The sequence below is a fragment of the Marinobacter sp. B-12 genome, assembly GCF_056857915.1.
In genome coordinates this window covers 1-56,808 of the sequence record NZ_JBSXOB010000025.1, presented here as the reverse complement: position 1 = coordinate 56,808, position 56,808 = coordinate 1, and the positions used below count along the sequence as shown (strand labels likewise).

The 56,808-nt window shown below is 58.4% G+C and carries 52 protein-coding genes (1 of these 52 only partly in view); 26 read left to right on the top strand and 26 right to left on the bottom strand.

The features are described 5' to 3' along the window. The 3 genes from AC13D2_RS02300 to mnmH form a co-directional block, all read right to left on the bottom strand. Nucleotides 1-387: the 5' portion of an aminoacyl-tRNA deacylase gene (locus tag AC13D2_RS02300; RefSeq protein WP_126811320.1), read on the bottom strand. It extends 171 nt beyond the left edge of the window; only the first 387 of its 558 coding nucleotides appear in the window; its start codon is at nt 385-387; its stop codon lies off the left edge, out of view. A 170-nt stretch (nt 388-557) separates the two neighbouring features. Beyond that, on the bottom strand, nt 558-1,391 hold the full coding sequence (locus AC13D2_RS02295) for a mechanosensitive ion channel family protein (protein WP_292049614.1): 834 nt from the start codon (nt 1,389-1,391) through the stop codon (nt 558-560). Between the two features lie 159 nt (nt 1,392-1,550). Beyond that, a complete protein-coding gene (gene mnmH, locus AC13D2_RS02290) occupies nt 1,551-2,642 on the bottom strand; it encodes a tRNA 2-selenouridine(34) synthase MnmH (protein WP_300493579.1) in 1,092 nt (363 codons plus the stop codon). A gap of 134 nt (nt 2,643-2,776) precedes the next feature. Here mnmH and AC13D2_RS02285 point away from each other — a divergent pair, with 134 nt between their 5' ends. After that, nucleotides 2,777-3,442, top strand: a complete 666-nt coding sequence (locus AC13D2_RS02285; RefSeq protein WP_300493356.1) for a 50S ribosomal protein L11 methyltransferase — start codon at nt 2,777-2,779, stop codon at nt 3,440-3,442. A 464-nt stretch (nt 3,443-3,906) separates the two neighbouring features. Here the strand turns inward: AC13D2_RS02285 and AC13D2_RS02280 are convergent, their stop codons facing one another. Then, nucleotides 3,907-4,320, bottom strand: a complete 414-nt coding sequence (locus AC13D2_RS02280; RefSeq protein ID WP_300493359.1) for a VanZ family protein — start codon at nt 4,318-4,320, stop codon at nt 3,907-3,909. A gap of 84 nt (nt 4,321-4,404) precedes the next feature. Here AC13D2_RS02280 and cysZ point away from each other — a divergent pair, with 84 nt between their 5' ends. The 6 genes from cysZ to AC13D2_RS02250 all read left to right on the top strand — a co-directional run bounded on the left by cysZ (nt 4,405) and on the right by AC13D2_RS02250 (nt 12,358). After that, nucleotides 4,405-5,160 carry a sulfate transporter CysZ gene (cysZ, locus tag AC13D2_RS02275; RefSeq protein WP_300493361.1) on the top strand — a complete coding sequence of 252 codons (756 nt, stop codon included), beginning with the start codon at nt 4,405-4,407 and terminating at the stop codon, nt 5,158-5,160. Nucleotides 5,161-5,195: 35 nt separating this feature from the next. Then, nucleotides 5,196-8,060 (top strand): RNA polymerase-associated protein RapA, encoded by a 2,865-nt coding sequence (gene rapA / locus AC13D2_RS02270; protein WP_300493363.1) that lies wholly within the window; start codon nt 5,196-5,198, stop codon nt 8,058-8,060. A 103-nt stretch (nt 8,061-8,163) separates the two neighbouring features. Beyond that, on the top strand, nt 8,164-10,617 hold the full coding sequence (locus AC13D2_RS02265; protein WP_300493583.1) for an acyl-CoA dehydrogenase: 2,454 nt from the start codon (nt 8,164-8,166) through the stop codon (nt 10,615-10,617). A 78-nt stretch (nt 10,618-10,695) separates the two neighbouring features. Continuing rightward, the gene (gene crcB, locus AC13D2_RS02260) at nt 10,696-11,076 is read left to right on the top strand and encodes a fluoride efflux transporter CrcB (protein ID WP_292049609.1); all 381 of its coding nucleotides are present in this window, start codon (nt 10,696-10,698) and stop codon (nt 11,074-11,076) included. Nucleotides 11,077-11,315: 239 nt separating this feature from the next. After that, nucleotides 11,316-11,522 (top strand): cold-shock protein, encoded by a 207-nt coding sequence (locus AC13D2_RS02255; protein WP_007154967.1) that lies wholly within the window; start codon nt 11,316-11,318, stop codon nt 11,520-11,522. A gap of 140 nt (nt 11,523-11,662) precedes the next feature. Next, nucleotides 11,663-12,358 (top strand): lysophospholipid acyltransferase family protein, encoded by a 696-nt coding sequence (locus tag AC13D2_RS02250; protein WP_300493368.1) that lies wholly within the window; start codon nt 11,663-11,665, stop codon nt 12,356-12,358. 10 nt (nt 12,359-12,368) lie between these two features. Here the strand turns inward: AC13D2_RS02250 and AC13D2_RS02245 are convergent, their stop codons facing one another. Next, nucleotides 12,369-13,184 carry a dienelactone hydrolase family protein gene (locus AC13D2_RS02245; RefSeq protein WP_292049607.1) on the bottom strand — a complete coding sequence of 272 codons (816 nt, stop codon included), beginning with the start codon at nt 13,182-13,184 and terminating at the stop codon, nt 12,369-12,371. A gap of 159 nt (nt 13,185-13,343) precedes the next feature. On the opposite strand from AC13D2_RS02245, the gene ald reads away from it, so the two are divergent. From ald to AC13D2_RS02225, 4 genes are all read left to right on the top strand, one after another. After that, nucleotides 13,344-14,456, top strand: a complete 1,113-nt coding sequence (ald, locus tag AC13D2_RS02240) for an alanine dehydrogenase (RefSeq protein ID WP_300493371.1) — start codon at nt 13,344-13,346, stop codon at nt 14,454-14,456. 29 nt (nt 14,457-14,485) lie between these two features. Then, a complete protein-coding gene (locus AC13D2_RS02235) occupies nt 14,486-15,058 on the top strand; it encodes a glutathione S-transferase family protein (protein ID WP_300493374.1) in 573 nt (190 codons plus the stop codon). 153 nt (nt 15,059-15,211) lie between these two features. Beyond that, on the top strand, nt 15,212-15,823 hold the full coding sequence (locus AC13D2_RS02230) for a Yip1 family protein (protein WP_292049605.1): 612 nt from the start codon (nt 15,212-15,214) through the stop codon (nt 15,821-15,823). Between the two features lie 113 nt (nt 15,824-15,936). Further along, nucleotides 15,937-17,676, top strand: a complete 1,740-nt coding sequence (locus AC13D2_RS02225; protein WP_482938166.1) for an alkaline phosphatase D family protein — start codon at nt 15,937-15,939, stop codon at nt 17,674-17,676. A 29-nt stretch (nt 17,677-17,705) separates the two neighbouring features. On the opposite strand, the gene AC13D2_RS02220 is transcribed toward AC13D2_RS02225, so the two are convergent. Then, entirely contained in the window at nt 17,706-18,101 is a 396-nt protein-coding gene (locus AC13D2_RS02220) for a glutaredoxin family protein (protein WP_300493378.1), read from the bottom strand. Beyond that, nucleotides 18,098-18,748 (bottom strand): HPP family protein, encoded by a 651-nt coding sequence (locus AC13D2_RS02215; protein ID WP_482938165.1) that lies wholly within the window; start codon nt 18,746-18,748, stop codon nt 18,098-18,100. Before AC13D2_RS02215 ends, AC13D2_RS02220 begins: the two co-directional genes overlap by 4 nt. Before the next feature lie 222 nt (nt 18,749-18,970). Here AC13D2_RS02215 and ilvD point away from each other — a divergent pair, with 222 nt between their 5' ends. The 3 genes from ilvD (at nt 18,971) to AC13D2_RS02200 (ending at nt 22,136) form a co-directional block, all read left to right on the top strand. Beyond that, on the top strand, nt 18,971-20,647 hold the full coding sequence (gene ilvD / locus AC13D2_RS02210) for a dihydroxy-acid dehydratase (protein ID WP_300493382.1): 1,677 nt from the start codon (nt 18,971-18,973) through the stop codon (nt 20,645-20,647). 68 nt (nt 20,648-20,715) lie between these two features. Further along, complete coding sequence (gene pbpG / locus AC13D2_RS02205; protein WP_292049599.1) at nt 20,716-21,630, top strand: D-alanyl-D-alanine endopeptidase; 915 nt, start codon at nt 20,716-20,718, stop codon at nt 21,628-21,630. 26 nt (nt 21,631-21,656) lie between these two features. Next, entirely contained in the window at nt 21,657-22,136 is a 480-nt protein-coding gene (locus AC13D2_RS02200) for an asparaginase domain-containing protein (protein WP_292049597.1), read from the top strand. Here the strand turns inward: AC13D2_RS02200 and AC13D2_RS02195 are convergent, their stop codons facing one another. From AC13D2_RS02195 to AC13D2_RS02185, 3 genes are all read right to left on the bottom strand, one after another. After that, nucleotides 22,137-22,829 carry a pseudouridine synthase gene (locus tag AC13D2_RS02195; protein WP_292049596.1) on the bottom strand — a complete coding sequence of 231 codons (693 nt, stop codon included), beginning with the start codon at nt 22,827-22,829 and terminating at the stop codon, nt 22,137-22,139. Nucleotides 22,830-22,831: 2 nt separating this feature from the next. Next, a complete protein-coding gene (locus tag AC13D2_RS02190) occupies nt 22,832-23,863 on the bottom strand; it encodes a metal-dependent hydrolase (protein WP_300493385.1) in 1,032 nt (343 codons plus the stop codon). An 88-nt stretch (nt 23,864-23,951) separates the two neighbouring features. Continuing rightward, nucleotides 23,952-25,139, bottom strand: a complete 1,188-nt coding sequence (locus AC13D2_RS02185) for a lytic murein transglycosylase (protein ID WP_482938176.1) — start codon at nt 25,137-25,139, stop codon at nt 23,952-23,954. A gap of 296 nt (nt 25,140-25,435) precedes the next feature. On the opposite strand from AC13D2_RS02185, the gene AC13D2_RS02180 reads away from it, so the two are divergent. Further along, on the top strand, nt 25,436-26,293 hold the full coding sequence (locus AC13D2_RS02180; RefSeq protein WP_474541730.1) for a response regulator: 858 nt from the start codon (nt 25,436-25,438) through the stop codon (nt 26,291-26,293). Between the two features lie 19 nt (nt 26,294-26,312). On the opposite strand, the gene phoR is transcribed toward AC13D2_RS02180, so the two are convergent. The 5 genes from phoR to AC13D2_RS02155 form a co-directional block, all read right to left on the bottom strand. Further along, nucleotides 26,313-27,629, bottom strand: a complete 1,317-nt coding sequence (gene phoR / locus AC13D2_RS02175; RefSeq protein WP_300493391.1) for a phosphate regulon sensor histidine kinase PhoR — start codon at nt 27,627-27,629, stop codon at nt 26,313-26,315. A 58-nt stretch (nt 27,630-27,687) separates the two neighbouring features. Continuing rightward, complete coding sequence (gene phoB / locus AC13D2_RS02170; RefSeq protein ID WP_482938164.1) at nt 27,688-28,380, bottom strand: phosphate regulon transcriptional regulator PhoB; 693 nt, start codon at nt 28,378-28,380, stop codon at nt 27,688-27,690. A 101-nt stretch (nt 28,381-28,481) separates the two neighbouring features. After that, nucleotides 28,482-29,369 (bottom strand): 4-hydroxybenzoate octaprenyltransferase, encoded by an 888-nt coding sequence (gene ubiA, locus AC13D2_RS02165; protein ID WP_420389766.1) that lies wholly within the window; start codon nt 29,367-29,369, stop codon nt 28,482-28,484. A gap of 84 nt (nt 29,370-29,453) precedes the next feature. After that, a complete protein-coding gene (locus AC13D2_RS02160; protein WP_420389765.1) occupies nt 29,454-30,029 on the bottom strand; it encodes a chorismate--pyruvate lyase family protein in 576 nt (191 codons plus the stop codon). Further along, nucleotides 30,010-30,567, bottom strand: coding sequence for a hypoxanthine-guanine phosphoribosyltransferase (locus tag AC13D2_RS02155; protein ID WP_300493401.1), 558 nt, complete (start codon nt 30,565-30,567; stop codon nt 30,010-30,012). Before AC13D2_RS02155 ends, AC13D2_RS02160 begins: the two co-directional genes overlap by 20 nt. Nucleotides 30,568-30,831: 264 nt before the next feature. Between AC13D2_RS02155 and AC13D2_RS02150 the strand changes: the two genes are divergently transcribed. The 3 genes from AC13D2_RS02150 to tesB all read left to right on the top strand — a co-directional run bounded on the left by AC13D2_RS02150 (nt 30,832) and on the right by tesB (nt 33,128). Further along, a complete protein-coding gene (locus AC13D2_RS02150) occupies nt 30,832-30,999 on the top strand; it encodes a rubredoxin (protein ID WP_007154989.1) in 168 nt (55 codons plus the stop codon). Between the two features lie 36 nt (nt 31,000-31,035). Continuing rightward, nucleotides 31,036-32,190, top strand: a complete 1,155-nt coding sequence (locus AC13D2_RS02145) for an NAD(P)/FAD-dependent oxidoreductase (protein ID WP_300493405.1) — start codon at nt 31,036-31,038, stop codon at nt 32,188-32,190. 80 nt (nt 32,191-32,270) lie between these two features. Beyond that, nucleotides 32,271-33,128, top strand: coding sequence for an acyl-CoA thioesterase II (gene tesB / locus AC13D2_RS02140; RefSeq protein ID WP_482938163.1), 858 nt, complete (start codon nt 32,271-32,273; stop codon nt 33,126-33,128). A 14-nt stretch (nt 33,129-33,142) separates the two neighbouring features. On the opposite strand, the gene AC13D2_RS02135 is transcribed toward tesB, so the two are convergent. The 3 genes from AC13D2_RS02135 to AC13D2_RS02125 all read right to left on the bottom strand — a co-directional run bounded on the left by AC13D2_RS02135 (nt 33,143) and on the right by AC13D2_RS02125 (nt 37,447). After that, entirely contained in the window at nt 33,143-35,707 is a 2,565-nt protein-coding gene (locus tag AC13D2_RS02135) for an EAL domain-containing protein (RefSeq protein ID WP_482938162.1), read from the bottom strand. Nucleotides 35,708-35,801: 94 nt separating this feature from the next. Then, complete coding sequence (locus AC13D2_RS02130) at nt 35,802-36,254, bottom strand: flavodoxin (RefSeq protein ID WP_292049578.1); 453 nt, start codon at nt 36,252-36,254, stop codon at nt 35,802-35,804. Between the two features lie 86 nt (nt 36,255-36,340). Beyond that, nucleotides 36,341-37,447, bottom strand: coding sequence for a GGDEF domain-containing protein (locus AC13D2_RS02125; RefSeq protein ID WP_292049577.1), 1,107 nt, complete (start codon nt 37,445-37,447; stop codon nt 36,341-36,343). 229 nt (nt 37,448-37,676) lie between these two features. On the opposite strand from AC13D2_RS02125, the gene AC13D2_RS02120 reads away from it, so the two are divergent. Further along, nucleotides 37,677-39,236 (top strand): inorganic phosphate transporter, encoded by a 1,560-nt coding sequence (locus tag AC13D2_RS02120; protein ID WP_292049574.1) that lies wholly within the window; start codon nt 37,677-37,679, stop codon nt 39,234-39,236. A 104-nt stretch (nt 39,237-39,340) separates the two neighbouring features. Beyond that, nucleotides 39,341-39,607 (top strand): hypothetical protein, encoded by a 267-nt coding sequence (locus AC13D2_RS02115; protein WP_292049573.1) that lies wholly within the window; start codon nt 39,341-39,343, stop codon nt 39,605-39,607. Nucleotides 39,608-39,652: 45 nt separating this feature from the next. On the opposite strand, the gene panP is transcribed toward AC13D2_RS02115, so the two are convergent. From panP to AC13D2_RS02095, 4 genes are all read right to left on the bottom strand, one after another. Then, complete coding sequence (gene panP, locus AC13D2_RS02110; protein ID WP_420389759.1) at nt 39,653-41,329, bottom strand: pyridoxal-dependent aspartate 1-decarboxylase PanP; 1,677 nt, start codon at nt 41,327-41,329, stop codon at nt 39,653-39,655. Between the two features lie 126 nt (nt 41,330-41,455). Further along, the gene (locus tag AC13D2_RS02105; protein ID WP_482938161.1) at nt 41,456-41,893 is read right to left on the bottom strand and encodes a DUF503 domain-containing protein; all 438 of its coding nucleotides are present in this window, start codon (nt 41,891-41,893) and stop codon (nt 41,456-41,458) included. A gap of 102 nt (nt 41,894-41,995) precedes the next feature. Beyond that, a complete protein-coding gene (locus AC13D2_RS02100) occupies nt 41,996-43,699 on the bottom strand; it encodes an acyl-CoA dehydrogenase family protein (protein ID WP_482938160.1) in 1,704 nt (567 codons plus the stop codon). Nucleotides 43,700-43,701: 2 nt separating this feature from the next. Then, a complete protein-coding gene (locus AC13D2_RS02095; protein WP_420389757.1) occupies nt 43,702-44,334 on the bottom strand; it encodes a TetR/AcrR family transcriptional regulator in 633 nt (210 codons plus the stop codon). Between the two features lie 270 nt (nt 44,335-44,604). On the opposite strand from AC13D2_RS02095, the gene AC13D2_RS02090 reads away from it, so the two are divergent. The 5 genes from AC13D2_RS02090 to AC13D2_RS02070 all read left to right on the top strand — a co-directional run bounded on the left by AC13D2_RS02090 (nt 44,605) and on the right by AC13D2_RS02070 (nt 50,724). Next, nucleotides 44,605-44,826 carry a hypothetical protein gene (locus tag AC13D2_RS02090; RefSeq protein ID WP_300493421.1) on the top strand — a complete coding sequence of 74 codons (222 nt, stop codon included), beginning with the start codon at nt 44,605-44,607 and terminating at the stop codon, nt 44,824-44,826. Nucleotides 44,827-45,004: 178 nt separating this feature from the next. After that, nucleotides 45,005-46,036, top strand: a complete 1,032-nt coding sequence (locus AC13D2_RS02085; protein ID WP_482938159.1) for a lipase secretion chaperone — start codon at nt 45,005-45,007, stop codon at nt 46,034-46,036. 138 nt (nt 46,037-46,174) lie between these two features. After that, the gene (gene hemB / locus AC13D2_RS02080; RefSeq protein WP_300493589.1) at nt 46,175-47,170 is read left to right on the top strand and encodes a porphobilinogen synthase; all 996 of its coding nucleotides are present in this window, start codon (nt 46,175-46,177) and stop codon (nt 47,168-47,170) included. 58 nt (nt 47,171-47,228) lie between these two features. After that, nucleotides 47,229-49,367: a polyphosphate kinase 1 gene (gene ppk1, locus AC13D2_RS02075; RefSeq protein ID WP_482938158.1), complete on the top strand. Its 2,139-nt coding sequence runs from the start codon at nt 47,229-47,231 to the stop codon at nt 49,365-49,367. Between the two features lie 64 nt (nt 49,368-49,431). After that, complete coding sequence (locus AC13D2_RS02070; protein ID WP_482938157.1) at nt 49,432-50,724, top strand: DUF945 family protein; 1,293 nt, start codon at nt 49,432-49,434, stop codon at nt 50,722-50,724. Between the two features lie 45 nt (nt 50,725-50,769). On the opposite strand, the gene coaD is transcribed toward AC13D2_RS02070, so the two are convergent. The 4 genes from coaD to AC13D2_RS02050 all read right to left on the bottom strand — a co-directional run bounded on the left by coaD (nt 50,770) and on the right by AC13D2_RS02050 (nt 55,508). After that, entirely contained in the window at nt 50,770-51,252 is a 483-nt protein-coding gene (gene coaD, locus AC13D2_RS02065) for a pantetheine-phosphate adenylyltransferase (protein ID WP_300493433.1), read from the bottom strand. 362 nt (nt 51,253-51,614) lie between these two features. Beyond that, nucleotides 51,615-53,207, bottom strand: a complete 1,593-nt coding sequence (locus AC13D2_RS02060) for a GMC family oxidoreductase (protein WP_482938156.1) — start codon at nt 53,205-53,207, stop codon at nt 51,615-51,617. Nucleotides 53,208-53,225: 18 nt separating this feature from the next. After that, nucleotides 53,226-53,870, bottom strand: a complete 645-nt coding sequence (locus tag AC13D2_RS02055) for a hypothetical protein (protein ID WP_292049557.1) — start codon at nt 53,868-53,870, stop codon at nt 53,226-53,228. A gap of 192 nt (nt 53,871-54,062) precedes the next feature. Beyond that, a complete protein-coding gene (locus AC13D2_RS02050) occupies nt 54,063-55,508 on the bottom strand; it encodes a coniferyl aldehyde dehydrogenase (RefSeq protein ID WP_292049555.1) in 1,446 nt (481 codons plus the stop codon). 230 nt (nt 55,509-55,738) lie between these two features. Between AC13D2_RS02050 and AC13D2_RS02045 the strand changes: the two genes are divergently transcribed. Further along, complete coding sequence (locus AC13D2_RS02045; RefSeq protein WP_292049554.1) at nt 55,739-56,437, top strand: TetR/AcrR family transcriptional regulator; 699 nt, start codon at nt 55,739-55,741, stop codon at nt 56,435-56,437. Nucleotides 56,438-56,808 lie beyond the last annotated feature (371 nt).

The window sequence follows — 56,808 nt, the reverse complement described above, 5'->3', positions numbered from 1 at the left end:
GTGACTGCCAGCGGCAAAGGCGAGTTCCGGCTGCCGGGTCAGAGCCTCTGCGCAATACACGGACATATCGAACAGGTTGCCGAACGGTGGCATGGCGCCCACTTCGCACTCGGGGAAGCGGTCCTGGAATTCCTGTTCGTCCGCAAGGTCGACAAAATCGGTATCGAGGATGTGGGTCAGTCGGTCCCAGCGGATACGCCAGGTAGCGGGCATGACCAGCATGGCCATTTTGCCATCCAGCTCGATAATGACGGTTTTCACGACCCGGTCGCCGGCGATTTTGACGTGGTGGGCGAGTTGCTGGGCGGTGAACGCAGGGGGGTGAGACAGGCACATGTATTCCACGCCTGCCTGATCGAGGTATTCCTTCAACTGCTGTACCGGCATAGTGACAACCTCCTACCAGCAATGACAGCGGTACTGGAACCGGTGGTTTCTATTGCCCCGGCCCCGGTGGTTGGCGATGAAGCCGCTGGTGCAACTTCATCGCCATTACTGGTCAGCTTAGTTGAGGCTGTACAGAATGCGAGTAACAGTGTGTGTTAATGAGATACCAATCACTCTGATTTGTAGACATGCACATCCCGCTGCGGGAACGGAATGGTAATGCCCTCCGCGTCGAACGCCTTCTTCACTTTTTCGTGCATGTCCCAGTAGTACGGCCAGAGGTCATCGGTGGCGACCCAGGCCCGGAACATCAGGTTAACGGAATTATCACCCAGGCTGCCCACGCAGATACGCGGTGCGGGGTCCTGCAGCGAACGCTCGTCTTCGTCGAACAGGCGCTGGAGGATGGCCTTGGCCTTGTCGATGTCGTCGTCGTAGTGAATGCCGAAGGTCATGTCGCAGCGGCGCTTGTCGTAGATGCTGACGTTCACCAGGGTGGCGTTGGACAGGCTGCCGTTGGGGATCACGATACGGCGGTTGTCAAAGGTGTTCACCACCGTGTAGAGAATCTGGATCTCCGCGACGGCGCCCAGGTAACCTTGGGCTTCGATGGTGTCACCGACCTTGAACGGCTTGAAGATCAGAATCAGCACGCCGCCGGCAAAGTTGGCCAGGCTGCCCTGGAGCGCGAGGCCAATGGCCAGGCCAGCAGCACCAATGACTGCGATGAAGGATGTTGTTGCGATGCCGATCATCGACGCCACGGAGATCAGCAACATGACCTTTAAGATGGCGCTTATCAGGCCACACAGGAATTTGTTAAGTGTCGGGTCTTTCGCCCCCAGCTTTTTGTCGAGAACACCGATACAACGATTGATCAGCCAGAGGCCGAGTACCAGCGTGATAATAGCCAGGACGACCTTGGGGGCGTAGGTCATGACCAACGAGAGTGCCTGGTCCCATAGCTCTGAGGCATTAATGTCGGTTCCCAGAAGATCTTCCATTCAGTGACTCCTTGTTCAGTAGTAGTGGCTTGTTGGTTGAAATCTGACAGGGACAACGGCTGTTCAATTGAGATTTGCCTGCGTTTTGTTATAGCAGAGGTTTGTGGCAAACGTACAACATGCGTGTCCGGGTTGTGTGGAAGCGTTATACGTTGTAAATCAACGACTGGCCCACCCGATGATGGTTTCCGGCCCCCCCTTCACAACAACGCGGCCCTGCTTCTGGCTAAGCTGATAGTCATACATGGGGTCGTAGTAGTCCTTCAACAGTGCCTCGATCCATTCATGATGCACACCGGTCTCCCCGGTTTGGTGTTGGCGGTCGAGGGCATTTTCCATCATCAGCCGCAGTCGGCTATGGCGTTCACCGCCGAGGCGTTTCCGAATTCTGTCGAGGGCGCTGAGAAGATAGTCGCTAAAGTTGAGCCAGCCGGCTTCTGTGCCGTCGCGTTCCACGTAGTCGGCGGTCATCTGGTCAACATAGTCTTCGCGGATAATCCGTACTCGCTCCTCGATCGGTTGATCCAGCACCATTAAGGGGGCTGCAGCCATTCGGTTCCTGAGACTTTCCGGCAGGGCGCACCGGCCCACCAGTCTGCTTTCATCTTCCAGGTACACCGCCCCGCCGACGTGATGATGGGCCTTGAGCATGGCAACGGCCAGGCGGTTTTCGAAATCAATCTGTGCCGGTTGGGGCGTCACCTGACGACCGAAGCTGGAGCCACGATGGTTTGCCAACCCTTCGAGGTCAACAGGATTGGGCAATTGATTCAACACGCGGGTTTTGCCGGTGCCGGTGCGTCCGCTGAGAACAACGAACTCGGACGATGCAGTGAGGGCTTCCAGGCTGTCGATCAGGAAGCGACGCATGGCCTTGTAGCCACCCTGAATGAGCGGAAATTCGATGCCGGAGTCTTTGATCCACTGCTGGGTCAACCGCGAACGCAGGCCGCCGCGAAAACAGAACAGGTAGCCCTGCGGATTGGTGGCCGTAAACCGCTTCCAGGCTTCGATACGCTGCGCTTTTAGGTCCCCTGAAACCAGTTGGTGACCCAGTTCAATAGCCTTGTCCTGACCTTTTTCCTTGTAGCAGATGCCAACCCTGTGGCGTTCCTCGTCGTTCATCAGGGGGGCATTGATAGCAGTCGGGAAGCTGCCCTTGCTGAACTCGATCGGGGCCCTTACGTCCATGAGCGGAACGTCGTTCAGGAACAGGGAGAGATAGTCACTGGTATCAGGTCTGGACGGCATGGCAGGTTCGGATTCGTGCGGGAAATGAGGCAGCAGTATAACGAACATGCTGTTTTTTTGCTCGCCTGCAGGTGTACCACCGCGTCGCTGCCGCTACAATGCGTGCCGTATCAGGCCTGTGTCCCGGAGTAACCATGACCCCCGACATTCTGGATCAACATCTTCGGAAAACCCTCAGCCGGGGGCAGGTTGCTGTAACATCTCCTGCGGGTTGCCCCGACATCTTCCTCTACCTGTTCGACCCAGGGGTACTGGAAGGCCCGTTGAGCCACGAAGAGGCGCAGCTGGTAGTTGCTGAGCCGGCGTACTGGTCGTTTTGCTGGGCCAGTGGACAGGTGTTGGCGGCCTATATCCTCGCACATCCACACCTGGTGAAAGGCAAAAAGGTGCTGGATTTTGGATCCGGTTCCGGAGTGGTGGCCATCGCTGCCGCCATGGCCGGGGCGAGGGAGGCCATCGCCTGCGATATCGACCGGGCTGCACTGGACGCTGCTGCGGCGAACGCCAGGTTAAATGACGTGTCGGTGACCCTGAGTGACGATTGGGCAACGCAACCGGGAGATGTGGACGTTGTGACCGCCGCGGACGTGTTGTATGACCCGGAAAATCGCCCGCTGCTGTCCGAGTTCAGGCACGCCGCGCCTTTGGTGATACTGGCGGATTCTCGCTTGCGGAACCTTGGTGACGATCACTACCGGCAGCAGGGAGTGATCGAAGGCCGTACCTGGCCAGACCTGAATGAGTTTGAGGAGTTTAATCGGGTGCGGGTTTACCTGGCAGGACAAGGCTCGATGACCTGAGAGCGGACGAAAAAAAAGGGCAACCTTTCGGCTACCCTTTCTCGGAACAGGTGTCGCGTCCCTGCGCTGTTGGCAACTACCCTGTTGCCGATTTCCCTTGCCAGTCCCTGGTGCCGGCGTCCGAGCCGGCAATCCGAAGAGGTTTCCCTTAAGCGAGCCATCCCTGTGTCCCTGCTTCTCCCTGCATCCAATTGCCGGGGTGCATCCAATGCGACGTCCATTTCCCTGTCATCCTTGATGTGATCACTATACCAATCGCAGTTTTACAAACATGTGAACTGTGCACGCCAGAGCGCCTACACTGGCAGAGATGTAATAATAAACCCTTTGATATCAGTTATTTGAAATTTAGGTGGGTGTTCCGGTCAGGGAAGCCTACGTTATGTCGCAGCAAGATCTTACGTGTTTGTAGGAAATATCTCACATGGATACGAGTTGATATCTCAAGTCCGCAGCAGGGTATTTTATTGACGGCTGTTGACGTGAGCGATGGCCCGGTCGTTTTGCTGGTGTGGTCTTATAAATCCGGGACATGGCAGTAACCCGACAGCAATGCCCGCAGCGTCGGCGAGAATATCGGCAATGGCAAAGGTCCGGTAGGGGAACTGGGCCTGGACAAGTTCAATGCCCAGCCCGAACACCAGCAGGCCAATGACAATCCACAGTTTCCCCAGGTTCGGCCAAGCCAGGCGGGTAACCACCGTCAGGTGGAAGAATGCCAGCAGGTGATTGACCTTGTCGCTGGCTGCCGAGGGAATCGGGTAGGGTTGGCTGGTGGTTGCAAGGTAGATGATGGCGGCGGCCGAAAGAACCAGTATCGCCCGCCAAAAAGGCTGATACTCGAGCAGAATCAGAATGCGTTGCCTCAGGAATGCCATGGTCACTGTCGGGCTGTGGTGGAGTTTGCAACATGATATGCTTTGCGCCCCATCACTGTCATCGAAGCTGAGGTGCTGCGAGGTATGTTGAAAGGTAATTTTTTCCGCGGCCTGGGTTACCTTGGAGAAGGATTCCGGCTGATACGGCAGCCCGGACTGAGATTGTTTGTTGTTATCCCCCTGGTTATTAACATTCTGTTATTCGGCCTCTTGTTCTACTTTCTGGCTGAACTCTTTACAGCGATGATTGCCACAGCCATGAGTTGGTTACCGGATTGGGCGTGGCTACAAAGCCTCGACTGGCTGTTCTGGATTCTCTACGGCGTCGTCATCCTGTTGATGTTGGCTTATGGGTTCGTGATCCTGGCGAACCTGATCGGCTCGCCCTTTTACGGTTACCTGGCGGAATTGACGGAAAAGCACCTGACTGGTCAGGAGGTCAGCACCGATGACGGTTGGAGCCAGATCATACGGGACATCCCCCGCTCTCTCTGGCGGGAGGTGCAGAAAATCCTCTACTACCTGCCGCGGGCCATTGGCCTTTTCATCATCGGTGTTATCCCGGTGGTCAACCTGGTGGCGGCCGTACTGTGGTTTGTCTTCAATTGCTGGATGATGTCGCTGCAGTACGTGGACTACCCGGCGGACAATCATCGGGTCAGTTTCCCGGCCTTGCGGCGCCTGCTGGGTGATACCCGCCTGTCGGCCCTCGGGTTTGGCCTGCCGGTGGCATTGGCGGCCATGGTGCCAGTGTTGAACCTGGTGGTGGTGCCGGCCGCGGTTTGTGGTGCCACCGCCTATTGGGTGCGTGAGAACGGCCCCTCGAACACAGACGTATAAAGCAGTTACGGTGAGTTAAATCTGTCGGAGGTTTCTTGGATACATCGGAATTTGTAATTGGTCAGCGCTGGGTTAGCCACAGCGATACCGCGCTTGGCCTTGGTATTGTCACGGACATCTCGGGCCGCCGTGTGACGCTGGGTTTCCCGGCGGCGGACGAGGAGCGCACCTACGCCATCGACAATGCTCCGCTGTCGAGGATCATCTACCAGATTGGCGAGACTATCGAGACCTTCGATGGCGAACGCTACACCGTGAGGGCCGTGGAGGATATTGGCGGCGTTCTGATGTATCACGCCGATGACGGCGGGGAAAACCTGATCCAGGTCTCCGAGGTAAAACTCAGCAGTTCTGTGGACTTTTCAGCCCCCCACCAGCGGCTGTTTGCCGGCCAGTTTGATCGCAACGGTGCGTTTCGCCTGCGGATGGCCACCGCGCAACATCTGGACCGGTTACGGGCATCCTCGGCCCAGGGCCTGCTCGGTGCGCGCACGCAGCACCTGCCACACCAGATTTATATCGCTCACGAAGTGGCCAAGCGCTATGCCCCCCGGGTTCTGTTAGCAGACGAAGTGGGGTTGGGCAAAACCATTGAAGCCGGCCTGATTCTTCATTATCAGTTGCATACCAGCCGTGCCCGTCGCGTGCTGATCGTGGTGCCGGATTCGTTGATGCATCAGTGGTTGGTGGAAATGCTGCGGCGGTTCAACCTGCGATTCTCGATCATTGATCGCAGCCGGTATGAGGCCATGGAAGATCTGGAGGGATTGTCGGAAGAGGGTGACGACCTGACCGATGCCGATGAAAATCCGTTCGAGAGTGAACAGCTTGCACTGTGCAGCCTGGATTTCCTGATGACCAGCGAACAGGCTCAGGCGGATGCCGTTGCCGCTGGTTGGGACCTGATGGTGGTGGACGAGGCCCATCACCTGGCCTGGAGCCCGGAGGTGGCAAGCCCTGAATATCGGCTGGTCGAGCAGCTTTCAGACGCCAGCAATGGCTTGCTGCTGTTGACCGCAACCCCGGAGCAGGTGGGGGTGGCCAGCCATTTTGCCCGCCTGAGATTACTGGACCCGGCACGTTTTCACGATCTGGAGACCTTCCGGGAAGAGGAAAAGCAGTACGAAGTGATCAATGGGGTGGTTTCCCATATCCGAGAGCAAGGCATAACCGCTCTCTCCGACGCAGACCGGAAGGCCCTCAAGGGCTGGCTGGGTGATGAGCTTGAAGAGTTGATGGCGTCCCAGGAGCCGGCGCAGGCCGTGGTGGACGCCTTGCTGGACCGTCACGGTACCGGTCGGGTGCTGTTCCGGAACACCCGCGCCACCATCAAGGGGTTCCCGGAGCGCCATCCGCTACCGGTTGCGTTACCCTGCCCGGAACTCTACCTGCAAGAAGATGTTTGCCAGGGCGTTGCCGGGTTAACGCCCGAAACGGCCGTGGACGAAGAACAATGGCTGGCGGACGATCCCCGTGTCGCCTGGCTGGAGAAGACCCTGACCGGCCTGAAGCCGGCCAAGGTGGTGGTGATCTGTGCCCACGCTTCGACCGCCATGGCCCTGGAGCACTATCTGCAGCTGCGTGCCGGTATCCGTAGCGCCGCCTTCCATGAACACCTGAGCCTGATCGAGCGCGACCGGGCCGCAGCTTACTTCGCCGATACTGAACAGGGCGCCCAGGCGCTGATCTGCTCGGAAATCGGCAGTGAGGGGCGCAATTTCCAGTTCGCCCATCACCTGATCCTGTTCGACCTGCCCGCCAACCCGGATTTGCTGGAACAGCGCATCGGCCGGCTCGACCGTATTGGCCAGACCGACACCATCGACATCCATATTCCCTACCTGCAGGGAACGGCCCAGGAGGTCCAGTACCGTTGGTTTGAGGAGGGCTTGAACGCGTTCAACGAAAGTTGCTCCGTGGGTGTCGCTGTCCACGATTACGTGGCCGCGCAGTGGCGAGCCGTGATTGAGGGTGCGACGGACGATCTGCCGGCACTGGTGGATGCCTCCCTTGCCGAGGCCGAGCGCCTGCGTACGTTGTTGCGCAACGGTCGCGACGCACTCATTGAGCTTAACTCCTGCCGTCCGGACGTGGCAGAGGCGTTGATCAGCCAGATCGAATCCGAGGAGGAGTCTGCCCAGCTCCGTGACTATATGATCGAGGCCTGCGATATTCTCGGCGTTGATGTCGAGGATCATTCCGAGCATGCCGACGTGCTGAGGCCGGGAGAGCAATACCAGGCCGGACACGTGACCGAACTGCCGGAAGACGGCCTGACCGTTACCTGGAGTCGTCAGCAGGCTCTTGAACGTGAAGACATGGCCTTCATGAGCTGGGAGCATCCGCTGGTGACCGGCATCATGGAATCGGTCACCAGTTCCGGGTTGGGTAAGGCGGCTCTGGCCAGTATGACGGTCAAGGCGCTGCCACCCGGTACCCTGTTGCTGGAGGCCCTGTATGCCGTACATTGCCCGGCGCCTGAATCGCTGCAGTTGTCCCGGTACCTGCCGGTCTCGCCGTTGAGGTTGCTGGTGGATGTGAACGGGCGTGACTTGTCGGCAACCCTGCCTCACGACCGCCTCAACGATATGTGCTCGAACATCCGCAGGCGGACCGCCCAGGCCATCGTGCCGCAGATTCGCCCGCAGGTGGAAACCATGGTCGATCATGCCGAGCGCCTGGCCGAGCCGCATCTGGAACCACTGAAGAGATCGGCGCTGGCGCAGGTCAGAGACGTGTTCGGGCCGGAAATCCAGCGTCTTGAGGCAATGAAGAAGGTCAATCCGACCATTCGGAACGACGAAATCGATTTCTTCCGTAAACAGTTGGGTGCCGCAGAGACATTACTGGGGCAGGCCAGCCTGTCCCTGGAAGGCATTCGCGTTATTGTAACTGCCTGATGGTGAACCAGTTGCTGGTCAGGATTCATCTGATCAGGTAGGTTGAACGTAACAAAATGTAGTTTTTGACATTCGAAACCACGGACGACAGAGAGTATCCATGATGACTTTCATACTGTTTCTTGCTGCTGTTACCGGCCTTCTTGTTGTGATGCGCAAGGAATCCGGCGCCAAACCCGCTATCGGGGTGATGGTGGTAACAGGCCTGCTTTCACTGTTTCTGGCGTCGGGTCTACTCGCGCTCACCCTGTTCATCGGCGCCGCTGTTACCGCCGCTGCAGGCCTGCCGGGATTTCGCCGGAACTGGCTGACCCCGCGGGTATTCGCCATGTTCAAGAAAGTCGCTCCCAAGGTGTCTGACACCGAAAAGGTGGCTCTGGAAGCGGGGACCGTCAGTTGGGATGGCGAGCTGTTCACCGGACGCCCTGACTGGCACAGCCTGCTGATCAACCGTAACACGGGCCTGTCTGAGAAAGAGCAGGCTTTTGTGGACAACCAGTGCACCCAGGCTATTTCCATGTGCAACGCCTGGGACCTGGCCGTGGAACGTGCTGATCTGCCGGCAGATTTGTGGGAGTTCCTCAAGAAAGAGAAATTCTTCGGCATGATCATTCCGGAGGAATACGGCGGCCTGCACTTCTCCGCCAAGGCACAGACAGCGGTGTTGCAGAAGCTGGCGGCCAACGAGATGCTGATGGTTACCGTGGGCGTGCCCAATTCCCTCGGCCCGGGTGAGCTGCTGGTCAAGTACGGCACGGACGAACAGAAGAACCACTATCTGCCCCGACTGGCGGATGGCCGCGAAATTCCCTGCTTTGGCCTGACCGGTCCCCGCGCCGGCTCCGACGCCACCTCGCTGCCGGATACCGGTGTGGTCTGCAAGGGCGAGTTCGAGGGCAAGGAAGTGCTGGGTCTGCGCCTCAACTTCGAGAAGCGCTGGATTACCCTGGCGCCGGTTGCCACTGTGGTTGGACTCGCCTTCCGCATGTTCGACCCGGACGGACTGCTGGGCGACACCAAGGATTACGGCATCACCTGTGCGCTGATTCCCCGCAACACCAAGGGCATGGAAATTGGCCGCCGGCATTGCCCCATCGGTACCCCGTTCATGAATGGCCCTATCAAGGGCACCGACGTGTTCATTCCGCTGGATTACATCATCGGTGGTCAGGAGATGGCGGGGCAGGGCTGGCGCATGCTGGTTGAGTGCCTGTCCGTCGGGCGCTGCATCACGCTGCCATCCGGTGCGGCCGGGGCGGCTGCCTACTCCGTGGGTACTGCTGGCGGCTTCACCCGGGTTCGCCGCCAGTTCAATACGCCCGTGGCGGATATGGAAGGCGTGCAGGAGCCCCTGGCTCGCATCGCAGCCCAGACTTACATCGCCCAGTCTGCAGTCAACCAGACGGCGAACCTGATCGACAAAGGCGAAAAGCCGGCCGTGCCTTCGGCCATCCTGAAATACCACCTGACCGAAATGCAGCGTGCGGTACTGACCGATGCGATGGACGTCCACGGCGGAAAAACGGTGACCCTGGGTCCTCGCAACTACCTCGGTATTGGCTTCAGTGGGGCGGCGGTGTCCATCACCGTGGAAGGCGCCAACATCATGACCCGCAGCCTGATGATCTTTGGCCAGGGTGCAATACGCTGCCATCCCTACGTGCTGAAAGAGCTGGCGGCCAAAGACAACGATGATATCGACGCTTTCGATGATGCGTTCTTTGGCCACGCCGGCCTGATCTTCGGCAACGCCGCCCGTGCGTTCACTCAGGCCCTGGGCATTGGCAAACCCGACGTACCGTTTGATCATGATTCACGCAAATACGCTCAGGGTGTGGCCCGCTTTAGCGCCGCCTTCGGTCTATGCGCCGACGCCGCAATGACCACACTGGGGTCGGAGCTGAAAATGCGTGAGTTGATCTCGGCCCGCCTTGGTGATGTTCTGGCCAACCTCTACCTGGCCTCCATGGTGCTCAAGAACTGGCATGAAACCCAGCCGGTTGACGGTGAACGGGACCTGATGGAATACAGCCTGGCACTGCTGCTGTATCGTGCTGAAAATGCCATGGACGAATTCCTTCAGAACCTGCCAAATCGGCCGGTAGCCCTGACTCTGCGCGCCATCACCATGCCTCTCGGTCGTCGCTGGGACAAACCCCACGACGACCTCTCCCGGAAGCTGGCGAAATCCATCTCCACTGATAGCCCCGTGCGGGAGAAACTGCTGGCCGGCGCCTGGACGACTGCTGGCGAAGGCAAGGGTGCGGTTGAGAATCCCATTGCTCAATACAACTACTTGCTGAAGGATTACGACAAGGCCGAACAGCTTTATCGCAAAGTCACCAAGGCGTATGCCAAGGGGCAGTTGCCGATGGACGCACTGCATCCGGAAGAACGCTTCGAAGCCGCACTGGAAGCGGACATCTTCACCAAGGAAGAGGCCGAGTTCATGCGCGAGTACGAAGCCGTGGTCCTGGAAATGCTGACTGTCGACGACTTCCCGTTCGACGAGTTTGCCCGCAACAAGGACACACTGATCGACCACAACCCGGCCTGATAGAAGGCAGCGGGGTTTGGATTGAGGGGTGCCGGGTGGCAACACCTGGCAGGCACCAAATCATGAGGTAATTTGGGAATGTGGCTATCAATCCTGGCGGTAAGCACCGGAGCCGTCATTGGTGCGAATCTGCGATGGGCTCTGGGGCTTTGGCTCAACAGCGGCTACCACGCCATTCCCTACGGCACCCTTGTAGCCAACCTCTCCGGCGGCTGGCTCATTGGCCTGTTTATTGGCTATTTCGTACATGGCACCTCGTTGGCGCCGGAGTGGCGCCTGTTTGCCATTACCGGTCTTTGCGGCGCCCTGACCACCTTCTCCACCTTCTCCCTGGAAATGCTGTCCGCCATCCAGGAAGGCAAATGGAGCATGGCCCTGGCTGGAATTCTCGCTCATGTTGTTGGCTCTATCCTCATGACAGCACTGGGAATTTACACCTTCGGACTGGTTCGGGGATGATGGGTAACACTACGTACGCAATAAATTAAAAATACGCTTGGCAATCCCAAAAACAAAGAGTAGAGTTATTTGCGAAGGAAAGATTCAGTAAAGCTTTCATGAATAAGACGTACCTCCGCAGTTAGTAGTGACCGTCCTGTTTTTGATTCCGCGAATTCTGTATTTCCGTAAACGCTGATCAGGCATCACAACGATAGCCTGGCGGCAAGATAAAATGATTGATTTCAGGAAGTTTAAGTATGTCTACTACTACCGGCACTGTTAAGTTCTTCAACGAAGCAAAAGGCTTTGGCTTTATCACTCGTGAAGGCGGCCCGGACGTATTCGTTCACTACAGCGCAATTCAGGGCAGCGGCTTCAAGACCCTGGCAGAAGGCCAGCAGGTTGAGTTCACCGTTACCCAGGGCCAGAAAGGTCCTCAGGCGGAAAACGTTACTGCTATCTAACGGATAGTAGGGCACCGCCAGAAAGGCAGCTTCGGCTGCCTTTTTTTGTGAGTGGATTTTGTGATTGCCACCCGAATGTGACATCTTTTATCCCCTGCCGCCGGGCGATCGCCTAGCTGTTAGTTTGCTCAGGGCCTGTTATGTTGAACACCCTCAAAGCTGTCTGGATCCTGTTTTGGGCTGCGCTGCTCACGCTGATCCTGTTCTTGCCCATTGTCGCCGCTGCTCTTGCCGGCCGTAGCGGCAACGCCGCCTTTCACGGCACCCAGGTATACGCCTGGTGCATGCTAAAACTCACCGGTATCCGCCTGAAAGTCAGCGGACGCGAGCACATTGATCCGACCCAGCGCTACGTTATCCTCAGCAATCACGCGTCCTACTTTGATCCCCCGGCCCTGGTGCTGGCATTGGGACTGCAATACCGCTGGGTGATCAAGAAAGAACTGCGTAAGGTGCCCCTGTTCGGTCTTGCGCTGGAAACCTCGCGTAACCTTTTCATTGACCGGTCAAAAGGCAGTGATGCGCTTGAGAGCATCAAGCGTGGTGTCGCCCAGTTGCCCGAGGGCACCGGCATCCTGATGTTTCCCGAAGGCACCCGATCCTGGGATGGCAAGCTGCTGCCCTTCAAGAAAGGCGGGTTTGTCATTGCCCGCGACGGCGAGCTGCCCATTCTACCGGTGACGATCCGGGGCTCCCATGACCGACTCCCCAAGGGAACGGCGGTGTTTTCGCCAGGTCTGATCGAGATCATCGTTCATCCGCCGGTGACCACCGCCGGACGTGAGGAGAGGGAAGTCCGGGAGGAAGTGAGGGGCACCATAGAAGGTGCCCTCTGAGGGGTAATGATCAGTCGCTAAAAACGTCTTCGTAAAGCCGCAAGGTACCCTCCCAGGAACGTTTTGCAGCCTGCTCGTCATAGGCGATGGGCATATTGAACTCCTCGGCGATCTTATCCGCTCCCGGATTGGTGAACGAGTGCATGACACCGGGAAAGCTGACCAGGGTTAGATCGGCTCCGGCATCCTGCATTTCTTTCACCAGGCTGGACACCTGATCCGATGGCACCATCTTGTCTGCGCCACCGGTGTAGACGTGAATCCGGGGCTGAACCTTGCCGGCTTCGGCTTTGATGGGGCTGCCCAGCGCGCCGTGATAGCTGACGACGGCGTCCAGATCCACACCCAGGCGTGCCATGTTCAGTACCACGGCACCGCCAAAGCAATAACCCTGGGCGGCAATCTTGCTGCCGTCGACACTGTCGTGCTGTGCGAGCAACTCCTTGGCAGCCATGAAGCGAGCCTTGACCTGATCAATGTCCTTGGTCGCTTCCTTCATGAAAGCCTGCGCGTCTTCGGGATGCTCGGCGAGTTTGCCCGAGCCATACATGTCCAGCGCAAATGCTGTGTAACCAGCGGCGGCCAGCTTTTCCGCCTGCTCACGGGCAAACTCATTGTGCCCCCACCATTCGTGAACCACCAGAACACCGGGGCGCTTGCCTTCGGCTTCATCGTCGTACGCCATGTAGCCGGTAAACGTTTTGCCGTTTACGGTGTATTCCACGGTTTCTGTCTGCATGTCGGCTGTCACCTGTCCGCTTGCCAGGGTAAGGGCTACTGCGAGTGAGAGCGGCGCTGCCGCCAGGGCGTGCCTGTGTTTGTTCATGGGTTCCTGCTCCGTTTGGGGCGATTGCATGGATTGCTTCGGGTTTTACGCCGAGGCCCATTAAACCGATGCATTCAATTGCTACTGCCGGTGTCAGACCTTTTTACTACACTTTACGGGATGAAACATTGTTTACCCGACAGATTCAAGGGGTCAGGCATGAAGATAGGCGTACCGAAGGAGATCAAGAATCACGAGTACCGGGTGGGAATGACACCGGCGGCGGTCCATGAGCTGTGTGGCCACGGCCACAGTGTTTGCGTTGAGATGAATGCTGGTGCTGCCATTGACTTCACGGACGAGGACTATACGAGGGCCGGGGCTGAGATTCTCGATAGCGGAACCGCTGTGTTCGAAGCGGCCGACATGATCGTCAAGGTCAAGGAGCCCCAGGCGGAAGAGCGAGCCTTGTTAAAGTCCGGCCAGACCCTCTTTACCTACCTGCACCTTGCGCCGGACCAGGCTCAGACCGATGACCTGGTAGCATCGGGGGCGACCTGTATTGCCTATGAAACGGTCACGGACAACCAGGGGCGGCTGCCGCTACTGGCCCCTATGTCGGAAGTGGCGGGGCGAATGTCGATTCAGGCTGGTGCCCACTGCCTGGAAAAATCCCTTGGCGGTCGGGGCGTACTTCTGGGCGGTGTGCCGGGTGTGAGCCCAGCGAGGGTAACCGTGATTGGCGGTGGTGTGGTGGGGCAGAACGCGGTCGCAATGGCCATCGGCCTGGGGGCCCATGTAACAGTACTGGACCGCAACATGGACGTATTGAGAAACCTCGATCATCTCTATGGCAACCGCATCAGTACGCTGTTCTCAACCGCCGCGACGCTGGAGGAAGCGGTGATCGAGTCGGACCTGGTCATCGGCGGTGTGCTGATTCCCGGAGCGTCCGCACCCAAGCTGGTGACCCGTGATATGGTCAGCCGCATGCCCGAAGGCAGTGTTATCGTAGATGTGGCTATTGATCAGGGCGGTTGTACTGAAACTTCGAAACCCACCACGCACGACGCGCCCACCTACGTCGTGGATGGGGTGGTGCATTATTGTGTCGCCAATATGCCGGGTGCGGTGGCAAGAACCTCCACTCTGGCACTGAATAATGTAACACTGCCGTTTATCGTCGCCCTGGCCAACAAGGGACCGGAAAGGGCGATGAATGATGACCCGCATCTGCGCAACGGCCTTAACGTGTTCCAGGGCAAGGTCACTTTCCGCGAGGTGGCCGAGTCCACCGGCTATGAGTTTGCAGATCCTGAAGACCTGCTCTGACATTAACATCATTCAAACAAGGAGATTTCATGAAACTGATCGGTTCCACCACGTCCCCCTATGTTCGTCGTATCAGGCTGCTGTTGGCCGATAGTGATTATGAATTCGTGAACCTCGATATTTATGGTCAGGGCAGGGATGAGCTCCGGCGCAACAACCCGGCGCTGAAGATTCCCATGCTGATCGACGATAACCAGGAGGTCTACGATTCCCGGGCAATCGCCCGCTACCTCAGCGAGAAGCAGAGCCTGGCGCCGTTGACCTGGGATCAGGAAAACCAGCTGACGCTGATTGACGCCGCCAACGACTCTGCGGTGATCCTGCTGCTTTCGGCCCGCTCCGGCATCGATACCAACGAAGACCTGATGTTTTTCAACCTCCAGCGAGAACGCATCATGATGACGTTCAGAACCTTGGCGGCCATGGTGGACGACGGTCAGTTTTCTCAGTGGAGCTACCCGGCCATTTGCCTCTACTGTCTGGTGGATTGGATCGATTTCCGGGATCTGGTGGATTTTACCGGTGTTGAGAGTCTGCTTGGTTTCAGGGACCAGCATCGTGATCAGCCGCTTGTCGCTGCTACCGACCCTAGAAAAGCGTAAGGTTTTGTCGGGAAGTGATTGGCAATAAAAGACAAGATGGCTTTAACACTTGCGTTTCTAGGCTATAGTTGAAGGTAGCGTGGCCTGATCTTTCCAGGCCCGTGAGGCGTATCCATTCAACCAATAATAAAATTACCTCAAGGGGGTAAAGCCATGCTCCTGAATCACGCATTTGGTCTGTTCACCCATCCCGATGCCGAGTGGGCCGAAATCCGCAAGGAACACGCACCTCCCCGGCGGCTCTATGTTGCCTATGTGCTGTTGCTTGGCGCGATAGCGCCAATCTGTGCCTACATCTCCACGGCCCATATCGGTTGGACGGTGAGCGGTGAGCGCGTCATAAAGCTCACGGAAGTCAGCGCGATACAGCTAAGCGTTCTGACCTATCTGGCCATGCTGGTGGGCGTGTTTGCCCTGGGGTTCGCCATCAACTGGATGGCCCGGACGTATGGCGCCCATGAAGAGACCGTTCCTTCTAACGGCATTGCGTTGGCGTCGTATTCCTGTACGCCGCTGTTCCTCGCCGGTTTTGCGTTGCTTTATCCAGTGCCCTGGTTCAATGCCCTGGTCTTTCTGGCGGCAGCTTGTTATGGCGCCTGGCTGATGTACGACGGCCTGCCGATTGTCATGGGCATTCCCAAGGACCAGGCGGTGATGTACGCCGGTGCCTTGCTGACGGTGGCGCTGGTCATCCTGGTGTCAACCCGTGTTGGCTCCGTCATCCTCTGGAACTACGGCCTGGGGCCGGTTTTCGTCGAAGGGTAGCGGATTTCCCCGGCTTGTCGTGATTTGCTATTCAGGATGTCGCCATCCGTCATCCTGTCGTTACACTTTGGCGCTACCTTTTACCTGACCACTAAACCAGGGCAGGAAAAGGTATGAAACGATTGAGCCGCAGGGACTTCCTGAAAGCATCCGCCATGGGCATGGGCGCTGTTGCCATATCCACAGGGCTGGCCGGATGCATACTCGACAGCAGCGACAAACGCGATATCCGCTTCTCGCAGGGCGTTGCCAGTGGCGACCCCCTGCAGGATGGCGTAATCCTCTGGACCCGTGCCGTACCGGACGACGATTCCGGGCGGGACGTGGACATCGCCTGGGAAGTCTCTACTGACGCTGACTTCCGCAGCATGACTCACTCCGGCCGCTCGCGCGCCGCGGCTCAGCACGATTACACGTTCAAGGTGGATGTTCGGGGCCTGATGCCAGGTCAGCGCTATTACTATCGTTTCCGCACCGCCAGAAGCACCTCCCCGACCGGTATGACGCAGACTCTTCCTGAGGGCACGGTGAGCCAGGTGAGGTTCGCGGTGGTGTCGTGCTCCAATTACCCCGCCGGCTACTTCAACGTGTATCGGGAAATCGCGGGCCTGGACAACCTGGACGCCGTGCTGCATCTGGGGGACTATCTCTATGAGTACGACAGCGATCCGGACAGCTATGGTGCTGGGCAGGCAGACGCCATGGGCCGTACGTTCCCCGCATCGAACAACCGTGAGCTCATCACCCTGGAGGATTACCGCCGCCGCTACGCCATCTACCGGGGCGATGACCATTTGAGGGAATTGCACCGCAAGGTGCCGTTCATCACTGTCTGGGATGACCACGAAGTGGCCAACGATACCTGGCGGAACGGTGCTGAGAACCACAATGCCGATGAGGGTGATTTCAGTGACCGTAAGCTCGATGCACTGCGGGCATACTTTGAATGGATGCCGATCCGGCCGGTCACGGACGGAGACCGGGAAACCATCTCCCGTAGTTTCCGCTTTGGCGACCTGGTGGATCTGCACATGCTGGACACACGAATCATCGGCCGCGACGAGCAACTGGCCTACACTGATTATCTGACCCAGGATGGCATTGACGCAGCCCGGTTTGCTGCAGATGTAGGCGATCCGAACCGCACCATGCTGGGAGCGGAGCAGCGGCTTTGGCTTGAGAACGCGCTGGCAACCTCGACTGCCACCTGGCAGGTACTGGGGCAGCAAGTGTTGATGGGGCGGATGACGCTGCCCGCGGAGCTGCTGGCCGGCATCATCAACCCTGACCCGTCTGTGTTGCTGCCCTTGTTCGCGGAGCTGGCCAACCTCAAGGGCCGCTACCTGGCTGGAGATCCCTCGTTGACCGACGAGGAAATCGCCCGGATCGAAACCGTGCTGCCCTACAACCTGGACGCCTGGGACGGCTACTACGTGGAACGGGAAGTGATTCTGGAAACGGCGAGGCAACTACAAAAGAACCTCGTGGTATTGGCCGGGGATACCCACAACGCCTGGGCAAGCAACCTGAAAACCGGCAATGGTGACCAGGTGGGTGTGGAGTTCGCCACGCCGGGGGTTTCTTCCCCCGGTCTTGAAGACTATCTCCAGTTGCCGGAAGCGACCATACCCGATGCCGAGGCGGCTATAAAGCTCCTGGTGGACGATCTCGATTACCTGAACGTGAACCAGCGGGGCTACATGCTGGTGACGTTTACGCCCGATGAGGCGAGGGCGGACTGGCGCTTCGTCAGCACCGTCAAAGACCGTAACTACGAGATTGTGAGTGATCGAAATGCTGCCCGGCAGACCTTGCCGGGGCCGGGCAACCGTTCACTGGTTACGCCCGGTTGACGGGGTCTGTACACCCGCTGCCGAAGGACTCAGGCGGCGGGTTCGAATTGCCGCTGCAGCCATAGCCTGATGTCGTCGGATTCGTACAGCCATTGATCCTTGCCGTCATCCTGCCGGATCCGCAGGCAAGGCACCTTGACGTGACCGCCGCCGGCTTCCAGCTCTGAGCGGTGTTCGCCGTCATGCTGTGCGTCACGGGTTTCAATGTTGAGGCCCAGGCGCGCGATTTCCTTGCGGACCTTGATGCAGAAGGGGCAGGCCGTGAACTGGTAAAGCGCGAGGTCTTCGCAGGCACTGTCCACCTTTGCCTGCGCGTCAGGCGTGCGCGTGATGCTCTTGGGCGTGCTCAACTTCTCGCTGATCAGCATGACGGGGGTCAGGATCAGCCGAAGGGTACGGAAAAAATAGCGGATGATGATTCTCATGGACTCGATACAGCTCTAGTCGATGGGGTGGATTTCGTTGCAGACCAAACCGGATAGGGAATGCCTGACAGCCTGTTCATACAATAAGCGTGTGCCAGAAGCAGGCAAACGCCAGCCATCAGGACGGGCAATTGTGCCGGATCAGGCATCAGGCCGAGTGATACGATGAGCGCAGTGGCTCCGGCCGGCGGATGCACGACACGGAATAGTACCATCAGGCAGCCGGTCAATCCGAGGGATAAAGCCGAAGCGCCGACCCTTGGCAGATCGACGCCGTGTAAAAATGCCGAGGCCTGGTCCTGTAGGCCAAAAACATGAAGGCTGAACAGCCCCATCAATGCACCGATGAGGTGGCCGCAAAAGGTATTGCGCGGAGAAGCCGGTTCCGCGAGCGGAACGTGGAACAGTATAAACGCCGTCGCGCCCAGCGACGGGAATATGAAGGCTTCCTGTGTGACCAGTGCGATAAAGGAAACAAGCGCGATACTCAGCGTGCCGTTGATCAGGCTAAACCCCGCCATCACAGTCCGGCGACTGTATCGGTTCGTCAGCTGTTCAAGATGAAACACCTTTAGCAGACCGCTGGCTAGCTGCCAGCGCAGTCGTTCGTTTCTGCGTCCCATTGTTCTCTCGTTAACCTGAGTCATTTGCACCAAAAAGGTGCGTGATAGTAAGCCCTGGCCCTGAACAAGGCAAATCGCTATTTCCGATAACCGTGAGCGACTGGCAAAGCTTTACGGATGTTTATGTGCAGAAGGGCGTAAGGTATTGCCCGGGGCGTTGTATTGCTGTCGCCGGGCGTTTCTGACAGTCTTTTGTTAATGACAGAAACAAGGCCGGGCCAACCGGACATTCAGGAGAGCACAGTAATGACAGAAGACAAACGCCGCCGTTATTCCGCGCCCGTGGTCGACGGCCTGGGCAAGTCCGCAAGCCGCGCCATGTTGCGGGCCGTGGGGTTTACCGATGAAGATTTCCGCAAACCCCAGATCGGTATTGCCTCGACCTGGAGCAACCTGACGCCCTGCAATATGCACATCAACCAACTGGCGGAGGAATCGGCCGCGGGTGCCGACGAGGCCGGGGGCAAGAGCCTGACGTTCAATACCATCACCGTTTCCGACGGCATCGCCAACGGCACTGAGGGTATGAAGTACTCCCTGGTGTCGCGGGAAGTCATTGCCGACTCCATTGAAACCGTGGCCGGCTGCGAAGGTTTCGATGGCCTGGTTGCCATCGGCGGCTGCGACAAGAACATGCCCGGCTGCATGATGGGCCTGGCAAGGCTGAACCGGCCGTCGGTATTTGTCTATGGCGGCACCATCATGCCCGGCGAGAATCACACCGACATCATTTCTGTGTTTGAGGCGGTGGGTGCCCATGCCCGGGGTGACCTGGACCTGATTGAGGTCAAACAGATCGAGGAAACCGCGATTCCGGGCCCTGGCTCCTGTGGCGGCATGTACACCGCCAACACCATGGCCTCAGCGATTGAAGCCATGGGCATGAGCCTGCCGGGCAGTTCGGCCCAGAACGCCATTTCCGAGACCAAGGCAGCAGACTGCAGGGCGGCGGGCGCGGCCGTGCTCAACCTGCTGGAGAAAGACCTGAAGCCATCGGACATCATGACCCGTGAGGCGTTCGAAAATGCCATCACTGTGGTGATTGCCCTGGGTGGCTCCACCAACGCGGTGCTGCACCTGATTGCCATGGCCAGCACCGTTGGCGTTGACTTGACGCTGGACGACTTCGTGGAAATCGGCAAACGGGTTCCGGTATTGGCGGATCTGCGCCCCAGCGGTCACTACATGATGTCGGAACTGGTGGCTATTGGCGGCATCCAGCCGTTGATGAAGATGTTGCTGGACCGGGGAATGCTCCATGGCGACTGCATGACCGTCACCGGGAAAACGCTGGCGGACAACCTGGAAGACGTGGCTCCATACCCGGCAAGCCAGGACATCATTCACGCCTTTGATGACCCTATCAAGGCGGATAGCCATCTGCGTATCCTATACGGCAACCTGGCGCCCACTGGCGCGGTGGCTAAAATCACCGGCAAGGAGGGCACCCATTTCACCGGTCGCGCGCGGGTGTTCCAGTCCGAGGAAGAGGCCCAGGAGCGGATTATGGACGGCACCGTTGTGGCCGGAGACGTGTTGGTGATCCGGTTTGAAGGGCCCAAAGGGGGCCCGGGCATGCGGGAAATGCTGACGCCTACCTCTGCCATTATGGGCAAGGGGCTGGGCAGCGATGTGGCGCTGATTACCGACGGGCGTTTTTCGGGCGGCAGCCACGGTTTCGTAGTGGGTCATATTACACCGGAAGCCGCCGAAGGTGGGCCGATTGCGCTGGTGGAAACTGGCGACACCATCACCATTGATGCAGTGGCCAACCGTATTGAGCTGGATGTTTCGGAGCAGGAAATGGAGCGCCGCCGACAGGCATGGACGGCACCGGCTCCCAGGTTTACCCGCGGGGTGCTGGCCAAATACGCGCGCACCGTAAGCTCCGCCTCGGAAGGCGCAGTGACGGACAAGCCCTGAGCCAGGGGCTGTTTTGGCTGGTATAGTAATAAGGTGACACCGGAATAACACATAATAAGGTTTGACCAATGATCCGAACGGCCATTGTCCTGGCGTTGACAGTCCTGTGCTTGATGAGTGTTTCACCCGCGATGGCAATTGAGAGGTCTGAGTTGCAACTGGCTTCTGTCAACGCAGCGGTGGCCTACGCCGACGGTGACGGCTTGGTCTATGGCAAGAATGCGGATCGGCGGGTGCCGATTGCCTCAATCACCAAGTTGATGACCGCGCTGGTGGTGATGGAGTCCGGCGAGCCCCTGACCGAATGGCTGGACTTCCGGGAACGCCACATCCCCGCCCCGGCCAATGCCTATACCCGTATTCGCGTGAGCTCCGAGCTCAGACGCTCTGATGTGCTGCGTATTGCACTGATGTCGTCGGAAAATTTTGCGGCCCATACCCTGGCAAGACACCATCCTGGTGGCTACGACGCCTTTATCGAAGCGATGAATGCCAAGGCCGGTGAACTGGGAATGCGGAAGACCACCTTCGTGGACCCCACGGGATTGTCCATTGACAATCGTTCCACGGCGGCGGACCTGGTTCGCCTGGTCAGAGCGGCCAGCCAGTACCCACAGATACGGGAGTACTCCACCACCCGTTATTTTACCGCCCAGTTCCGTCAGCCCAGGTACCGGCTGGCGTTCGGGAATACCAATGTCCTGGTCCATCGTGAGAGTTGGGGCGTGGGGGTGAGCAAGACGGGCTATCTGTCCGATGCTGGCCGTTGCCTGGTGATGCTGTTTGAGCTGGACGGCAAGCCGTTGGTGACGGTGCTGCTTGACTCCTTGGGCACCCGTTCACCGATGGGGGATGCGGGCAGGATCAAACGATGGCTGACCACTGGCGCCGGTGGCAGTGTTGCTGCGGCCGCGCGTGCGTATGAGCGGAAAAAGAACGCAGCCTATGCCGCTTCGGACGGCGCATCCGTGAGTGTGAACTGACCTCTGGCGAATCGGGAACGCAGCGTATGATTGAGATATTCACCACCGGCGGCACCATCGACAAGGTGTATTTCGACGCCAACAGCGAGTTTGAGATTGGAGACAGCCTGATTGCGGAGCTGTTGGCGGAGTCCAACATCCATGACGGCTATGCCCTGAACGGGTTGCTGCGCAAGGACAGCCTGGAAATCACAGACAGCGATCGGGAAATCATCAGAACCGCCGTCAGTCAGTGTAACGCTGAGCGGGTACTGATCACCCACGGTACCGATACCATGCCGGAAACGGCCAGAGCACTGTTGTCGGTGAAAAGGAAAACCATTGTGCTGTTTGGCGCCATGCAGCCGGCACGGATGCGCCGGAGCGACGCGGTTTTTAATATCGGCTATGCATGGGCAGCGGTCCAGCTACTACCTCACGGGGTGTATATTGCCATGAACGGCGAGGTGTTCGAGGCCGGTTCCGTGCGCAAGAACCTGAAGGCCCAGCGCTTCGAGCGCACTTGATCAGCACACGCTGTTCACTTCCTCAGCGGTCAGTTCCCGGTAGTGTCCCGGCACCAGTGAATCGTCGAGCACGAGGGTGCCGACACGCCATCGATGCAATTCCGTCACATGGTTGCCCACCGCCGCAAGCATTCGTTTAACCTGGTGGTAACGCCCTTCCGACAACGTCAGGTCAATTTCCCTGGCATTGAGCGGGTGGACTTTGGCAGGTCTGGTGGGCCGTGACTCACCGTGCAGTAATACACCCTGTTGCAGTTGCGTGATGGCGAGGTCATTAATGGGTTCGGCGAGCGTCACGCGGTAGGTCTTGGGGCATTCCACCCGGGGGGAGGTGATGCGATGTGACCATTGGCCATCGGTGGTCAGCAGCAGTAGCCCGGTGGTGTCGGCGTCCAGTCGCCCGGCGATGTGGAGCCCGTGACGGACGTCTGCGGGCAGCAGGTCCAGCGCCGTGGGTTGCTGACTGTCGGTGGTGGCACTGATCACACCATCGGGCTTGTACAGCATCAGGTACCGCTCTGCAGGCAGTGACAGCAGCTGCTCGTCGAGGGAAACCGGGGTGTTTGCGTCCACAGGGGAGGCGGGTTTGCGACAGGTCTGCCCATCCACCCGGACTCGGCCTGCACTGATGGCTTTTTTCGCATCGCGGCGCGACAGGGTGGTCGCGTTGGCAACGAAATAATCCAGGCGCATGCTCAGGTACAGCCCTCTCCAGGTGGCGGGAGTGTCAGGCTGGCAAGGCACAGTACCTCCGCAGAGCCCGTCATTCGCGACCAGAGCACGCCGATGAGTTCCCCTCCAATCGGCGGACGGTCCAGCTGTGAACTGGGCTCTGGCTCAAGACGGTCGCCCTTGTACTTGGCGAGTATGAAGGTGAAGGGGTGCGCCCCGGGGATACCCAGGCGGATATCGGTCGCCGTGAGTTGGTCGCCGTCCCTGTCGTAGTGCAGGAAGCCACGCGTAAACCAGTCCAGTCGCTGGCCTTCTGGTAATGACGTGGCCGCCTTCGCCAGGCTGGGTTCACGGGGGAAGTGTTCCACCGTAATGGGGCCGTTGCCATCCAGGAATCCGGTCACGATTTCCACCCGTTTTTCCTCACCCACAACGGTCACTCGCCACAGTACGGTATTGAATGGCATCGGCTGAACCAGCCGTGGGGCATCTTCCAGGCCTTCCTCGGCCAGCGTGGGGCCAACCCGTTCCTGGATGATCTGTTGCGCCGTTGCACTCCACCCCAGATAAAGCGTTGAAAGGAGCAGGCCGGCCATGATGGCACTGGTTTGTGGCCCGCGGATCAGGAACGCCGTGATGCCGACCAGTAGCGGCAGGGTATAAAGCGGGTCGATAATGAAAATGCTGCTGATGGCCACCGGTGGGCCGATAGGCCAGAACAACTGGGTTCCATAGGTGGTAAAGGCATCGAGCAGGGGGTGCGTCATAAGCACAAGCGCGGTGAGCGCAAACCAACGCCCGTAGCCGAGATGGGGACGCCACCGATGGAGTGCAAAGGCCAGCAATACGGACAGCGGCAACAGGACAAACAGCGAGTGGCTGAATCCGCGGTGCTGGGTAAAGTTGGCGACCGCCGTGCCGTAATCAATGATGACGTCCAGATCGGGAAGGGTGCCGAGAACGGCACCGACCAGCAGGGCTGAGCGGCCAAGGGTTTTTCCGGCAACGGCACCGGCCAGCGAGGCGCCCAGTGCCGCCTGGGTAATCGAATCCATCGGGATGACACCTTGTCAGTTAAGTCCGGCAGGTATTATGCGCGGAATCGGTTGTCGGATCACGCCCCAGATGGTCGACAGATGGCTGTCAGGTATCACTCCCGGAGGTTTCAGGTGTCAGGTCTACCCCCAAGGCATTGAGAACAGTGTCGCCGGGGTAGCCGTCGGCAACGAGGCCATTTTCTGACTGGTAGCCGCGAATAGCCGAGCGTGTATTGGGGCCAAGGATACCGTCCGGTTTCCCGGTATCAAATCCCTGTTCGTTCAGTGCTTCTTGTAGGGTAAGGATATTGTCCCGTGACAAGGCTGGCATGTCTTCCGGGGGCGGGGTCTGCAGTTTGCCAGCGCCGGCAATGCGGTCCGCCAGATGTCCGACCGCGATGGCGTAGAATTCGGAGCGGTTCCAGCCCATGATCACATTAAAATTCTTGTAGGCCAGAAACGCAGGCCCTCTGTGTCCTGCAGGAACCACCAGCGCGGCTTCGATGGGCTCGTTCGCCAGTTTATTGCCGAAGGCGTCGGTCACACCCAGGGTTCGCCACTTTTCCAGGGGCAGCCGGCGGCCGTCCGCCAGGCTGTAATCGAACCCTTGGGGCAGAAGAACCTCCCGTCCCCAGCGGTAGTCGCCATCCCAACCGAGATCCTGCAGGAAGTGGCCGGCTGACATCATCGCGTCGGGCAAGCTGTTCCACAGGTCGCGCTTGCCATCGCCGTCGCCATCCACCGCATGGCGCAGGAAGACCGTTGGCATGAACTGCACATGCCCCATGGCACCGGCCCAGGAGCCTTCCATCTGTTCGGCGGGGATGGCGCCCTCGTCGACAATCCTGAGGGCTGCAATCAACTGTTCGGTGAAGAACTGACTGCGCCGTTCGTCACACGCCAGGGTGGCAAGAGAACTGGGCACCGACATCTTGCCGAAGTAGGAGCCGAAGTTGGTTTCCAGGCCCCAGAACGCCATGAGATAGGGGGCGGGCACGCCGGTTTTCCGGGTAACGCGTTCAAGCAGTTCCTCGTGTTGGTCCAGCAGCTCCCGCCCGCGGCTTACCCGGTCGGAGTTGACCCGGCGGTTGAGATAGTCCGCGAAGGTGGTGGTGAATTCGGGCTGGCGGCGGTCGAGCTCTATCACGCGCTCCAGATATTCGGCACCGGCCAGCACTTCGCCCGCCGTTTGTGATGACACACCTGCCTCGATGGCCTGGCTTTCCAGGTGTTCGATGCACTGGGGGAAACGGTTTTCCAGGTCGGCGTCAGCGGCCGCGGACGCACTGCTCAGGACGAATAATCCGGTGAGTGAAAGGTGTCGAATCGTCCGTTGGCCCTTTGATGTCCCTGTGAATATGCTCGGCACGCTAAACCTCGATCTGGGGTGGATGTTTCTGGTTCATGGTAGCCTGTTTTTGTGGCCCTGAAACACTGTTGTTACCGGATTCCGGTGACAATTCTTTAACCTGGTGTTCCACACCGCACTGGATGTGTCGTCTTTTTGTAGTCCCGCTATTACCCGCCATCGGCTTGTTCTATAGTTTGCAGAACGATACGACAACTTTCTGAACGACAAAAGGTCCGAAAATGGCAACGCTGAAGGCGCTGGTGGTGGATGACGCCAGTTTTGTGAGGGATCTGGTCAAGCGAACGGTGCGTCAGCGTTTTCCAGTGATTGACACCACGGATGCCCAGAATGGCCGCCGGGCGCAATCACTGATGTCGCGCACGACGTTTGATCTCATCCTCTGTGACTGGGAAATGCCGGAGATGTCGGGCCTGGAGCTGTTGCAGTGGATGCGCCAACAGCCACAGTATGAAAAAACGCCCTTTATCATGATCACCAGCCGTGGTGACAAGGATCATGTGGTTGAAGCCGTCAAGGGGGGAGTCTCTGAGTATCTGGGGAAACCCTTCAGCCCCGAGGGCTTGAGCAATAAGATCATCAAGGTGATGGGGCGTCGCCTCAAGGACGCCATGGATCGCGGCGGGAAGTCCATGGGCGGGCCGGCGGAAGCGTTTCGCGAGTCCGCCAGCCTTCTGACCCAGAAGCGGGAAGCTGCTTCTCCGGCGCCAGTCCGTGCCAGCAAGTCGTCCACGCCCTCCGCCTCTGGTTCGACGGTCAGGCCGCCAATGAGCGTGGCGTCGGTACGTTTTTCAGACAGTACGCTTCGCTCAGTCGTCAAGGACATCACCCTCACGGAAGTGCGGGTGATCGCCAAGCGGGACCAGGAGTTTCCGGGTATTCTTGATCAGGCTGTGGTGGATATCGAAGTGGCCGAAGGGCAAGTGGCGCGGCTCAATGGGTACGTCCACCAGTTGCAGGCGGTGGACAAACGTCAGGACACGGATTTCGTGGGCGTGACGATACAGTTCGTGGACGAAGACCCGAAAAAGCTGGAAGACCTGTCCCGCTTTATCGCCCGCTTCCGCAGCGGCGGTTAGCTCACGGAAGCTGTTCCAATCAGGACGCGGTTTCAGGAAGCCTTTCCGCCAACCGTTCCCGGGGGAAGTGGCAGATAAATTCGCTGCCGTCGCCAATCCGGCTTTGTATTTCCAGGTTGCCGTCGTGGTTGAGCAATACGTGCTTGACGATCGCCAGCCCCAGGCCGGTGCCACCGGTTTCCTTGTGTCGGCTGGGATCGGCGCGATAGAAACGCTCGGTAAGCCGCGGAATATGGACCGGGTCGATACCGATACCGGTATCTTTCACCGACAGATGTCCGCCGTCGCGGTCCGTTTTCCAGATAACGGTGATGCTTCCGCCAGCGGGTGTGTACTTCACTGCGTTGAAAATCAGGTTGGAGAAGGCGCTGCGCAATTGGCTTTCGTCGCCCCTCAGCAGGTGGCGATCGCCAATACTGACGTTGAGCTCATGGCCCTGGTCTCCGCTGAGGGCCTTGGCGTCGTGGCAGATCTGCTGGATCATTGCCTGTAAATCCGTGACCGCGTCGTTGATGGTCTGTTCTCCGGTTTCAATTCTGGACAGCAATATCAGGTCGGTAATCAGTGCTTCCATGCGCGAGGACTGCTGCGCCATGGTGTTGATGGCGCGCCGCCACTTGGGCGGCAGGTCGTCGGCATTGTCTACCAGGGTTTCCAGGTAGCCACTGATCACCGTTAGTGGTGTTCTCATTTCATGGGAGACGTTGCCAACGAAATCCCGTCGCATTTGTTCAAGTTGGAACAGGCGGGTCACGTCCTTGGCCACAATCAGACGGTCGTCGTCGCCAAACAGGCTGATCTGGATTTGCAGGTGAATATGTGGTTTTGCGGGGGAGTTCAGCTCCAGCGGTTCCCGATAATCGCGGGAGTCGAAGTAGGCCTTGAACGCGGGATTGCGGATCAGGTTATGAATGAACTGTCCGCGGTCCGAACTGCGGCGAAAGCCCAGCAGATGCTCCGCCGATCCGTTCCACCACTCCATGGCGCCCCGCGAGTCGGTCATGATCACGCCATCCCGCATGGCATTGGTGGATTCCTGAACCCGGTTGATCTGGGCGCGAAGCTTGTCCTGGGTGCGCAGGTGGTTCTGGTGAAGTCTGTGGAGGCCGTCGAAAATGTCGCCCCAGAGACCAACACTCTGAGGGGCTTCGTCACCGCCACTGGGATTGCCGAGCCATTGGTACAGACGTTTGGCCTGAGCGAGAGTCCACCACAAGTAAGCCAGCAGCCCTGCCGTCAGCCCATAGAGAGGCTTGCCAAAGAAAAGCCCGACGGCCGTGCAGGCTATCAGGAGCGTGATAATCCATCGCAGGTACTTTGACCAGTTGTGTTGCATTACGGCTGCCCCTGAATCAGTTCCGGGCCCTTTTCGGGGTAAAGGGCGCCGGTTGTGGTTATGCTGCTCTGGTAGAGAACCGGTAGCCGGTGCCACGCACTGTCTGGATCAGGTGATCATATTGGTCGCCAAGGGCTTTGCGCAAACGGCGTATGTGAACGTCGACGGTTCGCTCTTCAACATAGACGTTACCGCCCCACACCTGGTCAAGCAGTTGGGAGCGAGTATAAACCCGTTCCTGGTGTGTCATGAAGAACTGCAGTAACCGATATTCCGTGGGGCCGATGTTCAGCGCGCCGGTTTCCGTGGTAACCCGGTGGCCGACCGGGTCAAGAGTCAGGCCATCCACTTCGATCAGGGTTTCCACGCCGGGCGGCGTGGTGCGGCGCAATACGGCTTTTAGCCTGGCCACCAGCTCCCTCGGCGAGAAGGGCTTGGTGATGTAGTCATCCGCGCCTACTTCCAGGCCCTGGATCTTGTTGTCTTCCTCGACCTTGGCCGTCAGCATGATGATGGGAATCTCAGCCGTGGCCTCTTCTTTTTTCAGGCGCCTGGCCAGTTCCACGCCGCTGGTGCCGGGCAGCATCCAGTCAAGGAGTATCAAGTCGGGCTGTTTATCAACGATCAGGGCATGCGCTTCGCGGGCATCCTCTGCCTCAAGGTAGTCGTAGTCGGCCATTTCGAGGGCCACGGCGATCATCTCGCGGATGGGTGCCTCGTCATCGACGATCAGGACAGTTTTTCCAGTCATGAGCATTAACCTGTGTCATACCGAGTATTGTTGCTGCCTCATTACAACCGGGTAGTGTTACAAGTATATGACAGTAACAGGCTGTGACTGGATTTGTGCGACTAACTGATTATCCGGTCAATCAACAAACCGGTGAAAACGGCAAAGCCCGCCCAGTTATTGTTGAGGAAGGCCTTGAAGCACCCGTCGCGCTCTCGAAAGCGGGCCAGGTGCTGTTGAAAGACAAACAGGCACGCCATGGCGACGAGCCCAAGATAGTAGAAAACGCCGAGTTCAGCCTGCTGGCCCACCAGGATGAGGATCAGCACCACCAGAGCCTGCAGGATTGCTATAACTGCCCGGTCGGCTTCTCCGAACAGGATGGCCGTGGATTTGATGCCAATCCGGATGTCGTCATCACGATCCACCATGGCGTACAGGGTGTCGTAGGCAACGGTCCAGAGTACGTTGGCGGTAAACAGCAACCAGGCCAGTTTTGTGACCTCACCGGCCTCGGCCGCCCAGGCCATGGGAATGGCCCAGGAGAAGGCGGCCCCAAGAAACAGTTGCGGCAGATGGGTGTAGCGCTTCATGAACGGGTAGATGAACGCCAGTACGACGCCCCCGAAGGACAGATAGAGTGTCAGCGTGTTGGTGAACAGAACCACCATCAGGAAAGCAGTCAGGCAGAGGCCCGCGAACAGGGCAACGGCTTCCCAGGCTTCGATGCGACCGGAGGTCAGTGGGCGGTCTTTGGTACGTTTGACGTGGCGATCCACCTTGCGGTCGGCAAAATCGTTAATGGCACAACCGGCAGCCCGCATCATGAATACGCCGAGGGTAAAGACGATAAAGTTGCCAGTGCTGGGGAAACCATCTGCGGCCAGCCACAATGCCCAGTAGGTGGGCCACAGCAGGAGGAGGCTGCCGATGGGGCGATCGACGCGCAGCAGTCGGGCGTAGTCTGCAAGTCGGGCCTGGATGTGATCTGGCACGGCATTGGGCAGCATAGGTCTGGTCCGTTCGGGATGATGTTCCTGAGGCTGAGCGGGGATTATAGCCAGCGGTAGGGTTCGGTTAAAAGAGCCGCAGCGTCAGGGGCAGAGCGTGGGCAGGAAATACTCCCCGACCAGGAGGGTATGATGACCGCTGAAAAAACGGGAGCGGCGGGCCGCCATTGGCTGATGGCGATTAACCCGATGGCAAAGACCGGTTTCGAACGGCCCCCGCTGCCACTGTGGGTTGCTGAACAGGTACGCGCCGAGGGGACGGCGTCCAAGATTGCGCAGGCGGCGTCCACGCCCTGACAGGGTTGCCAATGGAATGATCGTACGGGCAAGCACCCAGGGGGTGTTGTCGCCGTTCAGACAGACCTCGCGGATCCACGCGTTCTGGCGTACCGGAATACCCAGGGTATGAGCCTCCTCCACAGTGGGACGGGCAAAACCCTCCTGGAGGATATCCACGTGAAAGCGCTCACGGCATCGAAGTTGAAGCGCCCGGGTCAGCGACCCTTCCAGCGTCAGCCAGTGGCTGAGCGGCCCATGGATGGTCGGGTTTTTCAACGCGGCTGCCGAAAAAGAGCGGTACCAGTCCGTAGCGGGGGTGGAGATGGCGTTGTCACCTTCAAGCACGCTGGGTGCGTGCCGGTCAAAGTCCCTTGACGGCATATATTCCCGGGGCGTTGCGCCAATAACCTTTGTAATCCATTCCGTAGCCAAACAGGAAACGGTCCTCAACTTCCAGGCCGGTAAAATCTGCCTTCAGATTTGGCTTTGCCTTGCGATCGTGTTGTTTATCGACCAATACGGCCGTCAGAACCTCGCTGGCGCCATGGGCGAGGCAGTAATCTGCAATGGCGCAGAGTGTCGTACCCTCGTCGAGGATGTCATCAACGATCAGTACCGTGCGGCCATTCATGTTGGCTTCCGGTTGCAGTTTCCATTCCAGGATGCCGCCGGTGGTTTCCTGGCGGTAGCGGGTGGCGTGAAGGTATTCCGCTTGCACGGGAAACGTCAGTCTTGGCAGTAGGTGGCCGGTGAGGATCAGGCCGCCATTCATCACGCAGAACAACAGGGGATTGGTGTTCTTGAGGCGCCCGGTGATCTCGTCTGCGAGGGACTGGATGGCTGCCTGTACCTGCTGTTCGCTCACCAGGCAGTCGGCCTCGGCCATTACCTGATTCAGTTCGGCGACGGTGTCGGTCATAGCGCTGGGGTCCTATCTTAAAACGGCCGATTATACCGGAGGAGGCACGCTGAAGGGAGGGGCGTTTCCCGGTTCGCCGGGTGGAAATTCTGGTGATTGGCAGAAAACCCGTTGAATAGCCGTCGGCACCGGCATTGGTCAATGCGGCAGCGGTGGGTATGATGGTTTCCCGGTATGAATAGTGCCAACTCGGTGCATGAAAGACTTGTGCGTATAATTGTCTGACAATTATTATCGCACTCCAATGAGTTTCGGAGGAATGACATGAAGAAGTGGCAGTGCGTTGTCTGTGGGTTTATTTACGATGAGGCGGAAGGTTGGCCGGAAGACGGTATCGAGCCTGGAACCGCCTGGGAAGACGTGCCAGAAGATTGGGAGTGCCCGGACTGCGGCGTGGGTAAGGAAGACTTCGAGATGATTGAGATCGGCTGATACGCCGCTACCGCTGAACAGGTTTGGAGAGCAGTAATGAACACAGACGCCCCTATCGTGATTGTGGGTACCGGATTGTCAGGCTACTCGCTGGCGAAGGAAATCCGTAAGCAGGACAAGGACACACCGATCGTCATGATAACGGCGGACGATGGCTACAGTTACTCCAAGCCCATGCTTTCCACCGGCTTTACCAAAGGCAAAGAGGCCGATGAGCTGGCGCAGGCGTCGTCGGATGCAATGGTGGAGCAACTGAACCTTCAACTGCGTACATACACCACCGTGACCGGCATTGATCCGGACGCCCACGAACTGGTGCTGGGGGACGAACGGCTAGGGTACGGCAAACTGGTGTTGGCCTGGGGTGCTGATGTGATTCGTCTGTCCATTGCCGGTGACGGCCATGAGCGTGTCTTTTCCATCAACGACCTGATGGACTACCGTGCCTTTCGCAGGTCCCTGAAGGGCAAGAAGCGGGTCGCCATCATGGGCGCGGGCCTGATCGGTTGTGAGTTTGCCAACGACCTTCGCAACGGCGATGTCGAGGTGGATGTGATTGCGCCTTCTGATGCCCTGATGCCGGGACTGCTGCCACCGGCCGCTGCGGAAGCGGTTCGTGATGGGCTGGAGGGAATGGGTGTCCGTTTTCATCTGGAAACCGTCGTGGAGCATATTGCCAATAACGGGGATGGCGTTCGTCTGACCCTGGCCAATGGCGAGGAGTTGGACTCTGACCTGGTCATTTCCGCAGTCGGGCTGAGACCACGAACGGAACTGGCCGCTGCGGCGGGCCTGGAGACCCAGCGTGGCATCGTGGTCAACCGCGCCCTGGAGACATCGGTGCCCGACGTCTACGCACTGGGTGACTGCGCTGAAGTCGATGGCCACGTGTTGCTGTATGTACTGCCGCTGATGGCGTGCGCCCGCGCGTTGGCAAAGACGCTGGTGAGTGAACGCACTGAAGTGAAATACGGCACCATGCCGGTCATGGTCAAGACCCCCTGTTGTCCAACGGCAGTGTGCCCGCCACCGGCGAATGCGTCCGGCAACTGGGAAGTGGATGCGAACGGTCAGGACGTTCGTGCCCTGTTCAGGAGTGAGTCTGGCGAGGTTCTGGGCTTTGCGGTAACTGGTGGTTATGCGGTGGAGAAGCAGACCCTGTCGAAGGAAGTGCCGCCGATTCATAGCTGATGGACGAGATCAGGATTGCGAAAATCCCCGGCTTGCGGTAGAAATTCATTCGTGAGCTAACGATATTGACAGGAGCTGGCATGCTTGAAGTGACCAGAAAACTGGTGGATCTGCTGGATCTTTCCCCCATCGGTGATGACCATTTCCAGGGGGACAGTGAAGATCTGGGCTTTCCCAATGTGTTTGGCGGCCAGGTTCTGGGGCAGGCGCTGATGGCTGCCAGTCGCACAGTGGAAGGACGCCTGCCGCACTCGCTGCACGCCTATTTCCTGCGCCCTGGAAATCACAGCATGCCCATCGACTACGAGGTCCAGCGGGTTCGGGACGGTGGCAGTTTTTCCGTCAGACGCGTGATCGCACGTCAGGGTGGCAAGGAGATTCTGACCGGCTCCATGTCGTTTCAGGTGGCCGAGGAAGGCTTCGAACATCAACTCGACATGCCCTCGGCACCGGATCCGGAAAGCCTGAAATCCGAGCAAGAGTACGGCGAACTGCTGGCATCTCATGTTCCCGAGCATCTCCGCGACACCCTGACCCGGGATCGTCCCATCGAAATCCGGCCTGTGGACCCGGTCAATCCATTGAAACCGGAACCGCGCCCGCCCTACAAACAAAGCTGGTTCCGTACCCAGGGCCACCTGCCGGACGATCCGGTGCTGCACCGCTGCCTGCTGACATACGCGTCCGACTTTTCCTTTCTGGGGACGTCACTGAATCCTCACGGCGTGTCGTTTATGAACAAGAACATGCAGATCGCAAGCCTGGATCATTCCATCTGGTTTCATCGTGAGTTCCGTATGGACGAGTGGTTGCTCTACGACAAGGACAGTCCCAGCGCTACCGGCGGACGCGGCTTCAATCGCGGTAATTTCTTTGATCGCCAGGGCCGGCTGGTGGCATCGACCACCCAGGAAGCCCTCATCCGTGAGCGGGGTTAGGTCAGCGGAGATAGTCAGCCAAGCTTGCGGCTTCTGCCATGATGTTTGTATTTGCCCAGCCAGACGATGATGTCGTCGAACGGGAGTGGTGGCGTCAGGATATAGCCCTGTACCATGTCGCAGCCCATCTTTTCCAGTAGTTCCATTGTCTCTGTACTCTCCACACCCTCGGCTACAACGGCGTAGCCCAGGCTGTGGCACATCTCGATGGTGGTCTGGACAATGACGCGGTCACCAGCCTGGGACGTAAGGTCGGTGACCAGTGAGTGGTCGATTTTGATCTCGCTGGCGGGCAACCGCTTGATATACGACAGCGATGAGTAGCCGGAACCGAAGTCATCAATGGACAGTGGGATACCTGTGGTGTGCAGGGAATTGAGAGCGCGCAGAGAGTTGACCGGGTCCTGCATCATTGAGGTCTCGGTGACTTCCAGGATAATGGCCCCGCGATGAATGTGGTAGTTGCTCATCAGGCGCTGGACGTAGAGCGGGAAGTCTGGTTCCCGTAAATTGTTGGGGGAGATATTGACCGAGATATTGAGCGGGTAGCCCTTCTCCAGCAATCGCCCTCTCAGCTCCAGTGACTGTTCCAGTACCCAGCGTGTCAATGGCTTGATCAGTCCTGTCTGCTCGGCCAGGGCAATCAGCTCGTCGGCGGGTATTGGCTTTTTCCGGTCGGGCCAGCGAATCAGCGCTTCGAGGCCGACCACCTCCCTGGTTTTCAAAGACAGTTTTGGTTGCAGGTATAGGGCAAGTTCACCGTGCTGGAGGGCATGTTGCAGTTCGGACACCAGGGTAAGCCGGTCAGCGCTGTAGGAGTCCCGCGCAGGCTGATAGTAGGCCAGCCCACGGTCTCGGGCGTCGTCCGAGCCCTGCGCAATAAAGGCACGCCGGATCAGGGTATTGGTGTCGGTGGCGTGATCTGGATAGATCGCCGAGCCCGTGTGAGGGTCCAGTGGTAACTGCATGCCCAGGTAGTCCAGCGGTTCACGGATTTCCTCAAGGGCACGAACAATGGCACGAGGTGTTTCCGAAATAACATCCGCTTCCACGATAAACCCGAAGGTGGCCGACTCCAGTGACGCCAGGTAGAAATTCTGCTGCTCGGTGGTCTCAACCGTACAGATTCCGGGCAGTTCACTGACGATACTGTTGAAGCGTCGGGCTGCAAGCTCGAGCAGCCGGTCGGTATTGCGATGCCCCAGGGTTTTGGTGATGGCTGGAAGGTTGCTTAGGTGAATCACCGCGATGGAGAGGCGTTTGTCGGGCTCTCGGTTGATCAGTTCACTGATGGTCATTTCCAGGCAAGCGCGATTGGGCAATCCCGTGAGCGGGTTGTGGAGAGCCTGTTCGATCAGTCGAAGCTCTGCCGAACGCCGTGCCGCCATGGCGGTGATCTCTGCTTCGCGGGCGCGAACCTTGTCTTCACGCTCCTGGTAGAGCCGGGCGGCCAGGGCAATGGTCAACAAGATGGCCTCGAGAGCGGAGCCGATTTCAATGCCGTAGGCCGTTACGAAGCTGGTGGGCACGAAACCGTACTTATTGGCGGCGGTGATGGCGCTGCCCAGGGTGAGCAGGCCCCAGGCAATGGTGTAATAGCCAGCCTGGGGGTTGCCACGAATCCATTGCACGGGCCCCATGACGGTCAACAGCAGGCAACTGGGAATCGCCAGGGCAACTGTGAGCTTGCTGGCAACGCTGTAGTCGGTAATGAACGTCGTCACCGCCACCGCGATATTCACCAGCACCGTATACCACACAAGTTTGTCCATGCGTGGGCTGGTGACGCGCAGGTTGAGGAAGGCGCGGGAGAATAACAGGGTGAATATCAATGCTATGGGCACGGTCAGCATCATTGCCTGGTTGTGCAGCCAGGGCGACTCTGGCCAGAGCAATTGATAGGTGCTGCCATTCAGGCTGCCAATAAACATCAGGTAGCTGAAGGTCGACAGCACGTACAGCAGGTACATGCGCTCCCGTAGGGCCAGGAAGATGAACAGGTTGAAAACGATCACCATGATCAGGATGCCGTAATAGATCGCGTGCATCTGGTCTTCGATGGACGTTGCTTCAAAGTAGGTTCGAGGGTCCCACAGCCTGACGGGGATCTGCATGGCGCCCTGAGTCCGAATCCGCAACAACACCTGGTAATCGTTTTGCGGATCGGTTTCGAAGGAAAACAGAAAGTTGCGGTGTTGAATCTGGCGCTGGGTAAAGGGTAGGCGATCGCCCGTTGATAGGCGCTGCCTGACGGCACCATTCTCCATCAGGTAGAAGGTGACATCGTCGAGCTGCGGATAGCGTATCTCCAGTAGCTTGCGGTCACCGGGTATGGCGGATACAGGAACGCGGAGCCACACGGTGTCGCGAATGTAGCCGAAGTTGGGGCTTTCGTTTTCCAGTGACTGCCACCGGTCGGAAGCAAGGGCTTCCCTGAGATCCATCTGTTCCGAAGGTGCCACCCGGATGTAGTCCATATCCGGTTCTGCAAAGCCGGGCGAAGCCGCGTTTGCCTGGGTTCCGAAAGCCATTATGACCAATGCGCCCGCCAGGGCGAACAACTGAGCAATATGGCGCACGTAGTACCGATCTTGTCGTGATTGACTGGGCCAGTATGGCGTTAACTTCAGGGGCGCTCAAGGCTGATATCGCCAGTTTCCGTAAGTGCCTGTGTCAGGATTCCAGTTGTTCAAGCCATTCCCGTACCCAGGGGATGGCTTCCATCTCCGGTTCGGTGGTTTCCAGCGCATCGATCCTTAGGGTGTCCCCCACTTTCCGGGCTGAAGTTTCGTATAAAACCTCTTCCATCAGCTCACCGGCGCCACAAAAGGTGTCACCGTAGGAACTGTCACCCAGCACAATGACCCCAAACGGACGCGCCGGTTGTTGGGGCAGGTGCTCCCGCAATCTCAGGTAGAACGGCAGCAGGTTAGGAGGGAGTTCTCCCTGGCCGGTGGTTGACGTGCACACCAGCAGCGGCTCGTCGTTCCCGGTGATGTCCTCCAGGTCGGGTTCCTCAAGGATCGTGATCCGATGCCCTTCCGGTTCCAGGGTTTTCTTCAGGGTACGTGCCGTCAGCAGTGCGCCACCATAAACGCTGCCGACCAGAATCCGGATTGAAGCCATGAATGGTCCTGTTGATTCGAAACGACAGCCATCTCGTGATGACTGTCTGCGTTGGGGCCCGATCATAGCTGGTGATGTGATAACGCTCAAGATCCGGCTCCGGAGGGGCTGGTATCCCCGGAGGAGGTTCGTACTCTGGGGGCAACGCGATTGCGCCCGTCTTCCTTGGCGTTGTACAGGTGGACGTCAGCCTGTTTCAGCAATTCATCCACCGAGCCGGTTTTGGCGATGGAGCAGATGCCAGCGCTGATGGTGACGGGCATGCGCCTGCCACTGTATGAGAATTCAGCACAGGCGACTTCGGAACGGAGCCGTTCTGCGAGCGTGAGAGCCTGTAGCAGTGAGGTGTCAGGCAACAGGATCAAAAATTCCTCTCCACCCCAGCGTGCGGCCACATCCGTTTGGCGGGTAACGGTTTGCATCAATTTCGAGAAGGCCCGCAGTACGTAGTCGCCGGCGTCGTGTCCGTAGTCGTCGTTGATACGCTTGAAGAGGTCCAGGTCGATCAGAACTATGGAAAAGTGGTGGCCGGAACGCCTGTACCTTGAATACTCCTCGCTCAGCCGATGCTGTATATCCCTGCGGTTGGACAGTCCCGTCAGTTCATCAGTGCGGGCCGCGTGTTGGTGAGCGCGGGCCAACTCCATCAGCTCATTGCGTGCTTTCAGGCGACTGGCTTCCAGCACGAAACAAAAGATGGACTCAAAGGTCAGCGTCGCGAAGAAGCGGATTTTGAAGTCTGTGCTGTATTCGGCGGTCACCAGCGGTAGTTCAGGGAACTGGAAAACCACAACCGCCAACAGGCAGCAGAACAACAACACCGCTGTGCCGGTTTTCAGGTCGGTCAGGTAGAACAGCAGCGGCGGGAACACGTAAAACCAGAGTGGGCCGGTGTTGCTCTCGCCTCCCGTTATGATCAGGTATCCGAACAGCAGGCCGACGATGGAGATCATGCCAGCCTTTTGATGGCGTCGGTTGCCAGAGCGGGCAAACGCCAGCATGTTCATTGCCACCAGGCCCGCGAAGAACCAGAGCGAGAAGGCATGGTGAGTGTGGGTGGCAAACCACGCCTTGGCGCCAATGCCCAGCAGAAACAGGATCGCCATGGCTGACAGGCCGGTCAGCAGGCGGGATACGCGCTCTTCTTCACCTTCGTCGGCTATTTGCTGGCTGGTATCGAGAAGTCTGGTCATGACACTTTTTGTTGTTGTCGATCTGTTGTTAACGCCCTGCCCAGGTTGTGTGGGCCGGGCTCGTGACTCAGATTAGTCGAAGCGGGAAATCTGTACAGCGACTTTGGTCAAGCAATCATCATTATGACCGTTATGTTTCAATTTCATGGCAAAAAATTTATAGTTGCCGCCGTAAGTAATGTGAAACTCCAGCTTCCCGTCCCCTCCCTGTTGCGAGACCTGACGTATTATGGCCGGCAAAAACGGATTCCTCGATACTCTCCTGACCAGCCCTTCGACCGAACGCTATCGTGTTGGCTTCAGCTTCCTGTTCCTGCTCTGCATATTTTTGGCGGTGGGACAGATCAGCGATGGCATGCCCAACAATATGTTGCTGATGGCAGCCGCAGTCATTGGCGGCTATATGGCCATCAATATCGGCGCGAACGACGTCGCCAACAACGTAGGCCCCGCCGTGGGGTCCGGGGCGCTGTCGCTGGGTGGTGCAGTCCTGATTGCCGCCGTGTTTGAGGCTGGAGGTGCCATCATCGCCGGTGGCGACGTGGTCTCTACCATCAAAGGGGGCATTATTGCCGCTGAAAGGCTCGATGATGTCAGCGCTTTCGTGTGGCTGATGACAGCCGCGCTTCTTGCCGGCGCACTGTGGCTGAACCTGGCCACCTGGATGGGGGCTCCGGTGTCCACCACCCACTCCATTGTCGGGGGCGTGCTTGGAGCCGGGATTGCGGCCGGCGGCTGGGGCATTGCGGACTGGGCGGTAATGGGAAAGATTGTAGCCAGCTGGGTGATTTCTCCTGTTCTGGGGGGGGTGTTTGCAGCTCTTTTCCTTTTTGCTATCAAAAAAACCGTGCTGTATCGAAAGAACGTGGTGTCTTCGGCGCGAACCTTCGTGCCATGGCTTGTGGCGATCATGGCCTGGGCCTTTGGTACGTACCTGATGGTTAAGGGAGTGAAGAAGGTCGTTGAGGTGGATTTCCTGGGAGCCAGTCTGGTGGGTTTCGGGGTCGCCGCCGTTATCTTCTTTATAATGAGGGGGGTGGTTGGCCGTCGTGCTTCCACGATGGAAAACAGTTCCGAGGGCGTAAACAGCCTGTTTACCTGGCCGCTCATTTTCGCAGCCGCCCTGCTCAGCTTTGCCCATGGCGCCAATGACGTGGCCAACGCCATTGGCCCTCTCGCCGCCATCAACGATGCGCTTTCGGCCGGGGCGGTGGTGACCGCAGCGTCCATTCCTTTGTGGGTGATGCTGGTTGGTGCCCTTGGCCTGGCCGTCGGCCTTATGTTGTTCGGCCCACGCCTGATAAAGACTGTGGGGACTGAGATCACAGAGCTGGATAAAACCCGGGCGTTCTGTATTGCACTGTCGGCGGCGCTTACTGTCATCATCGCTTCTCAGTTGGGGCTCCCGGTCAGTTCCACTCACATTGCCATCGGTGGTGTCTTTGGTGTTGGTTTCCTGAGGGAGTATCTGAAGTCCAATTACGCCACCCAGCTTCACAGCATCATGGACAGTCACGAGGAGCCTGAGCGTGAGCGTCTGCGTCCGTTCCTGGAAGATTTCCGTAATGCTTCGGTTGAACAGATGGAAAACCTGCTCCAGCAGGCCAAGAAAAAGAAGCAGGTGCCACTCTCCAAAAAAGAGCGTAAGCGGCTTAAGAAAATTTACCGTGAGGAAATGGTGAAGCGATCTCACCTGACCCGTATAGTCGCAGCCTGGATTATCACGGTGCCGGCATCCGCCTGTATGGCGGCCACCCTGTTCTTCACTCTGCGTGGGCTGTTGCTGTAAGGGATAGTCACGCTGGTTGTCAGGTGCCTGTTTGGCCCATACTATTCTTCAATACGGGAGGTGTTTGCCTCCCATACGTTGCCACTCTGTCCGGGGATTGATTCATGAGTTCAGCAGAAGAAAGCCGTCAGGCGAAGGTCATTGACGAGCTCAGGGTATTTATCAAGAAGGTTCTCAGTGACCCCACAATTGCCGTTAAATCAGTGGAAATTGCTCGTAAATACCGCAATCAGCCCAATTCCAACGAACTTATAGCTCGGGAGATCAGCGCCAACACTACGATTCGTATTCCGGAAAGTTGGAGCCGGGCGGATCATATGTTTCTCGATATTCTGGACGAAGTTCTGGATGACGAGGAGGCGCTTTACTGATCTATTCTGGCCTGCATTGGTCGTAGTGCAGGTGAGCAGGGCGCGTCAGGCCTGACGCGCCCCTGGTTGGTGCTGCTTCAGTACGGCATCGGCCATCTGGTCCAGGATGGTGAGCTCGTCCTGAATGTCCTCATCCGATGATAACTCCCTCTGTTCTTTCAATATGTCCGCAAGGATCTCTTTCGTGGTCAAGGGGTTGGCCAATACCACCCGGAATACGATACAGGGGTTGTGAAAGTAGCGTGCTGGTTCAAGCCGCGTCCGGGAGACAAAGGCTTTGCCACGTTCACGCTGAGTCTTCTGGATAAACTTGGTGATGCGGTTCAGGCAGGTGTTCAGGCGTTCTGCCTGGAGTGAGTCCGCAATGGTCAGGGCCTGCTGCACTTTCTCCGGGCAGTAGCGGTAGGTCAGGATGTTGAGCTCTGGCTTGGTGATGAGCTCAAAGTCCGTTTCTGTGTTGATCATCTCCGCAAACGTGGCAGCCTTGTCGATGCCCTGGTCGATGAGGATTTCGTAGCCTTCCCGCGCCAGGATTCTCAGCCCCGACTGGATCAGCATCGACATGCCCGGCCTTGACCCTTCCAGGGTGGTGCTGCCCAGATCTCGCGAGCCCTTACGGATAATATACTGCGCGTGGTGTTCAACGGCGCTTGCCAGTCCCGGGTCACGGAACACGACCAGGCCGGCCCCCATGGGAACGTAAAGCTGTTTGTGGGCATCGAAGGTGACCGAGTCGGCTTTCTCGATGCCTCTGAGCAGGTGCCGGTGTGAGCGGGAGAACAGGGTTGGCCCTCCCCAGGCAGCGTCCACGTGGAAGTGTGCGCTGAATTCCCGGGCGATGTCTGCCATGGCATCCAGAGGGTCTACGTTGCCGGTTTCAGTGGTGCCTGCAATGCCGCAGATGGCCATGACCCGGATTTTCTGGCGGTGCAGTTCCAGGCATTTTTCGCGCAGCGCATCGGTGTTGATCCGGTTGTCGTCATCGGTGTCAACCGGCACCAGGAAGTCCCGGCCGAGGCCGAGCACATCGGCGGCTTTGCGCAGTGAGTAGTGGCCACGGCGGGAAACCAGAATCGCGGCACCTTCGCAGCCGTAATAACGTAACGCACGGAACAGTCCTTCCTGATGGATGCCCCGGAAACTTCCTTCGGCAGGAAAAGCGTTGTTGCGGGCTACCCAGAGTGCGGTCAGGTTCGCCACGGTGCCACCGGAGCACATGGCGCCGAGAGCGTAACTGGGGTCGTGCATCCACTTGCGGTAGAAGGCGCCATCCTGTTCGTACACCAAGCGGTGGATCATGCCCAATACCTGACGCTCCATGGGCGTGAATGCCTTGGAGGTTTCGGTTTTGACCAGGTTCTGGTTGAGGGCAATCATGATCTTGGACAGTGGCAACATGAAGTAGGGCAGTGCCGATGTCATGTGGCCGATAAAGCTCGGAGACGCGGTATGTACCGAGTTTGCGACGAGCTTGTCGAGCAGGAATTGGGCCTGTTCGGAGACGAAGATAGGCTTCTCGGGAATGGCGTAGTCTGAGAAGTCTTTCTCGACTTCGGAAAGATCCCGTTCGACCGCAACGATGTGTTCCTGCAGGAAGCCGGCAAGGTTGCGGGATATGTTCTGGTCAATCCGGCTCAGGGTGGATTCAGGTGCCTCGGGCACGGTGAACACACGGTACATGGCCTCTACCGAGGCCTGGGCCGATTTTTTCTTTCCGGTCATAGGTGCCACACACTATCAGTGGTCATTCACAGAGCCTGTCCCGGCCGTTCTGTTCTCCCTGAGGGGGCGTAGTATACGGTGTCGTGAAACCATACGCTACAGCATGGCCTGTGCCCGGCGGGAGGGTCAAAGTATCTCGCGATGTACATCCAGTATGGCAGCGTCGATGCGTTCCTGTATCGCTTTTTCAATCTGGTCGAGACGCTGGGCGATCTGTTGCGATGAGCCTCCGAGGGCGGCGATGGTCCAGGTGGCGCAGTCGAGGGCGTCCTGGTCGGCGGTTTCGGCAACGGCCAGGTCGGGTTCTTTGCCCCATACGGCTTTCAGGGCGGTGAAGACTTTGCGCTTGGCTTTGAGGTCTTCGCAGCCGTAGAGCTGGAAGTGCAGGGTCAGGATGCCCACGTGGGGCGTTATGACTGTTTGCTGGGGCGTGTTGCCCTCTTTTAGCAGCCTTCTTAGAGCTTCAGACATGTTTCTTTCCGGCTTTGGTGCAGGAACCACCGTGAGATGGCTTTCCAAAACACGCTCCTGCGGCACGTCCATGTGACGCTTGGGCTTCGCCATCCATGGCTCCGCACAGTTTTGGAAAGCCATCTCACGCTGGTTCGAGAATCTTTTGGTGGAGTCCGCTACGCTGGAAAACTTGGAATCATCCAGCTGTTTTTTCTAGCCTACTACAGGCGTTGCCCGTTTGATAATGGCAGCTGGGTCGGTGCCGGAGGGCAGGTTGCCATAATTCAGGCCGCCGTTGTGTTCCAGCCGGGAAGCGCAGAAGGCGTCGGCGACCGCCGGGTCGGAGTTTCTCAACAGCAGTGAGGACTGCATCAGCAGGGCCAGGCGGTCCACCAGGTTGCGGGCGCGGTATTCGAAGTCGCTGATGTCGGCGAAGTCGTTCTGCAATTGGGCCAGGAAGCGGTCGAAGCGGGCGTCGCTGCCGCGGGCTTCGGCGGCTTCGTTGAAGAAGGCGTCGAGGGTGTCCGGTTCCTTCTGCAGGGCGCGCAGGGTGTCCAGGCACTGGACGTTGCCGCTGCCTTCCCAGATGGCGTTGACCGGGGATTCCCGTAGCAGTCGAGGCATGATGCAGTCTTCCATCACGCCGCTGCCGCCGATGCATTCCATGGCTTCGTAGGCGTGGTTGGGGACGCGTTTGCAGATCCAGTATTTGCCGACCGGGGTGGCCAGCCTTGCCAGCAGGCGCTCGTGCTCCAGGTGCTGGCTGTCCAGCGACCGGGCAAGGCGCATGGTATAGGCGAGAGCGGCTTCGCTTTCCAGAGCCAGGTCTGCGAGGACGTTCTGCATCAGCGGTTGCTCACTGAGGCGCCCGCCGAAGGCGCTGCGATGGCGGCAATGGTGGGAGGCCTGGGCGAGAGCCTGGCGCATGCCGGCGGAGCTGCCGATCATGCAGTCGAAGCGGGTCATGGCGACCATTTCGATGATCGTCGGTACACCTCTGCCTTCTTCACCCACCATCCATGCCAGGGCGCCGCGCAGTTCGGCTTCGCTGGAGGCGTTGGCGACATTGCCCATCTTGTTTTTCAGGCGCTGGATCTGCCAGGGGTTTTTGCTGCCATCGGGGCGCCAGCGTGGCATCAGGAAGCAGGACAAGCCGCTTCTGGTCTGGGCCAGCACCAGGAAGGCGTCGCACATGGGGGCGGACACAAACCACTTGTGGCCAACCAGTTCATAGATCTGCCCCGGGCCCTCCGCACCGACGGCGTAGGCTCGGGTCGTGTTGGCCCGGACGTCGCTGCCGCCCTGTTTTTCCGTCATCGCCATGCCGATGGTGACGGATTGTTTTTCGCTGTCCGGCAGGTTGCGGGGGTCGTAGCTATTGGCGAGGATCTTGTTTTCCCAGACCGCGGCCAGCTCCGGTTGTTTGCGGATTGATGGGACAGCGGCGAAGGTCATGGTGATGGGGCAACAGTGGGCGGCCTCAATTTGGGAGTGCATGTAGTACTTGGCCGTTCTCGCAACATGGGCGCCCGCACCGGGATTGGCCCAGGGGCTGCTGTGAAGGCCGTTTTTCATCGCTGCGGACATCAGCTGGTGGTAAGCGGGGTGAAAGTCCACCTGGTCGGTGCGATGACCAAAGCGGTCATGGGTATTGAACACCGGTTTGTTTTCGTTGGCTTGGAAACCGAGCGCGATGGTGTCCGCCGCGCCGGCGAATGCACCAAACTGTTTAAGGTCGCTGGTAGCGGCCGCGGCGCCCTCCCGGGCGACCGCCTCCTGCAGGGCCTTGTCCTGCTCGAAGAGGTTGTAATCCTCCAGAGCAGGGGGCTGATTGAAGACCTCGTGGGTGACAGCCAGGTAGCGGTCGTCACTGGAGGGGTTTGCGGTTTCCTGCTGCAGGGGCTGGCGGGTCTTCATGTTTATCTCCTGGTGCCAGTCAACCCCTGCATGCAAAAGCAAATGATGGAGTTGACCAGCGGATCGTGGTCGTTGGTCTCTGCCTGCTCCGCGGTATCAGCCTGTGCCGGGGACAGAGGCCCCACAAGGCTTTCGGCAATGGCGCCTACAAGGCAGGTACTGCTCTGCCTGGCATCCTGATCCGGGAGGCAGCCCTCTTTGATGCCATCCCGGATGGCCTGCTCGAAAAGTTGGGCGTAGGCGCGGCGGAACTTGAGGCGCTCTTCCTCAACTTTCGGGTCTACCGGCTCTGCGATCAGCGACCAGGCCATCACCGGTCCTCTCAGGGCTCTCTCCGCAAACTGGCGAAGGGCCACTTCCAGGCGGGAAGCGGCGCTGTCTTCGGCGGTCAGTGCCTCGGCGACTTTGTCTACTTCCCGTTGTGTTGCAATCCTGAAGATCTCTGCAAACAGGTCTTCCTTGGACTCAAAGTGTCGATAAATGGTTCCCGTAGCGACGCCCGCACACGCTGCGATGCGCGTTATCTGGGCGCTGCGGAAGCCGCCGTCGGCAACGCATCCGTATGTGCACTCGATAATGCGCTTGCGGGCCTCAGCCTTGCGGGTGCGCATTTTTTCCGTTTCCCGATATGCCATGCGGTTTCCTTATAAGTAGTGAATCATTATTCATTCTTTGTGTCAATCAATAGAACAGTATAGCTTGGTTCGTATTATTCTTTAAAAACAATACCGTGGGACTGATTACAAAAAGTTACAAAAAAGGCATTGTCAGAAAATAGCGTTGTAACTGAAAGCGGATTATAAAGACGCCAAGGCGGGTAGTAAGACTCATCCGCCGAGATGGGGCGGCCTTGCCATAACAGGCTTGGCGCGCTCGTTGTACTGTTTTCGTTGATGGAGAGAATCATGAGTGAATTCGACGAAAGCAATCTGGAGCAATCCGGTAGCTGGTCACATGACAGCGACGATACACATTCCATTGCCGGCCGTGCGCGAATCCGTGCTCAGCTTCAGCAGGATATTGAATCGTTTCTGAACCAGGGCGGCAAAATTCAGGAAGTGGATACGGCATTTCGTTCGGACCCTTCCCGCAAGGTGGATGTCGGTTTCAATAATCGCTCCCTCTGAATTCATGAAGCCGCAGCCCCTGAGGCTGCGGCCTGTTTGTGTTCGTGGCTTACGGTTGTTTTGACGCCGGTCTCATCGCTGTATCCCGTATTCCTCTATGCTGCGTTCTTCAGGATAGCGTGTTCCGTGCACCATGACCGTACTCACCCCACATTCGACCCGCAAACAGGCTGCGTTCATGAGAGGATTCCTTCGTTTTTCTACTACGGCGCCCGTCGTCATGGCGCTGATCGCGGCAGGTATGGTCATTTTCTTTGGTGATACCCCGGCCCCCTCCCAAGAGACGGTTGATGCAGCCGCCGATACAGAAAACAGCGTTGTGCCACTGTCGGATTCGGCGTCCGGACGTGGGGCGCCTTCAACACTGGTGGGCGAAGCCACGGTTGCGGTGCCGGATACATTGCCGGCGTCGTTGGCGGGAACGAGCGTGCCCGGTGGCTGGGCCAAAACCGACGTTAATGGCTCTCTGGTCCCCACGCCGCAGTTGCGCCAGTTATTTGAGTATTACCTGGCAGCGCTGGGCGAGGAGACGTTACCCCAACTGGTTGCCCGAATAGAGCAGGCGTTGGCCCGGCTTGAAGAGCCGGCCCGATCGGAAGCTCTCGACACTCTTGGGGCTTATCTGGACTACAAGCTGGCTCTGGGCGACCTGGAAGCCGCCTATGGTCGTGACGCCACAACGAATGCAGAGGACATGCAACGGCGAATGGCAGAAATACGCGCCCTGCGACGTACCTGGATGGATGCGCAAACCGCCGACGCCTTTTTTGCAACGGACGAGGCCGTAGATCAGTTCCAGGTCGAGCAGCTGCGTATCCGAACCGACCCATCGCTGTCTGAAAGGGAGCGGGAGCAGGCGCTGGCAAAGGCCGAGAAGGCGCTCCCGGAACCACTTCGTCAGGCACGTCAGGAAACCCGAAAATTCACCGACTATCAGCGTGCGCGGTCGGAATTCGCGGATGATCCCGACGCCCTGCGTGCCTGGCGGAAAGAACGCTTTGGTGCCGAAGCCGCCCGTGAACTGGAGAAAGTGGAAGTCGAACAACAGGCATGGGAGGCCAAGTGGCAATCCTACAGCCAGGACCTGGCGAAGCTGGGCGACATGGGGCTTGCGGGCCCGGAGCGCAAAGCCGCCATTGATGCGCTCCGGGATGATTATTTTGAGGGTGCTGAAAAACTGCGTGCCGAGGCCCTTGATTCCCTTCGGTAACGTTCCTTTCATCTGAACGTAGTAGCCTGGTGGTGTGGCTCGGTTGTAGGCCCTGCCACCGCCGCGTGTGGGCGTGTATGATGGGGCGGTAGCCCCATTTTCCACAGGAGGTATTCCGTGAGCTTTTCGGCCAATCGCATGTTCCCAGCCACTCGTCTGCGTCGTAACCGGGTTGACGGTTTTTCCCGACGCCTGGTGCGGGAGAATCAGCTCAGTGCCGACAACCTGATTTTCCCGGTGTTCGTACTGGAAGGCGAGGGCCAGCGTGAGGCCGTACCTTCCATGCCCGGCGTCGAGCGCCTGAGCATTGATCTTCTGGTGGAACAGGCGGCCGAACTGATGGCGCTGGGGATTCCGGCAGTGGCGCTGTTTCCCGTGGTGCCTGCGGAGTACAAGAACCTGTCCGGATCTGGCGCGTGGGATTCTGATGGCCTGGCCCAGCGTGCGGTGCGAGCGCTGAAGGACGCCTACCCGGAGTTGGGCGTTATTACAGATGTGGCATTGGACCCGTTCACCACCCATGGCCAGGACGGCATTATCGATAACGATGGTTACGTGCTGAACGATGTGACCGTGGAGGCTCTGGTTAATCAGGCATTGTCCCATGCCGACGCGGGCGCGGATATTGTAGCGCCGTCCGACATGATGGACGGTCGGGTCGCCGCCATCCGCGACGCCCTGGAATCCGCTGACTATGTGAACACCCGTATTCTGGCCTACTCTGCCAAGTATGCCTCCAGTTATTACGGGCCGTTCCGCGATGCGGTCGGCTCAGCCGGCAACCTGGGCAAGGGCAATAAGGCTACCTATCAGATGGACCCGGCCAACAGCGATGAGGCGCTCCAGGAAGTGGCGATGGACATCGCCGAGGGTGCTGACATGGTGATGATCAAACCCGGCATGCCGTATCTGGATATTGTCCATCGGGTAAAACAGGAGCTGCAGGTGCCAACGTTCGTCTATCAGGTCAGTGGTGAGTATGCCATGCACATGGCCGCTGCGGAGAACGGATGGCTGGATGGCGACGCCGTGATGATGGAGAGCCTGATGGCCATGCGCCGTGCCGGTGCAGACGCTATCCTTACCTATTTTGCCGTCAGGGCTGCACGGCTGATGCGTGATAACCGCACCTGACAGGTTACAGTCAACAGCAGGGTGCCTTGAGGTCTCTGATAAATGGAAGCAGTAAGCAATGACTACTGAATCTGCAAACAAGCTAAAGGCTGTCGATGTTCCGGACGTGCAGACTCCTGTGGACGCATCATCCCCCGGCGTGGATGTTAATGTGGCCGCCCAGGAAAACTATTTCAATCGCGAACTGAGCCAGCTTCAGTTCAACTACCGGGTGCTCAAGCAGGCCCTGGACACGACACATCCGTTGATTAACCGGCTGATGTTCTGCTGCATTTTCAGCAGCAACATGGATGAGTTCTTCGAGATCCGGGTAGCGGGCCTGCGCCAGCAGATCAAGTATGGCCGTGAAACCCTGGGCTCCGACGGCATGATGCCGGAGCAGGTGCTGGGCGAAATCAGCCGGGTGGCCCATGAATACATCCGGGAACAGTACGACATCCTGAATAACGTGCTGATCCCCGAGATGGAACAGGAGAACATTCACTTCGTCCGGCGTCGTGAATGGACGGAAGCTCAGGCCGACTGGGTGCGCCGTTACTTCGAAGAGGAAATCCTGCCGGTGGTCAGCCCCATCGGGCTGGACCCCTCGCACCCGTTCCCCCGTCTGGTCAATAAAAGCCTGAATTTCATTGTTGAACTTGACGGCAAGGATGCCTTCGGTCGTGAAACCGGGATGGCCATTGTGCCTGCGCCCCGTTCGCTGCCGCGCTTGGTGAGACTGCCCGATGATGTCTGCAACGGGGGCGACAATCTGGTGTTCCTGTCCTCCATGATCCACGCCCATGCCGATGAGCTCTTCCCCGGCATGGAAGTGAAAGGCTGCTATCAGTTCCGCCTGACCCGTAACGCCGACCTTGAACTGGAAGATGACCTTGAAGATCTGGCCTCTGCCCTGCGTGGCGAATTACTGAGCCGGCGCTTCGGCGACGGCGTGCGGCTGGAAGTGGCGGACAACTGCCCGGAAGAACTGGTGCATTTTCTGCTGCGCGAGTTTGGACTGACGGATCGTGACCTTTATCAGGTTCACGGCCCGGTCAACCTGACACGTTTGATGGCCGTCGGTGGGCTGGTGGATCGCCAGGACCTCACCTATTCCGGCTTTTCGCCGTCGATTCCAAGGCAGATCCGTGCCAAGGAGTCCATGTTCGATGCCATCCGCAAGCGCCCGCTGCTGTTGCTGCATCCCTATGAAAACTTCAGTCCCGTGACTGACCTGTTGCGGCAGGCTGCAAAAGACCCACAGGTCCTGGCTATCCGCCAGACCCTGTATCGCACCGGTGCCGACTCGGAAATTGTCGAAGCGCTGATGGACGCCGCCCGGCGTGGCAAGGAGGTGACTGCGATCATCGAACTGCGGGCCCGGTTCAGCGAGGCGGAAAACCTGGAGCTGGCCAGCCGGCTGCAGGAAGCGGGTGTGATCGTGGTTTACGGTGTGGTGGGTTACAAGACCCACGCCAAGATGATCCTGATCGTGCGCCGTGAGGAAGGAAAACTGCGACGTTACGTACACCTGGGTACTGGGAATTACCATGCCGGTAACGCCCGCCTTTACACCGACTACAGCTACATGACCAGTGACGAATCCATCGGTGACGACGTCAACAAGCTGTTCCAGCAGCTGACGGGCATGGGCAAGGCCTTGAAGATCAAGAAGCTGTTTCACTCTCCCTTTACGCTCCATTCCCGTCTTCTGGGACTGGTGGACCGTGAAGCGGAACTGGGGCTCAAAGGCCGGATTATTTTCAAGTTTAACGCTCTCACTGAGCGCGAACTGATTAAAGCGTTGTATCGCGCGTCCCAGGCTGGCGTAAAAATCGATCTGATCATTCGCGGCATCTGCTGTCTGAGGCCGGAGGTGCCGGGGCTGTCTGATAACATCCGGGTGCGCTCCATCATTGGCCGTTTCCTGGAGCACACCCGGGTTTACTATTTCGGCAACAACGGCCGGCCGGAAGTCTATGGGTCCAGCGCAGACGGCATGGAGCGGAACCTGCTGAGCCGCGTGGAAACGGCCTTTCCGATTGAGGATCCGGCGTTGATTGCCCGTGTCCGCGAAGACCTGGACACCTATCTGGCGGACAATTGCCAGTCCTGGGTCTTGCAGCCGAACGGCAGTTACATTCAGAATCAGGCAGCCGAGGGGGAGAATCGCTTGGCGTCCCAACTGGTCCTGCTTGAACGCCTGACCGGGAAATAACGATAACCCGCATACGCCTGCCCCCAGTGCAGGCGATGTGGACGCTGTAATGGAGTGAAGGCAGTTGAAAAAACAATGGATGGTTGCCGGTGCCGCTGTGCTGGCTGTTGGCGTGGTTGCACCCTGGGCGGTCGGCTACGTGACCGAGCAGCAGTGGCAGAGTGTCACTACGGAAGTCAATCAGGCGCAGCCCCTGTTCAAGCTGCAAACCCGCGATTATGACCGGGGCTACATGGGAGCCGAGTTTACTGGCACCATCACGGTCCAGGATCCGGACGCCGGTGACGAGCACTCATTCGACTATCAGGCCCGGGTAAGCCATGGTGTGACCGGCAGCCTGATTGATTTTACCCCGCCTCCTGAGCTTGGCGCTGAAGTTGAGAAGATTTTCCCGGACGAAAAGCCCCGGCTGACCTTGGAGACCCGCCTGTGGGGAACGGCGATCGCCGAGCTTTCCGTGCCGGCTGTGAGTGTGATCGACGAGGAAACCGGCGAGTCCTTTGATATGTCGGAAAGCTTTAGCCGGGCAGAAATCAGTGGCAATGGTTCCCACGCTGATATCCTCATGCTCTGGCCGGGCGCCGTGATTCGGGGGCCGGACCTGCGCATCAGTATTGAGGATTTTCGCCTTGAACAGACCATGGAGCACCTGACAGGCGACGTCTGGCTGGGTGACGGGGATATGTCGCTGGCGCGGCTTGAAGTGGCGGCCCGGGGCGAGCCGACTCTTCGCTTTGACGACTTTTCGATGATCGGTGAGACCACCACCGACGATGACGGTAAGAGCATTGATTCCGAGGCTTTCGTTACTTTGGAAAAGGTCACGGCGGACGACGAGAGCTTCGGCCCTCACCGTATGGAGATGGTGTTAAGCGGCCTGGACGTGCAAAGCTGGAGTGACCTGACAGCCGCCATGACGGACATGCAGGCGGCCGCTCTGAACACTGCAGGCGGCGACTCCCGCGCCATGATGCAGCAGCAGATGGAATCCATGAGTCGCATCAATCAGGCCATGCTGGGCCTTGCGGTCAACGGCTTTTCGCTCGGGTTTCCGGAGCTGTCCTTTGCCACACCCTATGGCCCGGTTAATGGCGAGATCATGGTACAGCATCCGTCGCTGTCTGATGACGAGAAAGACCAGATGATGATGGTGATGCAGCGGCTGACCGGCAATCTGGATGTCAGCATGCCGCTGGCACTGGTGGAGCAGCAGCCTGAGTTGGGGATGCAGGTGGCGCCTTTGATCAAGCAGGGCATGGTGGTTCAGGAGGGCGACCGCCTGCGAATCCAGGGCACGTTGGAAGATCTGGCCCTGGACATCAATGGCAACGTGATCCCGCTGCCACCGATATTCTGATCCGTTGTTCTGTGCTGCCCGGGATGGGCAGCGCTTTCCCGTTTGTCAGTCCTTGATGAATTTCTGTTTGAGCGCGGCTTCCACGGCTGGGTCGACAAATTCCGAGACGTCGCCGCCCAGTGAGGCGATTTCGCGGATCAGGGTGGAGGAGATGTACGAGAGGTGGTTGGAGGGTGTCAGGAACACGCTTTCCACTTCCGGTGCCAGGCGGCGGTTCATGTCGGCCAGCTGGAATTCGTACTCGAAGTCGGAGACGGCTCGCAGTCCGCGGATTATCACGGTGGCGTTCTGGTCCCGGACGAAGTCGGCGAGCAGGTTGCTGAAGCCGGTGACGCTGACGTTGGGCAGGTGGGCGGTGGCTTTTTCCACCAGTTCGCAGCGTTCTTCCAATGTCAGTAGCGGGGACTTCTTGGGGTTGTAGGCGATGGCGACGACGACTTCGTCGAAGAGCCGGCCCGCGCGCTCGATGAGGTCGGTGTGGCCGTTGGTGATTGGGTCAAACGTACCCGGGTAGATGACTTTTGGCATTCGGAGCTCCTTTTCACCGGAAGCGCACAGGATAGCAGCCTTCGTCTTGAACCAAAATGTTACCTAACCCCTCACTTCTGCGGGCTGCTGACTTTGGATTGCTTGCTTTGGTGCATGTGCCGCATGAGGATGGCCTTCCAGGATACGCTACGAGCACCCCTTCGGGGTCCGGCCAGCAATCATAGATTGCTGTCGTTCGGCTGTCGCATGAAGCTTTGCTTCATAAACGCTCGGCCTCACCCATGTGCGCTTGAGTAAAGCCGTCCCTGGCTTTACACAATCCTGAGAAGCCCTCCTCACGCGGCACTTCGGACTGCGTACCTGCCTAAGAAGACCTCAAACTCTCTTTGGGACTCCTTTCTTTAACTCCCGAGTTTCTGAGCCAGTCTGGTGCTGTTCCTCGCAGCCAGTGCATAAACCGACAACTGCGGATTCGCGCCGATGCTGGTGGGGAAGATCGAGGCGTCGTGGACGCTGAGGTTGGCGACGTGGTGGTGTTCGCCGAAGCTGTTGACCACGGATTCTTCCGGGTTGCGGCCCATGCCGCAGCCGCCCATCTGGTGGGCGGTGAACAGGCGGACGCGGTGGGGTTCCATGGCCAGGTTGTCGATGCCGGCTTTGGCCTCGGCCCATGAGGAGTACCAGGGAGAGTCCAGGTGCATCAGGCGGACTTTCCGGGCGCCGGCGGCGAATTGGATTTCGGCCATTTTGTAGAAGGCGTCTTTCAGGCCCTTCCAGAGGTAGTCGCTGACGGGGTAGTCCAGAATCGGGCTGCCGTCGTCGCGGAGGCTGACGGTGCCGCCGGTACTGTCGGGGTGGAAACCGTCGCGCAGCAGGGCGATGACGGAGTTCAACCGGGGCAGTTTCGACAGGTCGTGGATCTGTTGTTCGCCGTGGCCGGGAACCACGCCGGCGGACATGGCCGGGTGCAGGGGCGGTACTTCCAGTTTGAAGCCGGCAGGGCCGTCGACTCCCTGTGAGAAGTTGAATTCGTCGGAATAGATCGACTGAGGGGCACCGTAGTAAGGATCCACGGTGTCCGGCATTTCCGCGATGGTGGCGTTGACCGGGTGCAGGAAGGTGCGCTTGCCAATACGGTCGTGGGGGTCGGGAATGTCTGAGCGCAGTAGCAGGCCCGGGGAGCCGATGGCGCTGGCCGCAACGACAAAATGCCGGGCCTTCAGGTCCACGGCGACGCCAGACGGAGTGACGCCGTCCGCGGCCATGGCCGAGGCCTGGAGGTGGCTGATGTTGTCCTCGCTCATCACCAGCTTGTCAGCTCGCAGGCCGTGGAACAGTCGAGCGTTGTTGTCGAGGGCGCCGGGAATAGTGGTGGTCAGTGCCCCCTGTTTGGCATTCGTGGGGCAGCCGACACCGCAGTAACCCAGGTTCCAGCAGCCTTTGACGTTGCGTGGGATTACCTCCCAGGACCAGCCCAAGGCCTCGCAACCCTGGCGCAGGATGTCGTTGTTCACGTTGGGATCGGCCAGCCAGGGTTCGATGTTGTGGCGCTGCTCGCGGCCATCGAACCAGGGCTTCATGGCGGCCGGGGTCAGGTCGTCGAGCCCGAAACGGCTGGCCCAGTGATTCAACGTCGGTGCCGGCGTGCGGAAACTCGAAGTCCAGTTCACCGTGGTGGACCCACCGACGCATCGGCCCTGGAGAATGGCTATCGCGCCATCCTTGGTGACCCGGCTCATGCCCTCCTGATAGAGGGAGGCGTAGGCGTCCAGCTCGTTCATCTTGAAGTCTTTCTGGTGATACAGCCGGCCTTCCTCCACCAGAATCACCGACAGCCCGGCTTTTGCCAGAATCTCCGCCGTGGTGCCGCCTCCGGCACCGGTGCCGACGATCACTACATCGGCTTCGTGGGTCTGGTTCTGTGTCAGGGTGGCGCCGTCGGTGACCTTCCAGCCAGCCTCAAGCCCACGGGCGATACGATCCGTTAACGACATAGTGATGCTCCGGTTGGCTCAGGCGTTGTCTTTGAACTGGGGCAGGGCGTCCATGGCCCAGGAGGGTGGTCCGGGGTAGCCGGACAGATGCCAGTGATCTTCGTGACCGTAGAAAGCCACGTTACTGACCTTGGTCAGGGCAATGTAACCGTTGTTGAACAGCCCAATACCACTGGTGCGCCAGCGCTCAAGGAACGCATCCACGGACTGCGTGCTGGCGTTCTCCCAACTCGACCAGACCCGCGCCACCGTCACCCGCGTCAGCCCGAAGTTCAACAGATCAAACAGCCCCCGCAACTCCTTCTGGTTGGCGGGGCCGAACTGGTGAATCCCGGCATCAATGCGCTCAATCGTCGCCTGAATCTGCTGGCGGCGAACCACGGGCTCCTCAGTCAGCCCAGGGCCCACCATGGCTGGCAGCAAAGCCTGGAACAGCACAATGTCGTCGCGGGTCAGGAACTGGAATTCGTAGCTCTGGTCCATCGCCCCCGGCATCGGATAGTCCCGCCCGGCGGGCGCGATTGCACAACCGGAAAGGCCTGCGGTAACACTCACCGTGCCGAGGAACATGGCCCCACCAAGCCCGGTCCGGAGAAAGCTCCGGCGGTCCATGGCGGTATCGGAAAGGTCCGTTTGTACGGATCGAGAAAGGCTTTCAGACATAACGACTCTCTTGTTCTTATTGTCTTTTAACAGATGACAGGTCAAGCCAAAGCTGACGGGAGCCGGTGAGAGGGGCAATCCGGGACCCTAAAAAACATGGATGTTTTTTAGGAGCCTACATGGACGTATTAACTGCGAGTCCCGGATTGCCCCTCTCACCGGCGACCCCTGCACCTAAGTTAGGTACAGGAATCACCGAATAAACAATTTATATACCATCTTGTGCGCCGTCGTTCCGTGCGGCGCATACACAAACTTGCCACTGTTGAACTTCTGCTTGCTGAAAATCGCCCGTTGATGGGAGAAGGTCAGGAAACCTTCCTTGCCGTGGTAATGCCCCATCCCCGAATCACCAATGCCCCCAAACGGCAGGTCATCCTGGGCAACGTGCATCAGCGCATCGTTGATGCACATGCCACCGGAATGGGTCTGGTTGACCACATGCTCCTGCATCGACTTGTCATAACCGAAGAAATACAGCGCCAGCGGGCGAGGACGGTCATTGATGTAATGGATTGCCTCATCCAGATTGCCGTAGCTGATGATTGGCAGAATCGGCCCGAAAATTTCATCCTGCATGATCTTCATATCCGGTGTCGTCTTCAGCACCAGCGTAATCGGCATCTTGCGGGTGCCATCCTTCAGGTTCTCACTGGCCGGATTGATCTCAATCAGCTCGGCCCCTTTTTCCCGTGCATCGTCAAGATAACCCTGCAGACGCTCGTACTGGCGCTCATTGATAATCGCCGTGTAATCCTCGTTATCCCGCAGGCTTGGATACATCGCCGCAAACTGATTGCGATACTCATCCACAAATGCCTGCACACGGTCCGCCGGGCACAATACGTAATCCGGTGCCACACAGGTCTGACCCGCATTCAGTGCCTTGCCGAAAGCGATACGCTGGGCGGCGTCTTCCATCGGAACATCCGGCGATACGACCGCAGGCGACTTGCCGCCGAGTTCCAGAGTCACCGGCGTGAGATTTTCTGCGGCTGCCCGCATCACCAGCTTGCCCACCGACGTGGAGCCGGTAAACAGAAGATGATCGAAAGGCCGGCTGGAAAAGTCTGCGGCGACATCCGCCTCACCGTTAATCACACAGACCAGATCCTCCGGAAACGCAGATTCGACAATCTCTTTGAATAAGGCAGAGGTGTGCGGCGTGAACTCAGACATCTTGATCATCGTACGGTTGCCTGCCGCCAGTGAGGCAACCAATGGCCCAACTGCCAGATACAGCGGATAGTTCCAGGGCACGATGACGCCCACAACACCTTTGGGCTGGTAGTGAACGCGGTTGCTGGCGGGCTGGAACAACACAGACACATGCCGTTTGGACGGCTTCATCCAGCCTTCCAGATTTTTCAGGGTGTAATTGATGCCCTGGATGGATGGCATCACTTCCGCAATCAGCGACTCATCCTTCGAGCGACAGCTGAAGTCCCGGTCGATGGCGTCCAGTATGCGTTCCTGATTGGACAGCAGAACCCGCTTGAGGCGCTTCAGATTCTCCTGACGCTCGGTCAGCGACGGCATCGGGTTGTTGCGAAACGCCTTCTTCTGGTCCTCGAACACACGATGGGTGTGCTGGATGTGCTTCTTGCTTTCAGTCAGCTGGACAACGGTGGCTACCATATCGCTCTCTCCTCGCGGCCCCGGGCCATGCCGGGTCGCCGCCCTTATTGTTCGTGGAGCCTGCGACAGCTCCGGAATGCGGTGGTGAAAAAGTATTCAGTTTGCGCTTGGGGCTATTATTAGAGTATATACTCTAGGTAGTCAAGCTGGCCCTGATGGCTGATCGGGCCATCCACGGATACGGGGGCCGAAGTACAGGCACCCACACAACAACACGCATTGCAGAGCCTATGAAAACCCGAGACAAGATTCTTCTTTCGAGCCTTGATCTGTTCAACGAAAGGGGGGAGCGCAACGTAACCACCAACCACATTGCCGCTCACCTGGCGATATCGCCGGGCAACCTGTACTACCACTTCCGTAACAAGTCCGACATCATTTACGAGATTTTCCTCGAGTATGAAAAGCTGGTGGATTTTTACCTGGATATCCCGGAGAACCGGCCCATTACCCTGGACGACCTGACCTTCTATCTCGAATCGGTGTTCGATGGCCTTTGGAGCTATCGGTTTTTTCACCGCGACCTCGAATACCTGCTCGACAGTGACCAACGCCTGCGCCAGGACTATCGCGAGTTCACCAACCGCTGTCTGACGGCAATCAGTCGGATATTCGAGAAGCTGGCGGAGGCGGGAATTATCGAGCCTCAGCCCGAAGAGCTGCGTTCCGCGATGTCCCTGAACGTATGGTTGGTCATTACCAACTGGATGGCTTTCCTGAAAACCGCCCATGCCTCTGAGGCCTCTGCGAGCCTGACTCTGACCGAGCTGAAGCAGGGCATCTATCAGGTGCTGACCCTGGAGATTCCCTATTTAACGGCGGATTATCGGGAGCAGGTCATGACGTTGCGGGAGAAGTATCGTCCGCGTTTTCCGGATTCGGCCGACGCATTGGTTTCAGGGCAGGGCGAACCCATCGGGAACCATTGAGGAACTTTTGATCAATTGGCGTGTCAATAGTTACGACATCGGGGATTCGGACATTCTCGGTGTCTCCTGAGTGAGTTCTCAGGTTTTAGCACGTCGCAAACCCTGACGTTTCACCGGCCTGTTCTGCAGGCCGGTTTTTTATGTCTACCTCTTCAAACAGAGCTTCCAGTGCCTTCTTGGCCGAGCTTTCCAAATCCACCAGCTTTTGACTCACAGCGTGGATGCGCGCCCTAGTGTTCCGTTCGGTTAATTCGCTGTCTCATAAAGGTTATAATGGGAACTCATCGATCAGCAAGCATAGGTTTCCATTGTGCCCAAGCCCGCAGCCCCATTTAATCTGACCGTAAACGATCAACTGGAACTCGAAGGCT

Excerpts from the sequence above, each read along its gene's own strand:
- AC13D2_RS02050 (WP_292049555.1), bottom strand. The coding sequence starts at position 55,508 with ATGGTAGCCACCGTTGTCCAGCTGACTGAAAGCAAGAAGCACATCCAG.
- ald (WP_300493371.1), top strand. The coding sequence starts at position 13,344 with ATGAAGATAGGCGTACCGAAGGAGATCAAGAATCACGAGTACCGGGTG.
- AC13D2_RS02295 (WP_292049614.1), bottom strand. The coding sequence starts at position 1,391 with ATGGAAGATCTTCTGGGAACCGACATTAATGCCTCAGAGCTATGGGAC.
- AC13D2_RS02105 (WP_482938161.1), bottom strand. The coding sequence starts at position 41,893 with ATGGCGAAGCCCAAGCGTCACATGGACGTGCCGCAGGAGCGTGTTTTG.
- cysZ (WP_300493361.1), top strand. The coding sequence starts at position 4,405 with ATGTTGAAAGGTAATTTTTTCCGCGGCCTGGGTTACCTTGGAGAAGGA.
- AC13D2_RS02055 (WP_292049557.1), bottom strand. The coding sequence starts at position 53,870 with ATGTCTGAAAGCCTTTCTCGATCCGTACAAACGGACCTTTCCGATACC.
- hemB (WP_300493589.1), top strand. The coding sequence starts at position 46,175 with ATGTTCCCAGCCACTCGTCTGCGTCGTAACCGGGTTGACGGTTTTTCC.
- AC13D2_RS02255 (WP_007154967.1), top strand. The coding sequence starts at position 11,316 with ATGTCTACTACTACCGGCACTGTTAAGTTCTTCAACGAAGCAAAAGGC.
- AC13D2_RS02195 (WP_292049596.1), bottom strand. The coding sequence starts at position 22,829 with ATGCGCCTGGATTATTTCGTTGCCAACGCGACCACCCTGTCGCGCCGC.
- AC13D2_RS02130 (WP_292049578.1), bottom strand. The coding sequence starts at position 36,254 with ATGGCTTCAATCCGGATTCTGGTCGGCAGCGTTTATGGTGGCGCACTG.
- AC13D2_RS02115 (WP_292049573.1), top strand. The coding sequence starts at position 39,341 with ATGAGTTCAGCAGAAGAAAGCCGTCAGGCGAAGGTCATTGACGAGCTC.
- AC13D2_RS02225 (WP_482938166.1), top strand. The coding sequence starts at position 15,937 with ATGAAACGATTGAGCCGCAGGGACTTCCTGAAAGCATCCGCCATGGGC.
- AC13D2_RS02245 (WP_292049607.1), bottom strand. The coding sequence starts at position 13,184 with ATGAACAAACACAGGCACGCCCTGGCGGCAGCGCCGCTCTCACTCGCA.
- AC13D2_RS02220 (WP_300493378.1), bottom strand. The coding sequence starts at position 18,101 with ATGAGAATCATCATCCGCTATTTTTTCCGTACCCTTCGGCTGATCCTG.
- AC13D2_RS02155 (WP_300493401.1), bottom strand. The coding sequence starts at position 30,567 with ATGACCGACACCGTCGCCGAACTGAATCAGGTAATGGCCGAGGCCGAC.
- AC13D2_RS02060 (WP_482938156.1), bottom strand. The coding sequence starts at position 53,207 with ATGTCGTTAACGGATCGTATCGCCCGTGGGCTTGAGGCTGGCTGGAAG.
- AC13D2_RS02190 (WP_300493385.1), bottom strand. The coding sequence starts at position 23,863 with ATGGATTCGATTACCCAGGCGGCACTGGGCGCCTCGCTGGCCGGTGCC.
- AC13D2_RS02235 (WP_300493374.1), top strand. The coding sequence starts at position 14,486 with ATGAAACTGATCGGTTCCACCACGTCCCCCTATGTTCGTCGTATCAGG.
- phoR (WP_300493391.1), bottom strand. The coding sequence starts at position 27,629 with ATGCAACACAACTGGTCAAAGTACCTGCGATGGATTATCACGCTCCTG.
- ppk1 (WP_482938158.1), top strand. The coding sequence starts at position 47,229 with ATGACTACTGAATCTGCAAACAAGCTAAAGGCTGTCGATGTTCCGGAC.
- AC13D2_RS02160 (WP_420389765.1), bottom strand. The coding sequence starts at position 30,029 with ATGCCGTCAAGGGACTTTGACCGGCACGCACCCAGCGTGCTTGAAGGT.
- AC13D2_RS02090 (WP_300493421.1), top strand. The coding sequence starts at position 44,605 with ATGAGTGAATTCGACGAAAGCAATCTGGAGCAATCCGGTAGCTGGTCA.
- AC13D2_RS02280 (WP_300493359.1), bottom strand. The coding sequence starts at position 4,320 with ATGGCATTCCTGAGGCAACGCATTCTGATTCTGCTCGAGTATCAGCCT.
- AC13D2_RS02150 (WP_007154989.1), top strand. The coding sequence starts at position 30,832 with ATGAAGAAGTGGCAGTGCGTTGTCTGTGGGTTTATTTACGATGAGGCG.
- AC13D2_RS02265 (WP_300493583.1), top strand. The coding sequence starts at position 8,164 with ATGACTTTCATACTGTTTCTTGCTGCTGTTACCGGCCTTCTTGTTGTG.
- coaD (WP_300493433.1), bottom strand. The coding sequence starts at position 51,252 with ATGCCAAAAGTCATCTACCCGGGTACGTTTGACCCAATCACCAACGGC.
- AC13D2_RS02145 (WP_300493405.1), top strand. The coding sequence starts at position 31,036 with ATGAACACAGACGCCCCTATCGTGATTGTGGGTACCGGATTGTCAGGC.
- AC13D2_RS02100 (WP_482938160.1), bottom strand. The coding sequence starts at position 43,699 with ATGAAGACCCGCCAGCCCCTGCAGCAGGAAACCGCAAACCCCTCCAGT.
- mnmH (WP_300493579.1), bottom strand. The coding sequence starts at position 2,642 with ATGCCGTCCAGACCTGATACCAGTGACTATCTCTCCCTGTTCCTGAAC.
- tesB (WP_482938163.1), top strand. The coding sequence starts at position 32,271 with ATGCTTGAAGTGACCAGAAAACTGGTGGATCTGCTGGATCTTTCCCCC.
- AC13D2_RS02085 (WP_482938159.1), top strand. The coding sequence starts at position 45,005 with ATGAGAGGATTCCTTCGTTTTTCTACTACGGCGCCCGTCGTCATGGCG.
- AC13D2_RS02045 (WP_292049554.1), top strand. The coding sequence starts at position 55,739 with ATGAAAACCCGAGACAAGATTCTTCTTTCGAGCCTTGATCTGTTCAAC.
- AC13D2_RS02230 (WP_292049605.1), top strand. The coding sequence starts at position 15,212 with ATGCTCCTGAATCACGCATTTGGTCTGTTCACCCATCCCGATGCCGAG.
- AC13D2_RS02285 (WP_300493356.1), top strand. The coding sequence starts at position 2,777 with ATGACCCCCGACATTCTGGATCAACATCTTCGGAAAACCCTCAGCCGG.
- AC13D2_RS02095 (WP_420389757.1), bottom strand. The coding sequence starts at position 44,334 with ATGGCATATCGGGAAACGGAAAAAATGCGCACCCGCAAGGCTGAGGCC.
- AC13D2_RS02180 (WP_474541730.1), top strand. The coding sequence starts at position 25,436 with ATGGCAACGCTGAAGGCGCTGGTGGTGGATGACGCCAGTTTTGTGAGG.
- panP (WP_420389759.1), bottom strand. The coding sequence starts at position 41,329 with ATGACCGGAAAGAAAAAATCGGCCCAGGCCTCGGTAGAGGCCATGTAC.
- AC13D2_RS02250 (WP_300493368.1), top strand. The coding sequence starts at position 11,663 with ATGTTGAACACCCTCAAAGCTGTCTGGATCCTGTTTTGGGCTGCGCTG.
- phoB (WP_482938164.1), bottom strand. The coding sequence starts at position 28,380 with ATGACTGGAAAAACTGTCCTGATCGTCGATGACGAGGCACCCATCCGC.
- AC13D2_RS02200 (WP_292049597.1), top strand. The coding sequence starts at position 21,657 with ATGATTGAGATATTCACCACCGGCGGCACCATCGACAAGGTGTATTTC.
- ubiA (WP_420389766.1), bottom strand. The coding sequence starts at position 29,369 with ATGCTGCCCAATGCCGTGCCAGATCACATCCAGGCCCGACTTGCAGAC.
- pbpG (WP_292049599.1), top strand. The coding sequence starts at position 20,716 with ATGATCCGAACGGCCATTGTCCTGGCGTTGACAGTCCTGTGCTTGATG.
- AC13D2_RS02215 (WP_482938165.1), bottom strand. The coding sequence starts at position 18,748 with ATGACTCAGGTTAACGAGAGAACAATGGGACGCAGAAACGAACGACTG.
- crcB (WP_292049609.1), top strand. The coding sequence starts at position 10,696 with ATGTGGCTATCAATCCTGGCGGTAAGCACCGGAGCCGTCATTGGTGCG.
- ilvD (WP_300493382.1), top strand. The coding sequence starts at position 18,971 with ATGACAGAAGACAAACGCCGCCGTTATTCCGCGCCCGTGGTCGACGGC.
- AC13D2_RS02120 (WP_292049574.1), top strand. The coding sequence starts at position 37,677 with ATGGCCGGCAAAAACGGATTCCTCGATACTCTCCTGACCAGCCCTTCG.
- AC13D2_RS02125 (WP_292049577.1), bottom strand. The coding sequence starts at position 37,447 with ATGACCAGACTTCTCGATACCAGCCAGCAAATAGCCGACGAAGGTGAA.